We start from the raw sequence: 57,671 nt of genomic DNA on the forward strand, positions 1-57,671 counted from the left end.
GAACAGGCCACGGTTGGCCAGGCCGGTGAGGCCGTCGTGGGTGACCTCGTGGCGCAGCCGCTCCTCAGAGGCGCGCTTCTCCCGCAGCAGGCGCTGGTTCTCCCGCATCGCGACCAGCTGGCGCACCGCGACCAGGGTGTTGACCAGCACGGCCATGGTGATCACGAGGTGGCCGTCCCAGTGCAGCTCGCGGTGGAACAGCAGGCTCAGCAGCGGGATGTCGACGGCCGCGATGGCCAGGTAGGGCAGCCAGGTGTTGGGCCGGCGCGGCTTGGTGCCGGTGGAGTTCCACTGGCGGCGCACGGCCAGCGTGATCAGCAGCGGGGCAAACGGCATCACCACGGCCTGGGCCGGGATGACGCTGTCGGCGCCGCCCATCACCGACAGGACCGCGATGCCCGCGCCGACCAGGCCGCCCGAGCCGACCAGCCGGATCGCGACCCGGTCGACGGGACCGCCACCACCGATGTACGACACCTTGGTGATGCCGCCCACGGCGAGGACGAACGACAGTGACAGGAGCACCAGCATCTGGGCGCTCCAGCCGGCCGACGAGCCCACCATCGGCGCCAGCGCGAAGTGGAAGAGCACGGTGCTGCAGCCGAAGAACGCGATGCCCCGGTCCAGCCACTGCTTCCAGCGCTGGTTGCGGCTGCTGATGCCGAGCGGGACCCGCCCCACCGACCACATGGCGATCAGGAAGGCCACGCCGACCAGGGCGGCGGCCGATATCGGCATGTCGGGCAGCACGGGTTGCTGCTGGAATCCGGCCACGGCCAGGATCGTGTAGCCGGCCGCGACCAGGGACAGCGCGACCAGCAGGCCGCGCCAGAACCGCCGGGAGACCGGGTCGAGGTCGAGCGAGCGGATCAGGCGGTAGATGCTGTGCGCCGCCACCGCCGCGCCCAGCGGCATCGCCAGATAGCAGAGCACAGCCGGGCCCGGCCCGCCGACCAGCCAGAAGAGGTACCAGGCCGTCCAGACCAGGAGGATCCCGCTGGTTGCCACGAGGTGGAACTTCGGAGCGCGGGTCACCTGAGACGGTTCGGCGGATCCGGCGGCAACTGTAGGAGTTTCCACCGTCACGCTGCGTCGAGCTGGCGTTGACCGGCCATCATCGCGCCGACCTCGGCCGGGGTCATCGGCTCGGCCAGGTGGAAACCCTGGCCGAGGGAGTAGCCGAGCCGCTGCAACCGGGCCGCCTGCTCCTCGTTCTCGATGCCCTCGGCCACCGTGTCCAGGTCGAGCGCGCCGGCCAGCTGGATCACCGCGCGGGCCACCGCCTGCCGGGCGTTCGCCTCCGGGGTGCCCTCCTCGTCGAACTCGATGCCGTCGACGAACGACTTGTCCAGCTTCACGATCGAGGCCGGGAACGCGCGCAACAGGCTCAGCGACGACTCACCCGTCCCAAAATCATCAAGCGCCAGCCGTACGCCCATGTCGTGCAGCTCGTGCAGGGTCTGCGACACCTGCTGGCCGCGCAGCACCGCCGACTCGGTCAGCTCGAGCACCAGCAGCTCACCGGGCAGGCCGCTGTCGGCCAGCGCGGCGCGCACGTCGTCGACGAAGTCCGGGTCGTGCAGCTGCCGCACCGACACGTTCGGGCCGGCCTTCTGCAGCACCTCCGGGCCGAACTCGGCCAGCCAGGCGGCCGCCTGCCGGCAGGTCTCGCGCAGCACGAACCGGCCCAGCGGCACGATCAGGCCGGTGCGCTCGGCCACCGGGATGAAGTCGGCCGGGCTGATCACCCCGCGGGTCGGGTGCTGCCAGCGGACCAGCGCCTCGACCCCGATCACCTGGCGCAGGTGCAGGTCGACCAGGGGCTGGTAGACCACCCGGAACTCGCCGTTCTCCAGCCCGCGCCGCAGCTCGGCGCCGAGCTGCGCGTCGGCCACCACCGGCCGTTCCATGCCGGGCGTGAACCGCACCCAGTTGTCCTTGCCCCGCTGCTTGGCGGCGAACAGGGCGGTGTCGGCGTCGCGCATCAGGCTGTCCACCGCGGTGCCGGCCGGGGCGGTGGCGAGGCCGGCGCTGGCGTGCATGAGCAGCCGGTGCTCGCTGAGCGAGCTGCCCAGCACCGCGCCGATCCGGGACACCACGTCCTCGGCCTGCACCTTCGGGTCGTCGATCAGCACCGCGAACTCGTCGCCGGCCTGGCGGGCCACCAGCCCGTCCCCGCCGACCGCCGCGCCCAGCCCGTCGGCGACCGCCCGCAGCAGGTCGTCGCCGATCTCGTGGCCGAGCGAGTCGTTGACCGTCTTGAAGTCGTCCAGGTCGACCAGCACCACGGTGGCCGGGCCGCACTCCAGGGCCAGGCCGAGCCGGTCGTGGAAGAGGCTGCGGTTGGCCAGGCTGGTCAGCGAGTCGTGCGTGGCGTCCCAGCGCAGCTGGACCTGAGCCTCCTGCTGAGCGGCGATCAGGCGCCGGTTCTCCCGGTAGGCCAACAGGTGCCGCAACGAGGCGAGCAGGGTGACGAACACGGCGAGCAGCACCACGATCCGGCCCGGCCAGCCCATCGGGCCGAAAACGGTGATGACCAGCGGGATGTCGACGGCCAGCACGGCCAGGTACGGCAGCCACGCCTCGCGCCGCTGTTCGGCGCCGGAGTACCGCCACTGGCGGCCCACCGCGAGGGTGATCGCCACCGGGCCGAGCGGCAGCAGCACCGCTTGGCCGAACGTCGAGACCTGGTGGCCGGCGTGCGCGGCCAGCATCGCGTAGACGGCGGTGGCGAGTCCGCTGGAGGCGACCAGCCGCACCGCGACCCGGTCCACCGGGCCACCCGGCACATATGCCACCCGGCTGATGCCCAGCGCGCTCATCAGCAGCGCCAGCCCCACCATGAGCTTGGTGCGCAGCGGCCACTGCTCGTGCGCGTTCACCAGCGGGCCGAGCGACGCGAACCAGAGCAGGGTGGCACAACCGAAGAACGCGATGGCCCGGTCGAGCAGCCGCTTACGCCGCTCCGCCCGGGAGATGTCGCCCAGCGGCACCAGGCAGATCGCGGCGATCGCGGCGACCAGGCCGGCCGCCGTGAACGCGCTGACGAAGGCGGGCACGCTCGGCTTGTCCGGGTACGCGAGGACGGCGAGCACGGCCTGCACTCCGCGGCCGAACGCGACGGTGGCCTCGAGCACGAGGATCAGCCGCCAGAACGTGACGGCGGCCGGTGCGAGCGGCACCCAGCGCAGCAGCCCGAGCACCGCCACGGCGCCGGTGGCCGAAGCGAGCGGTGAGCCGAAGTAGGCGAACACCGACGGGCCGAGCCCGAACACGGCGTACACGAGGTACCACAGCATCGACAACGCCGCGACGCCGAACGTGGCGAGCACGTACGGGCGGGGCGAGGGCCGGCGGAGGGTCATGCCGGTGTGATCGGCCGCACGCACGCGCACTGTAGGAGTAGCCGGAATCCGCTCCGCCGGGGTGCGCACGGACGGAGGATGAGGCCATGGACGTGAGCACCCGGGAAGGCGAGATCCGGGCCCGGCTGGCCGACATCGGCGGGCCGGAACCGGGCGACGGGGAGCGGGCGCTGATGGCGCGGCTGGCCCGGTCGTTCGTGGCCAAGACGCCCGGCGGGGTCGATCGGCTGGCCGAGCTGCTGCGCGGGGGCGATCACCGCGCCGTGCAGGATCAGGCGCACAGCCTGAAGGGGTCGGCCGCCAACATCGGCGCCGACCAGCTGGCGGCCATCTTCCGTGAGGTGGAGGACTCGGCCCGCGACGGCGTCGTGCCGGACCCGGATCTGACACTCGGCCGGCTCGCCGCCGAGCAGGCCCTGGTGCTGGGCCTGCTCGAAAGCCTCGCGAAGGAACTGGAGCCGAGCTAGCCGTTGAGGTCGGCGTCGGCGACCTCGATCGGGTTGAGCGCGCCCGGGATGGCCAGCACCGGCTCGATGATCTCGATCATCCGGGCGTAGTTGTCCAGGCGGTCCAGCAGCAGCGACGTGACCACCATGCCGCGGCCGATCAGCACGAGGCCGTTGGTGGCGGCGATGTCCTCGGCGACGCGCATGCCCACCTCGAGGTCGGCGACCTTCAGGCCGCGCACCTGCCGCTCGGCGACCTTGTCGAGGCCGTTGACCTCACGCAGCGCGCTGAGCACCTGCAGCGCGCTGTCCTCGCGGCACTCGAGCACCGCGATGGCGCTCTCCAACTCCATGCCGCGGCTCTCGAGGGTCTCGAAGTCCATCGCGGTACGGATGACGTCGATGGCCGCCTCGATGAGCGGTGACTGCGGCTTGGCCGGGTTCTTCACCCGCTTCGGGTCGAGGCCGCGGACGATGTCGAGGACGTCCTCCATCATCGGGATGCCCTTGAGCAGCTGCACCGCGACGCCGGGCATGGCGTCGACCATGTGCTGCTCCTCCTCGGTGCAGGGCAGCCCCTTGTCCAGCTTGGCGAGCACGCTCGGCGGGATGGTGACCGCGCCGAGCTGCGAGGCCATCGCGGCGACCTCGATCTCCCAGAGCGCCTCCAGCTGCATCGTCTGGCACAGGCCGGCGACCCGGGTGCGGATCCGGCCGGCCCGGGCGAACGCGGCCGGGCTGGCCAGCTCCAGGCAGCCGAAGACGGCCTGGATGCTGGACTTGAGCGTGGTGTCGAGCAGGTGCCGCTCGGTTGTCGACCGCCCGTGCAGCTCGACCGCGTCGTGCACGGTGGCGCGCAGGTCGTCGGTCTTCACCGGCTTGGCCAGGTAGCGGTAGACGCCGCCGTCGTTGATCGCGGAGATCGCCACGCTCAGGTCGCTCTGCGCGGTGTGCAGCACCCGGGTGGTGTCGGGGTACTCGAGCTGGATGCGGCGCAGCAGCTCGACGCCGTCCATGCCGGGCATCCGCAGGTCGCTGATCACCGCGGCGACCGGGCCGGTCTCGGCGAGCACGCGCAGCGCGTCGTCGCCGCTGGCGGCGGTGAGCACCTTGTGGTCGCGGCGCAGCTGCAGTGCGAGCGCCTCGAGGATCTCGTTCTCGTCGTCCACCAGCAAAACCGTCGGACGCCCGCTCGCCTGCTCGTTCACCATCGCTTCGACCCCGCCCTGTGTGTGCCGGCTTACGTCCGAATATTCGGACGTAAGCCGCCGAGAGTGAGGATTTAGCCGGTGATCGGGCGGCCGGTGCGGTCGGCGATGTGTGGGGGTGGGTCGATTCCGGCCGGCAGCAGCGGGTCGGCGATCGGAGTGCCCCAGGTGGCGGTCACCGGCAGGCGGCCGGCCCAGAGGCCGAGCGCGGCGTCCCGCCCGTCGCCGTCGTCGGGCGGACCGTCGCTGATCTTGACCGAGGCCTCGGCGAGCGGGATCGCCAGCAGCGCGGTGGCGGCCAGCTCCTTCTTCGAGGGGCGGCGGGCGTAATCCCACTGGCCGGGCGTCACGTGCTCGGTGAGCAGGCGCAGGCCGTAGAGCAGCTCGTCGGGGTCGGTGACCTTCCGCGGCACGCCGTAGATCATGGCGCTGCGGTAGTTCACGCCGTGCTCGAAGACCGAGCGCGCCAGGATCAGCCCGTCGAGCACGGTGATGGTCACGCAGGCCTCCGCGTCGGCGAGGAGGCTCCGGCTCGCCACCGAGCCGTGCAGGAAGATCTGCCGGTCGTCGTAGCCGTAGACGGTCGGCACGACCATCGGGTGGCCGTCGACCAGCACGCCGAGGTGGGCGACCAGGCCGGCGGCGAGCACGGCGTCGAGATCGGCCGGCGAGGTGCGGCCGTTCTCCTTCATCCGGCGGTGCCGGGTACGAGGCGTCGGGGAGAGCACCCCGAGACTTTAGGCGCTCACCGGATGGTGGGCCAGGCAGGAGGTGCCGCTGTGGGCATGGGGGCCACGGTCGACGAGCTCCTGCACGACCTCGCGGAGCTGGTCGTTGGGGCAGGGCTTGAGCAGCACGGCGCAGCAGCCGGCCTCGACCGGATGGTTGTCGCCGGGATGCAGGTGGCCGCTGAGCATGACGATCGGGATGTCGGCCAGGTCCGGGTGCGCCCGGACGGCCCGGGTCAGCTCGATCCCGTCCATCCGTGGCATGCCCAGGTCGGTGAGGAGCACGTCGGGCCGGTCGGCGACGGCCTGCTCGAAGGCGGCCATCCCGTCCGGTCGATGCACCACGGTGTGCCCGGCCCGGCTGAGCAGCCGCGTGACGATCACCGCGATGTCCTGGTCGTCCTCGGCAACGAGTACTACCGCCATTGGTCCAGCATGCGCCGTACCACCTACAGCTTGTGGTGGTTTGGCGGTTATGGCTTGACCGCGACGCCCGCGAGCAGCGACCGCCGGACCACCTCACCCGGGTCCTCGCCGCCCGGCGACGGACGCCACGACGCGGCCGGCACGACACCCGGGTCGAGCAGCGGCCAGTCGCCGAAGAAGGCCCGGAACTCGTCGCGTTCGCGCATCATCATCGGCGACGTCGTGTGGTTGTAGATGCGCAGCACCTGGTGGGCGTACGGCGGCGGCTCGCCCCCGTCGTTGCAGGCGTGCGACAGCGCCAGGTAGCTGCCCGGGGCGACTGCATCCCGGTAACGCTCGAGGGCCCGGCCGAGCCGCTCGGTGTCCGGGATGAAGTGCGCGACCGCCACCACCAGCAGGCAGACCGGCCGCTCCAGGTCGAGCAGCTCCGCAGCCGACTCGAGCACCGCGCCGGCGTCGGTCAGGTCGGCCAGCAGCGCCGCCGAGCGCGGATCGTCGCCGGCGAGCCGGCGGGTGTGCACGACCGCGACCGGGTCGACATCGACCGAGACGATCCGGGCGTCGCCGACCAGGGCGCGTGCCGTCGACGGCACGTCCCCGGCGGCCGGGATGCCGGCGCCGAGGTCGAGGTACTGGGAGAGGCCGGCCGACGCGGCCACGGTGACCGCCCGGCGCAGGAAGTCACGCCCGCACCGCAGCACGGCGGGCAGCTCCGGCATGGCGGCCAGCGCGACCTCGGCCGCCTCCCGATCCGCCGCGAAGTGGTGGGTGCCGCCGAGGTAATAGTCGTAGACCCGCGCGCCACTGGGCCGCTGCGGGTCGACCTCGACGTCCGCGCCCATGCTGTGAGCGTAGGGAAACCCGTCCCCGAGCCGGGCCGAATCGTTAATGTAGGTCCGGTAATGGGGCAAACGCACGATTCTTCGCGACCTCAGCCGGACGAACTGCTGCGGGCGATGGTGCATACCGCCCATGACGCGATCTACGCGGTCGGCCGGGACTTCACCGTCCTGTCCTGGAACCCGGCCGCCGAGGCGCTGTTCGGCTACCGGGCCGACGAGATCGTCGGGCGCAGCGCCGACCTGCTCATCCCGCCCGACCGGCAGGCCGACCAGCGCGAGATGCTGCTGCTCATCGAGTCGGGCGCCCGGCTCGCGCGGTTCCGCAGCCGCCGCCGGCACCGCGACGGGCACTGGTTGCCGGTCACCCTGACGATGTCGCCGCTGTGCGACGGCGGCCAGATGGCCGGTTACACCGTGATCGCGCGGGCGGTCAGCGACCGCGAACGCCTCGAGTCCAGCTTCCAGGCCCTGCTCGAGGCCGCGCCGGACGCGTTCGTCGGCGTCGGCGACGACGGCCGGATCGTGCTGGCGAACAGTCAGGCCGAGACGTTGTTCGGGCTCACCCGGCACGGCCTGATCGGCAAGCAGATCGACAAACTGCTGGTGCCGCCGCTGGCGGGCGAGCTGACACCGGCGTCGCCGGACGAGCCGCACAGCACAGACACCCGGGCCCATCGCGCCGACGGCAGCACCGTGCCGGTCGAGGTGTCGGTGAGCATTCTGCCCACCGACGACGGCCGGATCCGCTGTGCGGTGATCCGCGACATCACCGAACGGGTGCGCGCCCACGAGCGGCTCCGGCAGTTGCAGGCCGAGGCCGAACGCGCCCAGGTGGAGGCCCAGTTGCAGCGGGCGCAGCGCCTCGAGGGCCTCGGTCAGCTCGCCGGCGGGGTGGCCCACGACTTCAACAACCTCATCGCGGTGATCAGCAACTACGCCACGTTCATCGCCGAGACCGCCGCCGACTGCGGGCTGGACGAGGTCGCCGCGGACGCCGCCCAGATCACCAAGGCCGCCCAGCGTGGCGCCGACCTCACCCACCAGCTGCTCGCGTTCGCCCGGCGCGAGGTGGTGCGGCCGCGGCCGCTCAGCCTCAACGACGTGATCACCGACATCGAGGACATGCTGCGGCGCTCGATCGGCGAGCACATCACCCTCGACGTACGCCTGACGCCGGACCTCGCCTCGATCACCGCCGACCCCGGCCAGCTCGACCAGGTGCTGGTGAACCTGGCGGTCAATGCCCGCGACGCGATGCCGCGAGGCGGCACCCTCACCATCGAGACCGGCGATCTGACCGTCGACCAGGAGTACGCGTCGAGCCGCCCGGCCCTGCGCACCGGCCACTACGTGCGGATGCGGGTCAGCGACACCGGCACCGGCATGCCGCCCGAGGTGATCGAGCGGGCGTTCGAGCCGTTCTACACCACCAAACCGGCCGGCAAGGGCACCGGGCTGGGCCTGGCCACCGTCTACGGCATCATCACCGCGGCCGGCGGCGACCTGAGCATCCACTCCGAGGCCGGCCTGGGCACCACGTTCACGATCCTGATGCCGACCACCGAAGCCGAGCCGGCCGAGGCGGCCGAGCCCGAGCCGGCGCCGGTCGACTACCGCCGTGCCACGATCCTCGCGGTCGAGGACGAGCCGGCCCTGCGCGACGTGCTGCACCGCATCCTGGCCGGGGCCGGGCACGAGGTGCTGATCGCCGCGGACGGGCCGGCCGCACTGACCCTGGCCGCCGCGAATCCGGGCCGCATCGACGTGCTGCTCACCGACGTGGTCATGCCGCACATGCTCGGCAAGGACCTGGCCGAGCGTTTCCAGCAGCTGTGCCCCGGCGCCGGCGTGCTGTTCATGTCCGGTTATGCCCGCCCGGCGCTGGCCTCGCAGGGCACCCTCGACCCGGACGCCCCCCTGGTGGAGAAGCCGTTCTCGAAGAACCAGCTGCTCGCCGCGGTGCAGCAGTGCCTCGACCGTCCGTAGCATTCAAAATCATGACGACGATCGGTTTCCTGCACACGGCGGACGTTCACGTGCCGGTCTTCCAAGCGCTGCGGGCCGAGCTCGCGCCGGGCTGGGCGGACGTGCACGTGGTCGATCCGGCCCTGCTCGCCGACGCCCAGCGCGACGGCATCACCGGCGAGCTGGCCGCCCGGGTCGACGCCCGGCTGCACGAGCTGGCCGACGGCGGCGCCGACCTGATCGTCTGCACGTGTTCCACGCTGTCGGAGTATGCCGAAACCCGAACGGGTGACCTGGGCGTCGCGGTGCTGCGGGTGGACCGGCCGATGGCCGAGGCAGCGGTGGCCGCGGGCGAGCGCGTTGCGGTCATCGCCACCACGGATTCCACCTTCGGGCCGACCGGTGCCCTGCTGCGGGCGGCGGCCGGGCAGGCCGGGCGGCGGGTCACGCTGATCGAGACACCCGTGCCGGGCGCCTGGTCACTCTTTCAACAGGGCGACCTGCGGGCGTACGCCGAGAAGGCCGCCGCCCAGGCGCGAAAGATCGCCCCCGGGGCCGACGTGATCGTGCTGGCGCAGGCCAGCCTGGCCCCGGCCGCCGCGCTGCTCGCGGACCTGCCGATCCCGGTGCTGACCAGCCCGCGCACCGCGGTCGCCCGGGCGATCGCCGAAGCCGGCCCGGGGTGATCCGGACCGGCGTGCGGGCGACATCCGCTCAGCGCTCGCTGAGCTGCTCCTCGGACTCCTCGCCGACCTCGTCCTCGGCCGACTGACGCTGAGCCGGAACCGGCTCCTCGCCCTCCTCGGAGCCGTGCCGCGGCGCGGCCGACACCGGCGCCTCGGCCGGGACCGGACCGGCGGCCTGCTCCGGCAGCTCCGCGTTGACCTGGGGCTGGTCGACCCACAGGGCGCGCAGCTGGCCCTGCATGAACGTGGTCAGCCGCTGGCGGTACTCCCGGTCGAACTGCTCGAGCGCCTCGATCTGCTGCTGAAGCGCCTCGCGCTTGGTGCCGAGGCTGCCGACCACGTCGTCGTACCGCTGGCGGGCCTGCAGGTTGAGGTGGTCGGCGTTGGCCTGGGCGTCCTCGCCGATCGAGCCGGCGGCCGCGCGGGCGTCCGCGACGATCTTCTCGGCGCTGCGCCGGGCGTCCTCGGTGCGGGCGTGCGAGTCGCGGGCGATCTGCTCGGCGGCGGCACGCGCGTCGGTGAGGATCTTCTCGGCCTCACGGCGGACGTTGTGGCCGTGGGCCTGCGCGTCCCGGTTGATCTGCTCGGCCGCGGCCAGCGCGTCCGTGCGGATCTTGTCGGCTTGGTGGTGAGCACGGGCAACGTGCTCCTCGGCAGTGCGCTGCGCCAGCGTCAGCACCTGCAGAGCCTGGTTGGGGTGTGCCTGCGGGGGCGCGACAACCGCCTGCTCCGAGGTCTGACCTTCCGCGGACGTCCCATTAAGAAGCACTTTTACTCGATCCTTCATGCGGTTGTCGGACAAGGAAGACCTCCGTACGTACAGAGCCGTTCCACGAGGCCACTCGCACGGGCACTGGCTTGATTCGGCCGGGATGCTACCAACTTGAGCAGGCGCTTCGCGAGACTGTTCGGATCGTGATATCCCAGTTACCAAAAGGGCAGTCCGGGCCGGAATTCCGCCATGGCAGGGTGGCCGAACCGGCAGAAGACATCACCCGTCCGTCGTAGCCGGATCGGCGTGGCGGCGCCAGGGCCGTTCGCCACTACGCTGAGATGGTGGCACACGACGCCGTGACCTCCGCCATACGCGAGCTGCTGTCGGTCATCCCGGCGGGTTGCTCGTGGCTGCGCCCGGTGGCCGGCGACGATGGTGAGATTGCCGACTTCGAGGTGGGGGCGGCCAGCGGCAGCGGGCACGACATCTACCGCCGCGGCACCGACCGGGTCGACTCCCGGCTCAGCCAGCTCTATCCCGGCCTCGTCGGCGGCCGGCTGTGGCAGCTCTACGTCGAGGTGCTGCACACCGGCGAACCCGGCCGGATGAGCGAGTTCCGCTACGAGCAGGACCGGGCCGGCTTCGTGCCGCGCTCGCTGTTCGACGTCACCGTGCATCCGGTGCTGGGCGGCCTGCTCGTCTGGTGGCAGCGCCTCGACGAGGACCGCCGCCGCACCGAGCGCACCGAGCAGCTGGGCAATCTCGGCTGGGCGGAGTACGACCTGGTCACCGGGGAGAGCCAGTGGTCGCCCGGGGTCTACCGGATCTTCGAGCGGGACGAGTCGGCCGGCCCGCTCAGCCGGGCCGAGCAGGCGGCGGCGATCGAACCGGAGGACCGCGGCCTCGGCGAGGCGGCCTGGCAGACGATGGAGTTCGGCGGCGTCTCCGACGTGACCGTGCGGTTCCGGGTCGGCACGTCGGCCAAGCACCTGCGCGTCCTGTCCGACGTCGTGCTGGACGCGACCGGCACCCCGATCAAGGTGCACGCGGTGGTGCAGGACGTGACGGCGCGCGAGCAGTCCCGCACCGCGATCGAACGCCTCAGCGACCAGCTGCGCAGCCGCGAGCTGACCGCGCTGGCCGAGCACCGCCTGGCCGCCCGGCTGCAGCACATGATCCAGCCGGTGCCGCTGGCCCCGTTCCCGCTGCCCGGCCTGCAGGTGATGGTCGGCTACCTCTCGGCCGAGAGCGCGATCCGGGTCGGCGGCGACTGGTACCACGCCCAGGAGCTGACCGACGGCCGGGCGGTGCTCGCCGTCGGCGACGTGGCCGGGCACGGGCTGGCCGCGGCCAACAGCATGGCGCACCTGCGCTTCGCGCTGATCGCCTGGCTGGCCATCGGCATCGACGACCCGGCGACGCTGCTGCGCCACCTCAACGGCATGTGCACCCGGATGGGAGTCACCGGCACCGCGGTGATCGCCATCTTCGACCCGGCCACCCGCGGCCTGACCTGGGCCCGGGCCGGGCACGCCGCTCCGCTGCTGGCCCGCGGTGGCGTCGCCATGCCGCTCGACCTGCCGGCCGGGCTGATGCTCGGCGCCGACGACGACTCCAGTTACCAGGTGCTGACCCCGTGCCTGTCGGCCGGCGACCTGCTGCTGTTCTACACCGACGGACTGGTGGAGCGCCGGGTGACCGGCGAGCCGCTGCTCACCGAGGTGATGACCATCCTGGGCGAGGCGTCGGCCGACCACGGCGAGCACGCCCTGCCCACGCTGGCGTCCCGGCTCAACCGCCCGAGCCCCGACGACGACACCTGCACGGTGGCCATCCGGGTGCTCGGAGGTTAGAGCAGCATCGTCAGGCTGATCGCGGTGCCGTCCGGGTGGACGGAGATGCTCACCTCGTCGCAGATGCGCTCCACGATGGCCAGGCCGCGGCCGCGCGGCTGGTCGGCGGCCGGCATGGCCCGCCCGAACGCCGGCGGGGTGCCGGAGTCGATGACGTCGCAGTGGATGCGGCCGTCGTCGGCCCAGAGCAGCACCCGGCCGCCGCCGTCGGTGTGCTGCAGGGTGTTGGTGGCCAGCTCGCTCACCGCGACGGTCAGCAGGTCGGCACGCAACCGGGGCAGGCCGAGGGCCTCCGACTCGGTGCGGATGAACTCACGGACCACCGCCAGGTCGCCGGCCACCGCGTACGCCATCTCGGCGGGACGCGTCGCGGTCGCCGGCGGATCGGCGGGTGTGTTCACTGTCGGTCACCGCCCGTCTCGTCGCTGCTCGATCCACTGCGGCTCAGCAGGCCGGCCACCCCGGTCAGGTCAAGCACTGCGGCCACCGAACCGGCTGGGTTCTCCACGTAGAGCCGGCCGCCCCGCTCGATTGCCGCCCGGTGCGCGGTCACCAGCGCGTGCAGGCCGCTGGAGTCGAGGAACCCGACCGCGGCCAGGTCGACGATCACGGTGTCGCTGCGGTGCACGGCGGCCAGCAGCGACTCGCTGAGCTGATCGCGGACCGCCAGGTCGCAGTCGCCGGCCAGCGTGACCCGGACGTGCCCGGCCCCGTCGGAGGTCGTCGCCGCGAAGTTCGCCATGGACTTCCGTTCCCCTCCCCCAGGCTGACGGGAGCCATCATGTCACCCTGCGCGCCCGGTTCCAACGGGTTCCAACCCCGGAGCGACATCACCCGCGGCCCGAGATACGTACTTTCAACGGTCTTCAGGCCATATCAAGTCGTACAGGTGCTTAGTATCTTTATGTCTGATCAACAGGGCATTCGACGGGGGACGAGCCATGAGAAACCGACACTGGATCGTCACGCTCACCGCGTCGATCGCGGCCGTCACCGCGGGCGCGGCGCCCGCCCAGGCCACCAACTGGGAAACCGTGGCGGTGTGGTCGATGGACGAGCCGGCCGGCGCCCGGGTCATGGAAGACAGCAGCGGCAACGGGCTCCACGGCGGCATCGGGTCCGAGGTCTTCACCGGCCGCAGCGCCGGCAGTTCCCAGGGGTACGGCTTCGGCCGCCTGGAGCCGGACACCCCGCCCGCACGCCCGGCTCACCTGGTCGTGGTGCCCGACTACGCGGCCCTCGACCCGGGCGACCGGGACTACGCCGTCTCGCTGCGGCTGCGGACCAGAAACCAGTTCGGCAACGTCATCCAGAAGGGACAGGCGACCGTCGCCGGCGGCAGCTTCAAGATGCAGATCCCGGGCGGGAAGGTGCAGTGCTGGTTCCGCGGATCGGCCGGCCAGGTTCTGGTCACCGCGCCCCGGCCGATCAACGACGGCGACTGGCACACGGTCATGTGCATGCGCTACCGCTCCGGCGTGTCGGTCCTGATCGACGGCGTCACCGCGGCCAGCAAGCCCGGCGCCACCGGGACGATCTCGAACGCCTGGCCGCTGTCGATCGGCGGCAAGACGACCTGCGATCAGATCGAGGTGGGCTGCGACTACTTCGGCGGGGACGTGGACTGGGTGAAGATCCACGCAGCCGGATACGACTGGTAGCGCTGACGACACGCTCCGATAGTTCGAGCAAAGGCTTTCCCCTCAAGGTTGACACTCGGGGAGGTACCGAGCGAATGTTCGACGATGAGCGATGACTGGCCCGGCGCGGGGACCCTGCTGGCGACGCGCTACCGGCTGGTCACTCTCCTTGAGACCGGCGGCATGGCGCAGGTGTGGCGGGCCACCGACGAGTTGCTCGGCCGCCCGGTCGCGATCAAGCTGGCGACCGGGCCGCACGTGGCCTGGCGCGAGGCGCGGATGGCGGCCAAGCTGTCGCATCCCAACATCGCGGCGGTGCACGACTACCGCGAGGCGGTCCGCGCCGACGGCTCGGTGGCGCCGTTCGTGGTGATGGAGCTGCTGGCCGGCGAGACGATCGCGGCCCGCCTGGAGCGGGAGACGTTTTCCTGGCAGGAGGCGGCCCGGGTGGGCGCCGCGGTGGCCGACGCGCTCGCCGCCGCGCACTCCGGCGGCGTGGTGCACCGCGACATCAAGCCGGGCAACGTCATGCTCACCCCGACCGGCGTGAAGATCCTCGACTTCGGGATCAGCACGGCGGCCGGCGAGCCGGACGACGACGACACCGGCGCGACGTTCGGCACCCCGGCCTACGTGGCGCCGGAACGCCTGGACGGCATGCCGGCCGAGCCCGCGACCGATGTGTACGGCCTGGGCATCCTGCTGTTCGAGATGGTCACCGGCGATCCGCCCTATCCGGTGGACACCTGGGAGGAGCTGGACGAGGCCCGCCAGAAGGGCCCGTCGACGCTGCCCGAGTCGCTGCCGGCCGATTTCCGCACGGTGGTCGATCACTGCCTGGAAGAGCTCCCGGCCGACCGGCCCGGAGCGGACGAGGTCCGTTTCACGCTGACCGCGCTGTGGCTGGCCGATCAGCCCGCCGACGCGCCGGCCGTCGAGCCGCCGATCGTCGAGGTGTCAGCCGTCGAGCTGGGAGCGGAGCGGCCGGCTCTCGAGCCGGTCCCGGCGGGCGCCGGCGCGCGGCCGGCCGCGGAAAATCTGCACCCCCGGGTCGCGCAGATCTGGTCGGGCACCACCCCGCGACCCGGTTACGCGCCCGGCCGGGCCGCCCCGGCCACCGTGCCGATGTCCGACATCGAGCACTTCGAACCGCCCAAGCGCCGGATCGGCCTGGTGCTCGGCGTGCTCGCCATCCTGCTCGCCGCGATCGGCGCCTACATGCTGGTCAATCGGCCGAAGAACAGGACCGACGCGAACCCGCCGCCGCAGACCCACCCGGCGACGCTCTACTATTCCCGCGCCCCGACCGTGCCCAGCGTGGCGCCGAGCTCGCCCGCGCCCACCGTCACGTCGGCGCCGCCCCGGCTGGCCTTCGCGGACGCGGTGAGCCGGCTGCGCACAACGGTCGAGGACGGCGCGGCCACCGGCGAGATCCGCGGCGACGTGGCCACCGACCTGCTCAACCTGATCCGCAACCTGGAGCGGGCGACGAAGAAGGACCGCCCCGACCGGATCGAGCAGATCCGCCTGAAGGTCGCCGACCGGGCCGGCGAGGGCAAGGCCAGCCTCAGCGCCGGGCGGGCGACGATCCTGCGCGCCCGCCTGACCGATGTATCTCGGTCCGTTTAGGCCGACCCGCGGATCACCAGGCGGGTCGGCAGGACCACGCCGCCGCTGTCGCCGTCCTCGTCGCCGTCCAGTTTGGCCAGCAGCAGCCGCACCATCTCCCGGCCCATCTCGGCGATCGGCTGGTCGACGCTGGTCAGCGACGGCTCGGTGTGCCGGGCGACGACCGAGTCGTCGAAGCCGATCAGCGCGACGTCCTCCGGGACCCGCCGGCCGTAGTGGCGCAGCACCCGCAGCGCCCCGGCGGCCATCGTGTCGGAGGCCGCGAACACCGCGTCGACCTCGGGGTACTGCTCGAGCAGCCGGAGCATGGCGGCCTCGCCGCTCTCCTGACTGAAGTCGCCGAACGCGACCGGCCCGTCGCCGACCACGTCGCGGTAGCCGTCGAGACGGGCTAATCCCGCGGCCATGTCGAGCGGGCCGGTGATCGCCGCGATGCACTGGCGGCCCTGGCGGCGCAGGTAGGCAACGGCCTCGCGGGCGCCGGCCCGGTTGTCGGCGTCGACGAACGTGCCGGGCTCCGCATACATCGGCCTTCCGACCCGGACGGTGGCAACGCCGCGGTCCTCCAGCAGCGCGGGCAGCGGGTCGTCGCCGTGCAGCGACAGCAGCAGCGCGCCGTCGACGTGCTGGCGGGTGAGGTAACCCTCGAGCCGGCGGCGCTCCTCGGGCGCCTGCGCGATCATCAGCACCATCTGCAGGTTCCGGGCGACCAGGACCGACGAGATGGATTGGACGATGCGGCCGAAGAACGGCTCGGCGAAGAACCGCTCCCCCGACTCGAAGATCACCAGCGCGACCGAGTCGGTGCGCTGGGTGACCAGTGTGCGGGCGGCCCGGTTAGGGACGTAACCCAACTCGGCGATCGCGTCCTCGACCGCCGCCTTCGCGCGCGGGCTGACCTGCGCGGAACCGTTGACGACGCGGGAGACCGTGCCCCGGCCGACGCCGGCTCGCAGCGCCACCTCTTCCAGGGTCGGCCGTCCGGCACCCCTGTTACGGTCCGTCATGCGTGGCACCTCCTCCGCGCGACTTCTGGCCGCGCCCGACACAAAGTACCCGCCCGGTGCAGCCCAGGGCATGATCGAGCCAGCCAAACCCTATTACCCATGTAGGTCAATCTCCGTCCGTGCAGCGTCGTGGGAGCCGGAAGGGCCGCGGCGCGAGGTGGTTCGGGGCAATGAGTGCGATGCCGGCCGGCGGAGATCGACGAGCGCCTTCACGCGGGCACGCTAGCAAATATTGAGATGGGAGCGCTCCCATGACACGATGACTTCACATTAACAACCGTGGGCGGAGTTGTTACGCATGCGCCGTGTGTGTTTCGGGGTGATGGCCGCGTTGCTGGCGGTGGCCATCGTCGTCGTGCTGCGCTCCAGCGCGCCCGCTGCCCAGGACACCCCCGTCGGCCAGCGCGTCGACGAGCTGATGGCGCGCATGACGCTGGCCGACAAACTCGGCCAGATGACCCAGGCCGAGCGGGCCGCGGTCACCCCGGCCGATCTGACCACGTACCGCCTGGGCTCGGTGCTCTCCGGCGGCGGCTCCGCCCCGGACGACAACACCCCGGCCGGGTGGGCGGACATGTACGACGCCTACCAGCGCGGCGCGCTGGCCACCCCGCTGAAGATCCCGATGCTGTACGGGGTCGACGCCGTGCACGGCAACAACAACGTCCCCGGCTCGACGATCTTTCCGCACAACATCGGCCTCGGCGCCACCCGCGACCCCGACCTGGTGCAGCGGATCGGCGCGGCCACCGCCGAGGAGGTCACCGGCGCCGGTCCGGACTGGACGTTCGCGCCGTGCCTGTGCGTGGCCCGCGACGACCGGTGGGGCCGCACCTACGAGTCGTTCGGCGAGGACCCGGCCCTGGTCTCGGAGATGGCCACCGTCGTCACCGGCCTGCAGGACGGGGCGGCGCCGGTCCTCGCGACCGCGAAGCACTACCTCGGCGACGGCGGCACCACCGGCGGCGACGACCAGGGCGACACCGCGCTGAGCGAGGCGGAGCTGCGCCGCATCCACCTGCCGCCGTTCCGGGCCGCGGTCGACCGGGGCGTCGGCGCGGTCATGGTCTCGTTCTCCAGCTGGAACGGCGTCAAGCTGCACTCGAGCAAATACCTGATCACCGACGTGCTCAAGACCGAGCTCGGGTTCGGCGGGTTCGTCGTCTCCGACTGGGCCGGCATCGACCAGATCGACGGCAAGCCCGGCTTCACCCGGGCCGAGGTGGTCGCCGCGGTCAACGCCGGCCTGGACATGCTGATGGTGCCGGAGAACTGGACCACCTTCCTCGACTACCTGCGCGCCGCGGTCGAGGCCGGCGAAATCCCGATGTCGCGCATCGACGACGCGAACCGGCGGATCCTCACCAAGAAGTTCGAGCTGGGGCTGTTCGAGAAGCCGTACGCGGACCGCTCCTGGCAGGAGACCGTCGGCAGCGCCGAGCACCGGGACCTGGCCCGCCAGGCGGTGCGCGAATCGCAGGTGCTGCTGCGCAACTCCGGCGACGTCCTGCCGCTCGCCAAGACCGGCGGGAAGATCTTCGTGGCCGGCAAGAGCGCCGACGACCTCGGCAACCAGGCCGGCGGCTGGACCGGCACCTGGCAGGGGTCGAGCGGCGACACGGTGCCCGGCGGCACCACGATCCTGCAGGGCATCCGCGACGTCGCCGGGCCGGGCACGACCGTCACCTACGACCTGGCGGGCGACGGCATCGACGGCACCTACCGGGCCGCGATCGCGGTGATCGGCGAAACCCCCTACGCCGAGTACGAGGGTGACCGCCCCGCCGGGCTCGGGCTCGGGCTCGACGACCAGGACACGGCGGTGCTCGCGAAACTGCGGGCGGCCGGCGTGCCGGTGATCGTGGTGCTCGTCTCCGGGCGGCCGCTGGACGTCGCCCCGCTGGTGGCCGGCTGGGCCGCGCTGGTCGCCGCGTGGCTGCCGGGCAGCGAGGGCGCCGGCGTCGCGGACGTGCTGTTCGGCGACTACGCCCCGACCGGGCGGCTGCCGGTGACCTGGCCGGGCTCCTCGGCCCAGGAGCCGATCAACGCCGGCGACGGACAGACCGGGCTATTCGCGTACGGCTATGGCCTCAGTTTCGACGACCGCGAAGCCGACAGCGCCCCGCCCAGCTCGCCCGGCGCCCCGGCCGCGACCGCCCTGACCACGGGCGCCTTGGCCCCGACCGGCCGGAAGCTGACCTGGATGGCCGCCACCGACACCGGCGGCAGCGGCCTGGACGGCTACGACGTCCTGGCCGACAACGCGCTGATCGGCACGACCACCGGGCTGTCGCTGTCCCTCGCCACGATCTCCCCCGGCGTGCACGAGCTCACCGTCGTGGCACGCGACAAGGCCGGCAACCGCTCGGCCCCCTCGACTCCGCTGGTGGTCACCGTCCCGGACGCCCGCGGATGCAAGGCACGTGGCGGATGTGTCGCCACGTGAACACCCCCGTTCCCCTCCCCACCCCTGGAGTCCCCATGATCCGACGTGTCGCCCTAGCGGCGGCCGCGGCCGGCGCTCTCATCGCCGGCCTCGTCACGGTGGCCGCCATGCCGGCCGACGCCGCCACCGGCGGAACCGGCACCGGTTACCTGCACACCAGCGGTAACAAGATCCTCGACAGCACCGGCGCGACGGTCCGGCTGACCGGCATCAACTGGTTCGGGATGGAGACCGACAACAAGACGTTCCACGGTCTCTGGGCCAGCAACCCGTGGCGCAGCCAGCTCGACACGATGGCCTCGCTCGGCTACAACACGCTGCGCATCCCGTTCTCCGACGACGCGCTCAAGGCCGGCGCGACCGCCACCGGCATCAACGACTACGTCAACCCGGATCTCGTCGGCCTGTCGCCGCTGCAGATCCTCGACAAGGTCGTCGACTACTCCGGCAGCAAGGGCATGCGGGTCATCCTCGACCGGCACCGGCCGACCGCGGCCGGGCAGACCGCCCTCTGGTACACCGCGGCCGTCCCGGAGACCACCTGGATCGCCAACTGGAAGTCCCTGGCCCAGCACTACGCCGGGAACACCACCGTGATCGGCGCCGACCTGCACAACGAGCCGCACGCCGAGGGCACCAACCCGGCCGCGACCGGCGCCTGCTGGGGCTGCGGGGTGCAGGAACGTGACTGGCGGCTCGCGGCCGAACGCGCCGGCAACGCCATCCTCGCCGTACAGCCGAATTGGTTGATCTTCGTCGAAGGTGTTTCCTGCCCCAGCGGTGGCCTCTCCAACGTCTGGGACGGCGACACCAGCAACGACGAGGACTGCGGCTGGTGGGGCGGGAACCTCTCCAAGGCCGGCGAATATCCGGTGCGGCTCAACGTGGCCAACCGGCTGGTCTACTCGCCGCACGAGTACGCGACGAGCGTCTACCACCAGACCTGGTTCGACGACCCGACCTACCCGGCGAACATGCCGGCGATCTGGGACAAGTACTGGGGCTACCTCTACAAGCAGAACATCGCGCCGATCATGATGGGCGAGTTCGGCACCACGCTGGCCAGCGACATCGACAAGGTGTGGCTGACCGAGCTGCTCAAGTACACCGGCACCGGGGTCAACGGGATGTCGTTCACCTACTGGTCGTGGAACCCGAACTCGGGTGACACCGGCGGCATCGCCAACGACGACTGGACCACGATCAACACGGCGAAGCAGGCGATCATCTCGCCGTACCTGATCGCGCCGGTCGCCGGCGGATCGACCGGTGGCTCGACCGGCGGCACCACGTCGCCGACCGTCTCCACATCGGTCTCCACGTCGCCCAGCACGCCGACCACCACCGGGGCCTGCACCGTGACCTACAAGCAGGACAACGCGTGGGAGGGCGGCTTCCAGGGCGGGCTGACCGTCAAGAACACCGGCAGCGGCGCGGTCAACCCGTGGTCGGTGACCTGGACCTGGCCGTCCGGCGTCACCCTCGGCAGCGGCTGGAACGCGACCGTGACCCAGAGCGGGACGTCGGTGACCGCGGCGGCCCCGACCTACGCGGCGTCGCTGGCGGCGGGCGCGTCGGTGACCGTCGGCTTCACCGCGAACGGGACGGCTTCGGCGCCCGCGACCGTGAAGCTCAACGGCGCGACCTGCGCCTGATGAGGACTGAGCGGTGCGGACCAACCGGGCTGGTCCGCACCGCTCACCTCTCAGTCGTCGTCGCCGTGGCCGTGGCTCCCGTGGTCGTCGGACGCCGACGGGCTCGGCGCCGGGCTCACCTGCGGGCTCGCCTTCGTCTTCTTCCCACGCGCCTCGACGCGTGAGGCGAGGTAGTCGGCGCCGCTGCGGGTGCCGTTGACCGTGATGCCGTAGCCGACGGCCAGGTCGGCCACGGCGGCGTTCTTGCCGTTGACCCGGATCCGGGCGTCCGCGGTCACCGTGACCGTGAGCGCAGACCCCTTGCCGTTGATTTTGATGCTTACCGTGCGGCCGGACACCGCGGTGACCATGCCGGTGCCGGAGAACCGGGACGGCCGCGACGCGGCGTGCACCGCGGCGGCCTGCTCGCCGGGCGCGGCAAACGCGACCGTGGCGGCCGAGGGGACGACGACGGCGGTGGCTAAGGCCGCCGCGACGGCAACGCGTCGAAAGCGCACGGGCAACTCCTTGATCGGGGAGTTTCCATCGTTCCCCCGCCCGGTTGCGAGACGCGTTGCCGTCCGGTTGCAGCGTTACAGGATGCCGCGGGCGTGGAACGCGGCGCGGGTCTTGAGCGCGGCGTAGGGGCCGTAGAGCACCAGGGCGGTGGCCACGGTGCGCCGGGCCGCCTCGGGCATGCTGATCGTCGGATTGAAGAAGAACTGCGACTCGAGGATCACCCGGTTGGCGGTGGTGCGGCCGAGGGCGCGGTTGACGTCCCACAGCGCGTGCGACCAGATCTCGCCGTCGGCGTGCACCTCGTTCTCCAGGTCGCCGGGGTAGACCTTCGGGCCGTCGGTGCGGCGCAGGCAGTGCGGGGTGTCGTCGGTGTAGGACGTGGCGTCCCAGTCCATCACACACGCCCACGGGGTGACCGCGGTGTTCGGGCTGGTCGCCTGGGACATCGTGACGGCCCAGTAGTCGCCGAAGCCCTCGCCGATCGAGCCGGCCTCCTCGGACTCGCCGAAGCCGGGCACCTGGTCGTCCTGGATGGCGTGGCCGTACTCGTGCCAGATCACCTCGTTGTCCTCGGCGTCGTCCACGCCGCCGGTGCCGAAGGTGATGCCGTCCACGCTGGGGTCGTAGTACGAGTTGTCGTCCTCGTACCCGGTGGTGCTGAAGTCCTGCGGCTCGTTGTTGACGTCGCGGAACCCGAGCCGGTGGATGTACTCCTGCGCGCCGGTGATGCTGTAGTACGCCATGACCTGCTCGAAGCCGTCCTGCGAACGGTTGAACAGGAACGTACGGCTGTGGTTCGTGACCTGGTTGTCGCTGATGTTGAACGCGTACCGGCCGTGGAGCTTGTCGGTCCCGCGGTCGAGCTGGGTGAGCCGGACCGTGCGGTAGGCGCGGGCGAACTGCGGGCCGTCGGCGTTGTCGTTGTCGGTGAGCGACTCGTTCTGCAGCTTGACCACCGGGTTGGGGTCGAAGACGCGGCCCTTGCCGTCGGCCTGCCGCACGGTGTTCTTCTCCTGCAGCAACGCGCCCGAGTCGGCGTCGACCAGCGTGCGGTAGGTGCCCTTGCCGGTCGGGGTCAGCGTCATCCAGGCGAGCGTGGCCGGTGAGCCGGGCACGATGACGAGCTGCGCGCTGCCGGGCTGCTTGCCGAGCCGGCCGGCGACCTTCGACCTGGCGCCCTGCGCGGTCAGTCCGGCGATGTCGTCGGCGAGGCCGGTGACGGCCTTGCGGCCGTCGTCGACGGTCAGCACGCCCTTGTCGGTGTGCGTGGCGTAATAGCCGCCGAAAACCGGGATTCCCCGATAGGTCTGTTGGTACCAGGTGTGCGCGCCGAGCAGCGACTGCCGGGTCTGGACCAGCTGCAGCCCGGCCGGCGCGGCCTGCGCGGCGGTGCCGCCGGCGATCACCACACCCACCGTGACCAGCGGCGCGAGCAGCCGAATTGTTCTCTTCAAGGAAACCCCCCACGTCGATCCTCAGAGGATCGCGACGCTACCCCTCACCCACACTTATGGAAATACGTGGATGATCAACGGGGTCGGCGGTGGTGGGCGGTCAGCCGGCTTCCGGCCGGGGCAGGCGGATCGAGATGGTGGTGCCGCGGCCGGTGTCGCTGTCGATGGTCAGCGCGCCGCCGTGCGCGTCGATGATCGCCTTGACGATGCTCAGGCCCAGTCCGGCGCCCTGCACCTCGTTGCGTTCGGCGTCGGCCGTGCGGCGGAACGGGGCGAGCACCCGCTCCTGGTCGGCGGGGCTGATGCCGATGCCGGTGTCGCGCACCTCGATCACCGCGTCGGCGCCGTCCACCTCGGCGGCGACGGTCACCCAGCCCTGCGGGGTGAACTTGACCGCGTTGAGCACCAGGCGTTCCAGGGCCTGGCCGATGCGCTGCAGGTCGGCGCTGACCAGAACCGGCTCGCCGGCCTCGGCCGCGATGTCCAGGCCGCGGCCGTGGGCGAGGACCCGGTTGCGGTCGACCGCGTCGCGGGCCAGGGCGGCCAGGTCGATCACGCCGCGGTCGAGCACGAGCGAGCTCGGGCCGGTCTGCGCGGCCAGGAGCATGTCGTCGACCAGGGCCATCAGCCGGTTGGAGTTGCGCCGGATCCGGTCGAGGAACTGCTGGTTCTCGGCCGGCTGGGCCTCCTGGTCGCCGAGCACCTCCAGGTAGCCGTTGATCGAGGTCAGCGGCGTACGCAGCTCATGGGTGACGCGGGAGATGAACTCGTCCTTGATCCGGTCGGCGTCGCGCAGCCGCTCGTTGGCCGCGTCCAGGCCCCGCGCGTACTGGCGCAGCTCCAGCTGGGCCATCACGTGCCGGGCGAGGGTGCGCAGGCCGGCGCACTCGGCCGGGGTGAGCAGCCGCGGCTCGAAGTCGATCACGCAGAGGCTGCCGAGCGGCTGGCCGCTCGCCGAGATCAGCGGGGCGCCGGCGTAGAACCGCAGGTACGGCTCGCCGACGACCATCGGGTTGTTGCGGAAGCGGGGGTCGAGCCGGGCATCGGGCACCTGCATGACCTCGCCGTTGTGCATGGCGTGCGAGCAGAACGAGTGCCGGCGGGCGACCTCGCAGGCGTCGCCCATGCCGACGCTGGCCTTGAACCACTGACGCTCGCCGTCGACCAGGCTGATCCCGGCCGTCGGAGTGCGGCACAGCTGGGCGGCGAGCACGGCGATGTCGTCGAAGTCGGCCTCCGGGGCGCTGTAGAGCACCTCGTACTCGCGCAGAGCGGCCAACCGCTGTTGCTCCGCCACCATGATGTCCGACATTTACGCAAACCTCCCGGCTGTCACTGGTCCACTCGGCTACCCGCCGCCGGTGCTGAGCCTTAGCCCGGGTGCAGGGTGGTGCGCAGCGGGACAACCGGATCGCAACCGGGTCACACTCCTCCCGAACCCCCCGCTCCCTACGGTCTGAACTGCATGAACGTCACCTACGGACGGGGTTTGACATGGCCGTAATCGTCGCTGCCGAGGACGACGCCGATGTCGCGGGTCTGCTCGCCACCACGCTGAGCCGGGCCGGGCACGTCGTGCACCTCGCGGGCAACGGCCCACGGGCTCTGCAGATGGTGGCCGAGTGCCACCCCGACCTGGTGATCCTCGACAACGGGCTGCCCGGCATGACCGGTCTCGACGTGGCCCGCCGGCTGCGCGCCGACGACGCCACCGCGGCCGTGCCGATGATGATGCTCACGGCCGTCGCCCCGGACGGCGCCCGGGACGTCTTCGACCAGGTGCTGAGCAAGCCGGTCCCGTTCCGGCAGGTCGCCGACGTGGCCCGGGACCTGCTGGCGAACTCCGGCGACCGGCGGCTGACCAGTGGCCGGCCGCTGACCGACCCGGACCGGCTGGCCGCGGTGGCCCGGCTGCTCGACGAGCCGGACCCGGTCGACGAGCTGAGCCTGGCCATCGAGATCGCCAACGTCGCCGAGCTGACCGGCGCGTCCAGCGCCGTCGCCGGCCTGGTGCTCGACAACACCCTGCAGCACCTCGCCTCGGTCGGGCTGCCCGACCTGATCGTCGAGGCCGGCGGCACGCCGATCGAGTGGACGCCGGGCGGCGTGCTGGCCGGCACCGACCGGCCGGTGCTCTTCGACGATCTGAGCAGCGACCCGATCTTCCAGGACATCCCGATGGTCACCATGTCCGGTGTCCGCTCGTATGCCGGGGTGCCGCTGCACTCCCCCGACGGCCTGGTCGTCGGGATCATGGCGGTGATGGACACCGCGCCGATGCGGTTCTCCGGCGCGACGGTGGACACGCTGCGCGCGGCCGCCCCGCGGGTGATGAGGCTGATCGACCGCCGTCGCTAATTGCCTCGGCGGTGCTCGAAGATCAGGTGCGTCTCGGTGTCGGCGACCAGGCGGGTGCCGCTGAGCCGCTCGGTGATGATCGTGCGCAGGTCCTCGACGTCGGCCGTGGCCACATGCAGCAGGAAATCATAAGAACCAGACACAAAATAGACATCGCGTACGGCGGGAATGCCCGCCAGTGACTCGGCGAACTTGCCGATCGCATCGCGCGCGTCGGACCGGATCCGCACCGCGATCATGGCCTGGATCGGGCGGCCGATCCAGGCCGGGTCGACGTCGGCGTGGAAGCCGCGGATCGCGCCGAGATCGCGCAGCCGGCGGATGCGGGTCAGGCAGGTGGACGGGGCGATGCCGACCCGCTCGGCGAGCGCGTTGTTGGGCATCCGGCCGTCGACCTCCAACAGGGCCAGAAGCTCCAGATCGAGGTGATCGAGGCCCCGAAGATCCTTCGGCGAATCCGCTGTCATTGCTTGGTGATCCACATTTTATTCTCCTGTCTTTCCTGAAACAGAATCTTATTCGGTCCCATTGCGCCGATCCTGCACATCATTTCACTCTAGTCACACGAACCGCGAGCCCCGAAGGGACCGGAAATGCAGATCGGCGTGCCGACCGAGGTCAAGAACCACGAGTACCGGGTGGCCATCACCCCGGCCGGCGTGGCTGAGTTCGTCCGCCGCGGGCACCAGGTGCTCATCCAGGCGGGCGCCGGCACCGGCTCGGCGATCACCGACGACGACTACGCCACCGCGGGCGCCCGGATCGTTCCCGACGCCGACAGCGTGTGGGCGCAGGCCGACCTGCTGCTCAAGGTCAAGGAGCCGATCGCGTCGGAGTACCACCGGCTGCGCGCCGGCCAGGTTGTCTTCACCTACCTGCACCTGGCCGCCGACGCGGCCGGCACCAAGGCTCTGCTCGACAGCGGGACCACCGCCATCGCGTACGAGACGGTGCAGCTCACCGACGGTTCGCTGCCGCTGCTCGCCCCGATGTCCGAGGTGGCCGGCCGGCTCGCCCCGCAGGTCGGCGCGTACTCGCTGATGCGCAACTCCGGTGGCCGCGGCGTGCTCCCCGGCGGGGTCCCCGGCGTCAGCCCGGCCAAGGTCACCGTCATCGGCGGCGGCGTCTCGGGCGTCAACGCGGCCACCATCGCCCTCGGCATGGGCGCCGACGTGACCGTGCTCGACCTGAGCATCCCCCGGCTGCGGCAGATCGACGCCCAGTTCGGCGGCCGGGTCAAGACGCTGGTCTCCAGCTCGTACGCGATCGAGCAGTCGGTCCTCGAAGCCGACATGGTCATCGGCGCGGTGCTGGTGCCCGGCGCGAAGGCCCCGACGCTGGTCTCGAACGACCTCGTGAAGCGCATGAAGCCGGGCGCGGTGCTCGTCGACATCGCCATCGACCAGGGCGGCTGCTTCGAGGACTCGCACGCCACCACCCACGAGGACCCGATCTACCGGGTGCACGACGCCGTCTTCTACTGCGTCGCGAACATGCCCGGCGCGGTGCCGAACACCTCCACGTACGCCCTGACCAACGCCACCCTGCCGTACGCGCTCCGCCTCGCCGACCTCGGCTGGCAGACCGCGCTGTCGCAGGACCCGGCGCTCGCCCTCGGTCTCAACATCCACGCCGGCCAGCTCACGAACGCTTCGGTCGGCGAAGCGCTGGGCCTCCCTTCGGTCGAGGTCGCTTCGGTCCTCGCCTGACCCAGCCCGTAGCCGCCCGGAGCTCTTATGCTCCGGGCGGCTTTGCGTTCTAGAGGTATTTCTCGATCTGCGACAGGTCGGCCTCGCTGAGCCGGTCGGTGCTGGTGTTGGCCTGGTGCCAGAACGGGTAGCGCAGCGGCTCGCCGCTCACGTCGTCAAGAGCCTTGACCTCGTCGGCGGTCAGCACCAGATCGGCCGCGGCCAGGTTGTCGCGCAGCTGGTCATTCGTGCGCGCGCCCACGACCACCGAGGTCACGCCCGGCTTCTGCACGATGTACGCCAGGGCCACCTGCGCCGCCGACACCCCGTGCGACTCGCCGATCTTCACGGCCAGCTCGATCGTGTCGTACAGCTTGTCCTCGTCGTGCACCGGCGGCTCGGACCACTCGGACAGGTGCCGGCTGCCGGCCGGCGCGTCCACACCCCGGCGGTACTTGCCGGAGAGCAGGCCGCCCGCGATCGGGCTCCACACCAGGATGCCGACACCCTGGTCGATACACGCGGGCACGATCTCCGTCTCGACGTGCCGGCTGTGCAGCGAGTAGTAGATCTGAGTGCTCGCGAACCGCTCCAACTGCCGGGCGTCGGAGATGCCGAGCGCCTTGACCATCTGCCACGCCGCGTAGTTCGAACACCCCACGTAGCGCACCTTGCCGCTGCGCACCAGGTCGTCCAGCGCGGTCAGGGTCTCCTCGAGCGGGGTGTGCCCGTCCCACTCGTGCACCTGATAAAGGTCGATGTAATCGGTGCCGAGCCGGCGCAGGCTCGCCTCGGCGCCGCGGATGATGTGGTGCCGCGACAGGCCGGCGTCGTTGGGGCTGTCCCCCATCGGCATCCGCACCTTCGTCGCGATCAGCCAGTCCTCCCGGGAGTTGCCGAGCGCCTGCCCGACGATCTCCTCGGACAGGCCCGCCGAGTAGACGTCCGCGGTGTCGATCAGGTTGACCCCCGCGTCCTTCGCGATCGCGATCTCCTCGCGCGCCGCGTCGACGTCGAGATTGCCGACGGGCGTCGCCCAGCCGGTGCCGCCGAAACCCATCGTGCCCAGGGTGAATGTCGAAACTCTCAGGCCGGTCCGCCCGAGCTGCCGGTACTGCATCGTCATCGCCCTCTCTGCAGTGCATTCAACGCTTGCCAGCCTTCACCCGGCGGCCGCGCATTGTCCACCGAATGCGGTACCCGACCGACCGGGGTATATGTGCTTCACGAGACCCTTCGCCAAGTCCCCCGGATCGTTCGCCAACTCTCCGCGCGGTCTTCTGGAAGGGTCACGAAGTCCTCTGGAGCAGTCGTTTCGGCAAGGAGGCCGGTATGACGAATTCGTGGATGGCCGCCGGTGTGGCGGCAACGCTGGGCCTGGCCCCGGCGACGATGGGCACGACGTCGCCGTTCGGCGTCGCGGCAGCCGCGGTGCCCGGCGCGGTTTCTGCGCCCGGCGCCCCTGGTGTCGATGAGCAGTACCTTCCCGCGGACAAGGCCGGGCTGGTCACCTCCCGCACCACCGGCAGCAAGGTGTGGGCGACGGTGCAGTCCACCGGCGGGCTGGGCGAGATCTTCTATCCGACGCTGGGCGGGCCGGGCGCGCGGGCGCTCCGGTTCGTCGTCGCCGACCGGCACGGTCACGCCACCCTGGCCGCCTCGTCCGCCACGGTCACCGTGCGCACCTCACTCACCGACGAGCGCAGCCTCAGCTTCCGGCAGACGTTCACCGCGGGTGACGGTTCATGGCGGCTCACCGCGTCCTACGTGACCGATCCGGCCCACGACACCGTCCTGGTCGACCTGGACCTCGACGGCCGCGGCCGGGACCTCTACGCGATCTACGACCCCGCCCTCGCGAACACCCGCGGCAACGACTCCGGGCACACGGCCAGCGTGGCCCCCGCCGCCGGCCGTAACGGTACGGACGTGCTCGTCGCCACGGACGGCGACGTGTCCAGCGCGCTCGCCGCGAGCCCGGCCATCAGGGCCGCCTCCAGCGGCTATGCGCAAACCAGCGACGGCCTCACCGACCTGCTGGCCGACGGCCGGATGGACTGGCGCTACCGCGAAGCCGGCCCCGGCAACCTGGTGCAGACCGCCGCGCTGGCGCCACGCGTCACCCTCGCGCTCGGCTTCGGCTCCCCCTCAACCACCGCCACAGGCAATGCGACCCGCTCTGGCCGGTCGGGCGGCGAGAGCAGCGCGATCTTCGCGGCGACTTCCTCGCTGCGGAGCGGCTTCGGCCGCGTTTCCGGGCTTTATCGGTCCGGCTGGGGCCGGTACCTCGCCGGGCTGCGGCAGCCGCCGGCGTCGGTGTCCGGCGCGGCCGGCCGCCGGCTCTACCGCGTGTCCACGATGGTGCTCGCGGCAAGCGAGGACAAGACCCACCCCGGCGCGTACGTCGCCGCGCCCGCCTCGCCGTGGGCCTTCGGCCGGGACGACCCCTCCGGCCCCTACCACCTGGTGTGGTCCCGAGACCTCTATCAGATCGCGACCGGACTTCTGGCCGCCGGCGACCGCGCGGGCGCCACCCGTGCGCTGCACTTCCTGTTCACCGTCCAGCAGAAACCGGACGGTTCGTTCCCGCAGAACTCTCAGGTCGACGGCGCACCGGTGTGGGGTGGCCTGCAACTGGACGAGGTCGCCCTGCCGATCGTCCTCGCCTACCAGCTCGGCCGCACCGACCCGGACACCTGGTCACACGTGCGCCGCGCCGCCGACTTCCTGCTCGGCTTCACCCAGGACGGCTTCGCGGCGCCGTGGACCCCGCAGGAACGCTGGGAGAACCAGTCCGGCTGGTCCCCCGGCACCATCGCCGCCGAGATCGCCGGCCTGGTGTGCGCGGCGTCGCTGGCCCGGGCGAACGGCGATCCGGCCGCGTCGGCCCGATACCTGGCCACCGCCGACTCCTGGCGCGCCCGCCTCAAGTCGTGGACGGTGACCTCGACCGGCCCGTACTCACCGAAGCCGTATTTCCTTCGTCTGACCAAGGACGGCAATCCCGACGCCGGCACCACCTACCCGATCGGCGACAGCGGACCGGCCGCCGCCGACCAGCGCAGCGTGGTCGACCCCAGCTTCCTGGAGCTGGTCCGGCTGGGCGTGCTGCCCGCCTCGGATCCCGACATCCGCAACACCCTGTCGGTCATCGACGCCCAGCTGGGCGTCGACACCCCGAACGGCTTCTTCTGGCACCGGGCGTCGTTCGACGGCTACGGCGAGAAGGCCGACGGCAGCCCCTGGGACTACGGCCTGCCGGACGGCTCCCTGCTCACCCGCGGCCGGGCGTGGCCCCTGCTCAACGGCGAACGAGGCGAATATCAGCTGGCCGCGGGCTCACGCTCGGCCGCCCGCACCCAGCTGGCCACGATGACCCGGGCGACGAGCCCGACCGCCATGCTCCCCGAGCAGGTGTGGGACCAATATCCACCGGCCACCGCCCCCGGCACCCCCACCTTCTCGGCGACCCCGCTGACGTGGGCGCACGCCCAGTTCATCCGCCTGGCCTGGAACGTCCAGACCGGAAAGATCCTGGAGCAGCCGGCCGCGGCCGCCGACCGCTACCGGAGCTGAAAGCAGCTCACCGACGGCCGCGCTTGACGGCGGCGCTCGGCGGCACCGCGCTGGTCAGCCTCTCGGCCAGTCGAAGTCGAGAGCGCCGCCGGACCGTTCGAACTCGGCACGCCACCGGTGGTCGCCGGAGTGGAGCCGCCCGCCCGCCGCGCGAACGTCACCAACATCCCACCATCGTGTGCCCCGCCGATCGGACCGGCCAGCGAGTTACCGCTGCCCTTGGGAGGATGAGGAGATGCCCAGCGATACCGCGCATCCAGCCGAACGCATCAACCGCCCGGCCGCCGACGTCTACGCCTACGTCGCCGACCCCCGGCACATCACGGACTGGGCGCCCGGCCTCGGCGGAGAGGTCGAGCAGATCGACGGCGAGTGGTTCGTCGACACCCCGGGCGGCCAGGTGAAGGTGGAGTTCGCCCCGCCGAACGACTACGGCGTGCTCGACCACCACGTGACGTTCCCGAACGGCGACGGCTTCGACAATCCGCTGCGAGTCGTCCCGTACGGCGAAGGCTCGGAGATCGTCTTCAGCGTGCGCCGCACGCCCGGCGTCTCCGACGCCGACTTCGCCCGCGACACCGACGCGGTCGCCGCCGACCTGGTCCGCCTGAAGAAGATTCTCGAGTCCAGCTGACGCCCGCCGGGCCAGGCCGGCCGTGGCCGCGATGCCCAGTCCGGCCAGGTAGTTGCCGATGTTCGACGGGCCGGCGATCTTCGGCCGCGGGTTCAGGCCGTGCCGGCGGGCGGCGTCCAGGATCGCCGCCGGCAACTTCCGCACCGTCGTGGTCAACCAGGACGCGCGGCGACAGCCCCCGCCCCCGCAACCACCGATCGAGTACGCCGATGACCGCCCCGTAGGCATCGACCCCGCCACGGCTGGGCGCCGCCACCAGCTCCGTCACCAGCCGCAGAACCGAAGCGCCACCATCACCCGTGCCCACCCTCGCAGTCTGCCGGGACACCCCGGAGACCGACGCCGGCCACGCAGCGGCGGGTCAGGGGCGGATGTCGCGTGCCTCGGCCAGCAGGAAGGCGGCGACCGCGTCGAACGGCTCGAGGGAGCGCTCCGCCCGCGACAGCACCACGGCGCCTTCGCTGGCTGCGACCAAGGTTGTCGCGAAAGGCACCGGGGACGGGTGGCCGCCGGCTGCCAGGAGCGTGGCCAGTTGGTCGCGCCAGGAGCGGAAGACGGTGGCTGCGCGGTCGAGCATGTCGTCCGAGCGGGCGGCCACCGTGACGGCGAGGACGGCGCAGCCGGCTGTGGTGTCGCTCTGGACGAGCAACTCCCGCCACAGGCCGAGGTACCGCTCGGTCACCTGGGCCGGGCTCGCCCCGGTCAGCCCGGCGAGGCCGCGGATCGTGTCGTCGCCGGCGGTGTCGAGCGCGGCCGCCACCAGTTGGTCCTTGCCGCCCGGGAAGTGGTGATAGATCGAGCCGCGCGGCGTCCCGGTCGCCTGCAGCACCTCGGCGAACGACGTGCCCTGCAACCCCTGCCGGGCCAGTAGCCGCACCGCCCCGTCGATCATCCGTTCCCGCACGCCGTCGACCACGCGCCGCACCTCCGCTTTCCCCGATACCGGCCGCCCAGCGCACACCCTCTAAAGCGTCCTAGGAGGCTAGGTATCCGAGGTGCTTCACCGTCGTCCTTTGTGGATCAATTTGACAGGCACGTTACGACCTGGTGGCAAACTCCGCACGGCCGCCCCCGCGAAAGATCATCCGAACCCGTTCGGAGGAAGGATCGAGATTTCGGCACCCTCGGGTCGTTGAGCAGTTGGTGCGGGACTTCCTGGAACGACGCGGCATGGACATGGCCCTGATCGCGGGCCTGATGATCTTCTACGGGCTGTTCATCGGGGTGGCGCTCAGCCGGTCGTGACGAAGGCCGGAACCGGGCGACGAGGGCTCAGCCCAGGGGGCATTTCACTTCGTACTGGCTGACCGTCGCCCCGGTCGACGGCCCCGGGCAGATGAACTGCTCGAAGCGGGTGTCGGCATCCACGAAGCGCTTCAGCCAGGCCACGCTGGTCGACGCGATCGTGGTGTTCGGAATGTTCGGCGCGAAGTGCGACGCGCCGGTCAACTCGAGCCGGATGCTCGCCGCCGACGGCGCCGGGCCCCGCTGGAACGAGTTGGTCGCGGCGTCGGCCCGCGGGATCAGGGTGACGGCGGCGGCAGCGAGCGCCAGGCCCGCGGCGGCACCGGCGATGGTGCGGAGCTTCCTCATGTGCTTCTCGCCCCGATGGATCCGATGGCCGCTGATACGGCCCGCATTCGGCTGCCGGTCGAATTCCGGAGCGCTCCTGAGACAGCCGTCGCACGTGCGGAAATCGCGTTGAACCGAATCCCTCGTGGCGGTGTTAACCGAAGTCCAACCACGATTCCCGGAGGGATAAAACGGACAGGAAATCGCGCCGGGTGGTCGCTCACGGCGATGTCGTGCGGGGGGCCGTGCGTCAATTCGGATCACACGGATCACTGGACATGGATCTGCTGGCCGCGCAATTGGCGGTCAGCCGGGCCACCCTTTACCGGGTCGCGGGCAGCCGGGACGCGCTGCTCGGCAATGCGCTCTGGGCGCTCGGTGACCGGCTCCTCGGCCAGGCCCGCGCGACCCGGCGCGAACGCGGGACGGACGGGGTGATCGAGGTGTCCCGCCGCTTCTACGACCGGATGCGCGCGTCCCGGCCGATGCGCTGCTTCGTCGACTCCGAACCGCAGACCGCCGCCCGGGTGCTGTTCACTCCCTCGGGTGAGGTGCACCGCCGGGCGATCCTGGTGCAGCGCGACATCTTCGTCGAGACCGGCGCCGGCGCCGCGTCGCCCGACCTGTTCGGGCTCGCCTTCCTCTACGTGCGGATCATGGAGTCGGTGCTCTACAGCGAGCTGTTCAGCGGCAGCGACGTGGAGTTCCGGATCGCCGAGCGAGCGCTGCGCGCGCTGCTGGACGGCTGAACTCCGGTCCCGTCCGGCCGGGCGTGGCTACGATGTTCACAATCCCGGCAAAATACATGTGTCGGACGTATAGGGCCAGCTCACGGGGGTAGGCGTAACTCATGGTGACGGCTACGACGACCCGGTTCCCGGTCGCGGGCACCGAGCTCGAGGGCGACCTCCACCTGCCCCGCAACGCCCACGGCGTGGTGGCCTTCGCGCACGGCAGCGGCAGCACCCGGCACAGCCCGCGCAACCGGCGCGTGGCCGCCGAGCTGAACCGGCGCGGCCTCGGCACCCTGCTGGTCGACCTGCTCACCCACGAGGAGGAGGTCGATGACGTGCACACCAGCCACCTGCGGTTCGACATCGGGCTGCTCGCCGAGCGGCTGATCGGCCTGGTCGACTGGCTCGCCGTCCAGCCGCAGACGCGCAGCCTGCCGGTCGGGCTCTTCGGCGCCAGCACCGGCGCGGCGGCCGCGCTGGTCGCCGCGGCGGCCCGGCCCGACGAGGTGCACGCCGTGGTCTCCCGGGGCGGCCGGCCCGACCTGGCCGGCCCCGCGCTCGTCGAGGTGAAGGCGCCCACGCTGCTCATCGTCGGCGAACGGGACTTCCCGGTGGCCGAGCTCAACGAGCAGGCCCGCGACGCCATGACGGCGGATGCGCAGCTGCGCATCGTGCCGGGCGCGTCGCACCTGTTCGAGGAGGCCGGCACGCTCGACACCGTCGCCGAGGAGGCGGGCACGTGGTTCGCCACGCACCTGCGCTGATGACCGGCCTTACGGGCGGCGCTTGACCTTCCACCAGAACGTGGGCTCGGTCGTGGCTGCGTCTGTCGCCAGATCCACCCGTACACCCGAAGCCTGAACCGCACCGACCACCTGGCCGGAGGTGACCCCGGAGCCCGGCGCCGCGGTGGTGGTGGTGACCTTGATCGTGAGGCCCGGCCAGCCGATGACCTTGAGCGGGATCGCCGGGCTGACCGTGACCACCGAGCCCCAGGCCGTTTTGACCTTGCCGACCGTTTTGTCAGCCAGCAGGGTGTATTCCTTGACGATGTTCCGGACGGATTTGAGCAGTTTGCGAACGGCGGCGTTGACGTTCGCGAGCTGCTCCGGGGTGTGCGCGCCGGGCTGGTTGAAGACCGCGCCGATGACCGTCAGTGTCTTGCCGCCGACCGAGAGGTGCGCGGCGAAGACCAGGTTGCCGCCGGCCTCCCCGGTGGAGCCGGTCTTGATGCCGAAGACGCCCTGTTCACCCAGCAGATCGTTGTAGTTCTTGATCTTGCCGGCGACCGGGATGTCCGCGCTCGGCAACGCCACGATGTCGGCGAACACCTCGTCCTTGAGCGCCGCGCGGGCGAGCGCGACCTGGTCGGCGGCGGTGCTCACGGTGGTGGGCAGATAACCGGACGGATCGGTGTAATGCGTGCCGGTCATGCCGAGTTCCTCGGCCGCGTCGTTCATCTTCTCCAGGAACGCGTCCTGCGACCCGGCGTCCCAGACGCCGAGCATGTGCGCGACGTTGTTGGCCGACGGCAGCATCAGCGCCTCGAGGGCGTCCCGCTCGGTCATCCGCTCCCCCGCGGTCACCGGCACGAGCGACTGCCCCAGCGGGATCCGGGCCTGGTAATCGGCCACGTCCGCGCTGGTCACCGTGATGGTCGGCCCGTCCTCGTCGCCGCTGAGCGGATGGTTCTTCAGGATCAGGTAGGCGGTCATCACCTTGGCGACGCTGCCGATCGGCTCGGCGTCGTTGTCCCCCGACCCGCCGAGCCGCCCCATCCCCTCGATGAGCAGCTCCGCCGACCCCTTCGACGGCCACGGGATGTTCGGCAGCGCCCCCGGGATCTTCAGCCCGGCCGCGATGTCGGTGGTGAGGGCGGCGGCCGGGAGCGCCCGGTGCAGCTGAGCGGCAACACCCCCACCACCAAGAGCCAGCAGGAGTACGACCGGAAGCAGCACCGCCAGAAGAAGCCGCTTCCGCCGGCGCGGCTCCCTGACGGCCGGCCCGCCCGGCGCGGCCGGCGGCGGCCCCTGGACCGGCGCACCGACCGAGGCCCGCCCGGCCGCCTGCGGCACCTGCCCCACCGACTGCACCGGCCCGACCCGCGGCATCAGCTCGGTCCGCGGCTCCGGCGCGACCCGCGGCATCAGCTCCGTCCGCGGCGCCGGCCCGGACGGCGGCAGTTTCACCGTGGCTTCCCCGGGGCGCGCGGCGGGCGGGCTCGCGGGGGCCGGCTGACTGCCGTACACCTGCCCTGGGGGTTGTCTCGGCGCCGGCGGCGTGCTCGCCGGAGTGACCCGCGCGGAGCCTTTCGCGGGCAGCGAAGCCTGGCCACCGCCACTGTCTTCCGGCGTGGTCTCGTTGCCCGGCCCCGTCATCAACCCGCTCCTCACCCGGCCCGGACCAGCCCGGGCGCCTGACCAGTATTCCCGGACCGCGCCAATACTCTTGTCAGCCGTCCGATTGACCGCTGAACCTACGTCCGCTACCTGTGGTACACGCCGGCAACGCCAGCAACAGGAGACTCGGATGATCGCCGTTACTCCGCCACAAATCCACCCCGCTACTACTGCGCGCAACGCCCACCTGGCTCTTTGGATATTTTTGGGTGCCAACCTGGTGATCGTCGAGCTGATGTTCGCCACCCCGGCGACGCCCGCTCATAACACGCTGACCTCGATCGGGCGCTTCTTCGGCCTGCACCTCGCGTTCGTGATGGCCCTGCAACTGCTGCTCGTGGCCCGTCTGCCGTTCCTCGACCGGCGCATCGGCATGGACAAGCTGACCACCTGGCACCGCTGGACCGGCTTCACCCTGTTCTGGCTGGTCCTGCTGCATCCGACGTTCGTGATGCTGGGCTACGCGAAGCTCGACAAGATCTCGTTCTTCGGCGAGATCCCCAACCTGGCCAAGCAGATGCCGGTGCTGCTCGGCATGATCGCCGCCGGGCTCCTGGTCGTGGTGGCCGCGCTATCCGTGCGCCTGGCCCGGCGGCGCGTCTCCTACGAGCTGTGGCACACCGTGCACCTGCTGGTCTACGCGATCGTCACGCTCGGCATCGTCCACCAGGTCTACGAGGGCTCCGCGTTCAAGTCCAACGCCCTCACCCAGGTGTACTGGTGGGGCCTCTGGGCGTTCGCCCTCGGCGCGCTGCTGGTCGGCCGCTTCTTCGTGCCGCTCGTCCGCAACGCCCGCCACCAGCTAAAAGTCGCCGCGGTCGTGCCCGAGGCCGACGACGTGGTCTCGGTCTACCTCACCGGGCGCGACCTCGGCCGGCTCGACGCCCGGGCCGGCCAGTTCTTCCTGTGGCGGTTCCTCGGTCACAACCGGTGGTGGCAGGTCAACCCGTTCTCACTCTCCGCAGCGCCGGACGGCCGATCGCTGCGCCTCACGGCGAAGGGCATCGGCACGACCAGCGCCGGGTTGCGCGACCTGCCGATCGGCACGCGGGTGTTCGCCGAAGGCCCGTACGGCGCGTTCACCGCCGGTCAGCGCGTGACCTCGAAGACGCTGCTGATCGCCGGCGGCATCGGGGTGACGCCGATCCGGTCCCTGCTGGAGGACGAACAGCTGACCGGCGACATCGTGGTGCTGTACCGGGTGCGCGACCGGGCCGAGGCGGTGCTGCTGGGCGAGATGACCAACATCGCGTCCATCCGCGGCGCCCGGCTGGAGCTGCTGACCGGCCGGACCACCGAGGGCAACGAGCCGTTCAGCCCGCCGAGCCTGCTGCAGCGGGTGCCGGACATCGCCGAGCGGGACGTGTTCGTCTGCGGCCCGGCCCGGATGACCGACGCGGTGCTGCAGAGCCTGCGCGAACTGAAGGTGCCGGCCCGGCAGCAGCACGCGGAGACGTTCCGCCTGGCGAGCTGACTCGCCCCCGATGGTGGCTGCCTGCTCGTCCAGCTGGGGGTTTGCCCCGGGCGAGTAGGGTGCCGCGGGTGATCAAGGTGTCGCGGCGCCGGCTCGTGCTCGGTGTCGTCTGCGCGGCGCTGGTGGTGCTGCCGGCCGCCGGCGGCTGGAGCGCGGGCCGGGCCTTGCGGCCGGCCGCCGGGCGCAGCGCTTCCGCCTCGCCGCCCGCCGTGCTGCCGGCGCCGTCCTATGTGGGGCCGACGCTCGACACCGCCACTCCTGGCGGGCCGGTGGGCGTCACGTCCGGCATGCCGGTCACGACGTCGGCGCTGCCCGCCCCGGTCGGGTGGAAGCTCAGCGACGTGCCGCAGTTCCTGCCGCCGCCCGCGCCGGAGCCGATCGTCCTGCCGCCGGGCGATCAGGTGCCGTTCCTGTCCCGGGTGCCGGTGACCCAGCCGGTGGCGTTCCTGACGATCGACGACGGCTATCTGAAGAACCCGGAGGCGGAGAAACTGTTCGCCGCGGCGCACATCCCGGTCACGCTGTTCCTGACCACGGACGCCATTGCGGACGATCCGGCGTTCTTCGATCGGCTGCGCGGTTATGGCGCCGTGATCGAGGCACACACGGTTTCACACCCGGAGCTGGCCGGCCGGTCGTACGTCTTTCAGAAGCACCAGATCTGCGACGGCGCCGACCGCCTCGGCCAGTGGTACGGACGCCGGCCGGTGCTGTTCCGCCCACCGTTCGGGGACAAGGACTCGACGACGCTGCGGGTCGCCAAGGAATGCGGGATGACGGCGGCCTTCATGTGGAAGGAGACCGTCGACAAAGGCAAGGTTCGCTATCAGGAAGGCAAGGTCGTCCAGCCCGGCGACATCATCCTGATGCATTTCCGGCCGGCCTTCGTGAAGGATTTCCTGGCCGCGCTGAAAGCCATCCACCGGGCCGGTCTAACACCGGCCCTGCTGGAGGATTACGTGCCGGACGCGTCCCTCGGCAGCGCCCCGGTCGTGTCATCCGCGCCGGATCACCCGGGCGGGCCGTGTCATCCGCACCGACGGATCACCCTGGCGGCGGAGCAGCGACCCGTCACGACCCCGGCGTCGGCTAGCGCCTCCCATCGGCGTCCTGGCCGATCCGAGACCCCGATTTCCTTGGAATCGGGCCCTTATCCGGGCCTGAGACCCGATTTCAAGGAAATCGGGATCATCTCGGCCGCGGGTCGCCGCCGCATCCTCGGTGAGGACCCACCGCCGCGGGGCCACGCGGCCTACCCCCTCTCCGCCGTTCCGATCGGCAGATTCGGCAGCCGCTGCGGGTCGTTGAGCACGTCGATGGTGGCGATCCGGCCGTCGCGCACTGTGAACGCCATGACGGCGAGGGTCCGGTCACCGGCCCGCACGACGATCCCGGCCGCACCGTTGACCAGCACGGGCATGACGAAACCGGCAAGGCTGCGGTAACCGGTCGCCTGGCCGGCCACGTCGCGGGCGCCGCGCAGCAGCACGGTGAAGTGCGGCCGGCCGGGCCCGCCGTCGGCGCGCAGCACCACCTCCGGGTGCAGCACCGCGAGGAGGGCGTCGAAGTCGCCGTCACGGGCCGCGGCGAAGAACGCGTCGACGGCCGCGCGCTGCCGGACCAGGTCGGGCTCCGGGACGGGCGCCTCGTCCCGCACCCGGCGGCGGCCCCGGCTGGCCAGTTGCCGCGCGGCGGCCGGTGTGCGTTCCAGCAGAGCCGCGACGTCGTCGAACGGCACCGCGAACATGTCGTGCAGCACGAACGCCAGGCGCTCGTCGGGGGTCAGCGAGCCGAGCACGACCAGCAAGGCGAAGCCGACCGCGTCGGCGAGCAGCGCCTGCTGCTCGGGGTCGGGGCCGGCGGCGGGACTCACCACCGGGTCGGGCAGGCGAAGCTCGGACAGGGCCGGCTCGGACAGGGCGAGCTCGGGACGGGACTGCCGGGCACGCAACAGGTTGAGGCAGACCCGGCCGACGATCGTGGTGAGCCAGCCCGGCACGTTGCGCACCCCGCCGACGCCGGCCTGATCGGCGCGCAGCCAGGCCTCCTGGACGGCGTCGTCAGCCTCGGCGAGAGACCCGAGCATCCGGTACGCCACCGCGCGCAGCCGCGGCCGCTCCGCCTCGAACTCCTCGGTCAGCGTGTGCATCCGTCACATTCTCCGGCCGGCGCGTGTCATCCCCGGTAACGACATGATGGGAGAGCTCCATGATCCTGGTGACCGGCGGCACCGGCACACTCGGCAAGCACGTCGTCCCCCTGCTCCAGCAGGGCGGCCACGAAGTGCGGATCCTCAGCCGCCAGTACGGCGCGGACCTGTCCACCGGCGAGGGCGTCGACGCCGCTCTGGACGGCGCGGACATAGTTCTACATCTCGCCGGCAGCCAGAAGGGCGACGGCGGCAAGGCCCGCACCCTCGTCCGGGCGGCGAAGAACGCCGGCCGGCCGCACCTCATCTACATCTCAGTCGTCGGCTGCGAACGCATCCCGGTCAAGAGTTCTATGGACCGCGGCGGATTCGGCTACTTCGCGGAGAAGCGCGAAGCAGAACTCGTCATCGAGAGTTCTGGACTTCCGTGGACGACGTTGCGGGCCACCCAGTTCCACGATCTGACCCTGAAGGTCGCGCAGGGCGCCGCGAAGCTGCCGGTGATGCCGGCTTTCGCCGGCGTCCGGTTCCAGCCGGTCGAGACGGCCGAGGTCGCGACCAGGCTGGTGCAACTGACGCTGGGCGACCCGGCCGGCCTGGTGACCGATCTGGCCGGCCCCCAGCCGTACGCCATGACCGACCTGTTCCGCCTCTACCTGCGAGCGACCGGCCGGCACCGGGCGATCGTCCCGCTGCGCGGCGCGGGCGGCGCCTACCGAGCGGTGCGGGCCGGCGCCAACCTGCCCCTGAACGGCGCCGACCTCGGGCGGGTGACCTGGGAGGACTTCCTCGTCGCGCAGTTCGGCGTAACGGCCTAGTTCGAGGAGTAGGGATCACGGCCCGGGCTGCGCACCGCGTTGGTGGCGGCCTCCTCGATGTCCTCGGCGACGCCGGCGAGCAGGTAGACGCGAGTGGTCGCGTTGCCCTGCGCTTTCAGCAGGCCGGCCCGGGTCAGGGCCTGGATGTCGCGGATGGCCTGGTCCCGGCTGAGCCCCTCGTCCTGCTGGTACGTGGCTCGGCGCACCTCGCCGAGCGCGGCGGCGTAGAGCGCGGAGACGACCCGGTCGGGCAAGCCGAGGCCGGTGGCCAGCTCGGCCAGGTCGTTCCACAGCCGCACGGTCCACTCGAAGCGCTTCTTCACACGCTGAGCCTGGCGGTGGTGGGAGGTGAGGACGAACCGCAGCCAGGCACGGGCATCCCGACCAGGTTCGAAGGATCCCTGTTGAACGGAACGCAGCACGGCGTAGTACTGGAACGTGTTGATCTGCTCGCCCAGCCATTCCTCGATCGAGGAGAACTCGGGCGCCAGCTCGCCGGTCCTCGCCAGGACCAGGGTGTGTACCGCCCGGGCGGTGCGCCCGTTGCCGTCGCGCCACGGATGGATGCTGACCAGATTCAGGTGAGCCATCGCCGCCCGCACATATGGGTGGGCATCGAGGTCTCCGTGGCGAAGCCACTCGACCAGTTCGCCCATCAGGCCGGGGACCTGGTCGGCGTCGGGGCCGGTGTAGACGGGATCGCGTTGGTCAGAACTCGTCACATAGATGCCGCCGGCGCGGTACCGGCCCGGCCATTTGCGCGGCTGGTATTTAGTGATCATGAAGTGCAGCGTGGAGAGCAACGTCTCCGAATGATCGAAGAAGTCCATCAGCGGCGTCTGCTGCACATAGATCATCGCGTCGCGATAACCCGCGACCGCCTGCTGCGTCTCTTCACCCGCGCTCGCGGACATGGGCGCATGCTCGACGAGAGCACGTGCGTCGGAGCTGCTGATGATGATGTGCTCGATCGTGTTCGACCCCTGGATCGCCGCAGCCAAGAGGTCACGGCGAAGCTGGCCCTCCCAGTGCGGCTTGCTGCGCAACTGAAGACGCAGATCGGAGCGCATGGCGTCCAGCTCGCCGAGAACCCGAAGGTCCTCGGCGTCCAGCTCGGGCATTCGATAGAGCATTCGCCTATGCTGCAGCTCCAGTAGCATAGGCGCACAGTCACGGCTGGCTGAGGCCGGGTTCGCCGGTTTCGATGTGGCCGACCAGGTGGCGGACGTACTGCGGGTTCAGGTCGCTCGTCACGGTCACGTCGTATCAGTGGTGGCGGTGCGGGAGGTGGCGGACCTGGCTCTGGCCCGGGTTGAGGCGGATCACGGTGTGTTCGCCGAGGTAGGCGTCGGTCAGCACCACCCGGACCGCCTTCGAGGACGGATTGGCCAGGGTCAGGCGCGCCTCGCGGATCGTCGTCTCCACGCCGGAGGCTCGGAAGCGGCGCAGGAAGCCGTCGGGGCCGTGCACCGTCACGTCGGCGGTGTCCGGCCAGATGACGGTCAGGTGGGTGCGGGACGCGGCCGTGTAGGTGCGTGGCTCGCCGCCGGCCTCGGTGGCGTGGAAGACGGCGCCCGCGCCGCCCCGGCTGGCGAACGTCACGCGCAGCTCGCCGCCGGCGAACCGGGCGTCGGCGGCCAGGTCGTAGCGCAGCGGCGGGCCGGGCGCACCCCGCGCTCCGGCTGCGGGAGCGCGGGCGACGCCGGGGGCGCCGGGACGTAGTCGGGGTGGCGGTCACGGTCGGCCGGGGCGTACGCCGAGGTGTCCGGCAGTTTCGGCGCAGCCGGGTGGGTCCTGCCGAAGTCGAACGCGGCCGTCAGGTCGCCGCTGACGGCCCGGCGCCAGGGTGAGATGTTGGGCTCGTGCACGCCGAAGCGCTTCTCGATGAAGCGGACGATCGATGTGTGTCTCCGAGCAGACGAAACCCCCGGTGCTCCAGGGCGAGACGACCAGCATCGGCACGCGCTGACCGAGGCCGTACGGGCCGGGCACGTGGCCGTTGGACGCGGGGAGGAACTCGTCCCGGAGGTCCACGGTCGACTTGCCGGCGGACGGGTAGGCCGGGACGACATGGTCGAAGAAGCCGTCGTTCTCGTCGTACGTGATCAGCAGTGCCGTCCTTGACCAGACCGTGGGGTCGGCGGTCAGCGCGTCGAGCACCTGCGCGATGTACCAGGCGCCGTAGTTGGCGGGCCAAATCGGGTGCTCGATGTACGCCTCGGGCGCTACGATCCAGGACACCTGGGGGAGCTTGCCGGTCAGCACGTCGGCGCGCAGCGGAGCGAACATGTCATCGCCCGCCTTGAGGTTCGTGCCGGTGCGGGCCTTCTGATAGAGCGGTGAGCCGGGCGCGGCATTGCGGTAGTTGTCGAAGTAGAGCAACGCGTCGCCGATTTGGCCGGCACCCACCGGTCGTAACGGCCGCCGTTGAACGCGTCGTGCCCGTCGTTCCAGCCGTGCGGCAGGTCCTGGATGAACTGCATGCCCAGGTCGCCGGCGTCCGGATGGAACGGCAGCACCCCGTCCTGATTCCACACCGACGTGCCGTCCGGCAGGGTCACCGGCGTGCGGTCACCGAAGCCGCGGACGCCGCGCAGCGCGCCGAATAATGGTCGAACGAGCGGTTCTCCTGCATGAGGACCACGATGTGCTCGATGTCAGCGATGCTGCCGGTGCGCCGGTCGGCGGGGATCGCCGCGGCACGGGCGATGCTCGGCGACAGGGTGGCCATGGCGGTCGCGCCACCGGCGAGGGCCGGGAATCCACGACGATTGATCCGATCCATGCCGGTCAGTCTCGATCCCCGGTCACCAACGTCGGGCTGCGGTCAGGAGAACATGCGACGGTCGTCCGGTAGACGCTTGGTCACGCCCCGGCGATCGAAAAGCTCCAGCAGGGGTACGGCGACCCGGCGGCTCGTATCGAGCGCCTGGCGCGCTTCGCTGATCGTGAACGGCTGGGCAATCTCCCGCAAAAGCCCGGCCGCCTCGTCGAACGCGCCGGCCCGCAGCACCACGTTCGGGGCCAGTTGCAGCAGCAGGCCGGCCCGGACCGCCGCCGCCTGCTGCCGGACGCCCAGGCCGAGGCCGGCGAGGTCGTAGGCGTCGGGCGCCGCGAACGGCGGGCGGCCGGCGAACGCCTTGTCCACGGCCGCGATCAGGTCGGCCGGGACGCCGGTGGCGCCGGTCTCGATGCGTCCGTTACGAATCCGCAGCGGCGGCTTGACCAGCGCCTCGACCAGGGCGCGGTCGGGCAGGCCGAGAAGGTGGCGGACGGCCTCGACCGGCGCGCCGGGCTCGAGGGGGTGCGCCGCCCGGTAGGCGGTGACCTCGGTGACCAGGGCTTCGGCCAGGGCAGCCCAGTGCGCGGGGTCGGCGTGCCAGTCGCCGGCCACGGGCTCGTCGATAGCCGGCACGCCCATCGCGGCCAGATCCGGGGCACGGATCAACAGGCGGCGGCGCAGCTCGCCGGCCGGCGACGGCGTGCCGTCCATACTGGTCAGGTCGGCGGCGCGGGCCGCGGCGGCGCCCCGGCGGGTCAGGCCCGGCGGCTGGACGTCCAGGACCGTGATGCCGCCGGACACGTGGCGCCGGCCGGGATCGCGCAGCAGCGCCCGGTCACCGACGCGGAGCGGCAGCGGACGGGACAACCTCAGACGGCACGTGTCCGGGCCGAGCGGCCGCACCCGGCACGGGACGGCGGCCGCGCCGATGTGCAGCGTCACGGTCGGCGGCAGGTCCTTGACCGGGTCGCCGTGCAGCCGCACGTCGATCAGGCCGGTGTCCCGGAAACGGCCGGGAGTCAAAAGAGCATCACCCCGGGACAACTGCTGCTTGGGTACGCCGCGCAGGTTCACCGCCACCCGAGCCACCGCGGTCACGTCCTTCACCGGGACGCCCAGCGTCTGCAGACCTTTCACCGTCGCCGTCTCATCGCCGAACGTGAGCTCGTCACCCACCGCGATCTTCCCCCCGCCGAGGGTCCCGGTGACGACCGTGCCGGCCCCCTTGATCGTGAAGACACGGTCGATCCACAGTCGCACCGGACCGTCCGGCTCGGGGGCCGGGAGCCCGGCCAGCAGGCGGTCGAGGGCCGCACGCAGGTCGTCCAATCCCTCGCCGGTCGCGCCGGACACCGCCACCGCGCCGACCTGACCCAGGCTGGTGGCCGCGATCCGGTCCTGGGCCTGAGCCAGGGCCGGTTGTGGATCCGCCAGGTCGGAACGGGTCACGACCAGCAGGCCGTGGCGGACGCCGAGCGCGTCCAGAGCCGTGAGATGCTCGGCGGACTGCGGCATCCAGCCCTCGTCGGCGCCCACCACGATCATCGCGGCCGGGACCGGGCCGACGCCGGCCAGCATGTTCGGCACGAACCGCTCGTGGCCGGGCACGTCGACGAACGCCACCGTCGCCCCGGACGGCAGCGTGGTCCAGGCGAAGCCCAGGTCGATGGTCATGCCGCGGCGGCGTTCCTCGGCCCAGCGGTCCGGTTCCATCCCGGTCAGGGCGCGGACCAGGGTGGACTTGCCGTGGTCCACGTGGCCGGCGGTCGCCACGACGTGCATGGTCAGGCCACCGCCAGGACGGCCGCGACCAGATCTCCGTCGCACCGCTCCGGGACGCAACGCAGATCAAGCAGGAGACGACCGGCGGCCAGGCGGCCCACCACCGGCGTCGCGGCGGTGCGCAGACCCATCGCGTACGCCTCCGGCAGCGCGAGTGACCACGACGGCAGCTCGACGTCCGGCGCTCCCCCACCGCCGACGACCGCGACCGATTCGACCATCGTGACCGGGATTCCCTTTTCCTCGAGCTGCTGAAGAACCCCCAGCGTTCTCCTATGAAGCACCTCCGGGTCCAGGTGCAACGCTTCTCGCACCGGAGTTTCCGGGCCGGAGATCGTGGCCTGCAGCGCGGCAAGGGTCAGCTTGTCGACGCGTAATGCGCGGGCCAGGGGGCTGCGGCGGAGCCGTTCGACGAGGGCGGCGTCGCCGAGGATCAGGCCGGCCTGGGGGCCGCCGAGCAGTTTGTCGCCACTGGCGATGACCAGGTCGGCGCCGTCGCGGAGGGTGGTGGCCGCGTCCGGTTCGCCGGGCAGCAGTGGTTCCGGTTCGAGCAGCCCGGAGCCGATGTCCGCGACCACCGGAACGTCCAGCGCCGACAGCTGCTTGATCGTGGCCTCGCTGGTGAAGCCGGTGATCGAAAAGTTCGACGGATGAACCTTGAGCACGAAGCCCGTGTCCGCGTTTACGGCTCTCTCGTAGTCCTTCAGGGAGGTGCGATTGGTGGTCCCGACCTCACGCAGCCGGGCGCCGGTGGATTCCAGCAGCTCCGGCAGCCGAAAACCGTCACCGATCTCCACCATCTCGCCCCGGCTGACGATGATCTCCTTGCCCGCGGCGAGAACGGTGGCGGCAAGGACGAGCGCCGCCGCCCCGTTGTTGACGACGTGCACGTCACCGGCGTCCGGCACGGCCTCGCGCAGGGCCGCGAGCGCAGTGCGGCCACGCTTGGCCCGCCGCCCGGTGGCCAGGTCCATCTCGACGTCGGTGTTCCCGGCGGCCGCGACGATCGCTTCACGGGCGGCGGCCGAGAGCGGCGCCCGCCCCAGGTTGGTGTGCAGCACGACGCCGGTCGCGTTGAGCACCGGCCGAAGCCCGCCGGCCGTCCCCGGGAGGGCGGCCACGGCCGCGTCGGCCACCGTCTCCGGAGCCAGCGCCCCGTCCCGGACGAGCTGCTGAGCGGCGGCGACGGCAGCCTTGACGGCCGCCCGCCCGAGCCGCCCGGCCGCATCACGCAGCCGGGGGTCGGCGAGGACGACATCGGTGCGCGGCACCCGCCGCCGAGGATCCACAGGCCGAACCTATCCCCCGGCGGCGCACCGCACAGCCGCGACCCGAGTTACTGCTGGGGCGGAACGGCACCCGGCTGAGCCGCCGGCGCTCCGGACTGGCCGTAGGCGACCGGCGCTCCGGGCTGGCCGTAAGCAGGCTGCGCGCCTGGCTGGCCGTACGCGGGCTGCGCGCCCGGCTGGCCGTACGCGGGCTGCGCTCCTGGCTGGCCGTACGCGGGCGGCGCTCCGGGCTGGTCGTAAGCGGGCTGCGCGGCCGGCTGCGAGTAGGCGGCGGGCTGGGCTGCGGTGGCCTCCTGGCGGGCCTTGAAGCTCTTGACCGCCTGGATCACCGCGAGGACCGGGACCACGAACGCGTAGAAGAAGATCCGCACCTCGCCGCCGGAGAAGAACAGCAGGAGGTAGACCGAGTAGCCCAGGAACAGGGCCGCCGCGATGCCCTGGAAGATGCGCGCGCCCTTGCCCTGGCCGAAGCCGGCCAGAGCGAGCACGGCCAGGGCGATGGCGCTGACGAAGAGCAGAGCGATGTAGCCGTAGAAGGCACCGTCGGACACGAATTTTCCCCGTTCGATGAGTCGTGGACGGCATACCTTAAAGGTTCCTGAGACTCCGTGGGGGGCGGCCGCTACCCGGCCCGGTTGCGGGCGATCTCGGGCTGGTGACGGACCGCCCAGTCGGCCAGTGCCGAGAGCGGCGCCAGCAGGCTCGCGCCCAGAGCCGTGAGGCGGTATTCGACGCTCGGCGGCACCGTCGGATGCACCGTACGGGAAATCAAGCCGTCGGTTTCGAGCGAGCGCAGTGTGCGAGTGAGCATCCGCTGGCTGACGCCCTCGATGGAGCGGTGCAGTTCGTTGTAGCGGTACGGCCGCTGGCCCAGCAGCGTCAGCACCAGCACCGACCACTTGTCACCGACCCGGCGCAGCACGTCGGTGAGCGGGCAGGTCTCATGCTCGGCGGCCGGGATCGGGGTGGGCAGCCGGGTGGCGAGCATGGAGGGCACACCTGTGTTCGCACCGGACATCGAACTGCCTTCTTTCCGCTGCTCGCCATGTCATCGACGATCTGATCCATGAGCGTACGCACGGTGGTAATCAGCGGCGGCACCGACGGAATGGGCCTGGCGCTGGCCCGCGCCCGGGCGGCACAGGGCGACACCGTCGTCGCCCTGGGCAGTTCCGCGGAGAAGGGCCGGCGGCTGGCCGGAATCGGTCACTTCCTGCAGGTCGACCTCAGCGACGTCGAGGACACGCGGCGGGTCGTGTCCCGGTTGAAGGAATCCTGGCCGCAGATCGACGCGCTCGCGCTCTTCGCCAACCGGCAGGGGCCACGGCGGGAGGAGAACCGGCAGGGCCTGGAGCGGACGTTCGCGCTCTACTACCTGAGCCGCTACCTGCTGGGCCAGGCCTACCGGGACAGCGCCGGCCTGATCGTCAACGTCGCCGGTGTGGGCGTCACCAAGGGCACGATCGCCTGGGACGACCTGCAGCTGACCAGCGGCTACGGCATGATCCGGGCCCAGTTGCAGGCCGGCCGCCTCAACGACCTGCTCGGTGTGGCGCAGTCCGGCGGCAAGGCCCGCTACGTGCTGTATCACCCGGGCTTCACCCGCAGCGGCGACATGTCGACCTTGCCGGCGCCATTGCGCGCTGCCATCAAGATCGCCGCCAAGGTGAAAGCACGGTCGGTCGAAGAGTCGATCCGGCCGGTCGAAACGTGGATCGACAATCCGCCGCCGGCCCCGCTCACGGCCGTGGACCGGGACCGCGAGCTGCCGCTGACCCTGCCGACCCTCGACGGCGGCGATGCGCACCGGCTCGCGTCGTCCACACAGCAGCTTCTCCGCGATGCGGCCCGCGACTGATCACCCAGTCGGAAAGGCGACAGTTCGCGTCCCGAGGCCCGCGAACCACAGCCCGTTATCGTGCCCAGCATGGATGCATGGGTGGTCGACGAGAACGCCAAGGGCCTGCTGGATCGCCCCCTCAAGACCGTGAAGGTCAATGCGGACAAGGTCAGCGAGGCGTTGACCGAGCTGCGACAGCTGTTGCCCGACGACCCGGAGCCGGCCGACGGCACCGTCAAGCGGTGGCGCATGGACGAGGTCGAGCTGACCGTGGAAGTGACCGGTGAAGGGTCGATCAAACTGCTCGGCGGCGCGACCGTCGGCTTGACCGGGGGTATCAAGGTCCTGTTCAAGCGAGTGGACTGACCGTGCGTAAGGCGCTCCTCGTCGGCGTCCAGCGCTACACCGGCGGCTACAGCGACTCCATCGGTGAGGCCGTGGCCGCCGACCTCGACCTGATGCGCGCCGTGCTGGTCCAGATCAACGTGGTCGTGGACAAGGTCGTCGGCGGCGGCGAGAACGAGATGGTCACGTCCTCCGCCATCAAGGTCGCCGTCGCCCAGTTCCTCACCACCGCCTCGGCCGACGACGACCTCATCGTCTATTTCAGCGGCCACGGCAAGCAGTACGGCGACATCAGCTACCTCGTGCCGTCGGACGCGAACCCGTACCTGCCCGACCCGGGCAGCTACCTGGTCCCGGTGCGCTTCGAGGCCGAGCTCGCCCTCTGCCCGGCACGATCGGTCACCTTCGTCGTGGACGCGTGCCGCAACGGCGACTACGTTCCCCACGCCCGCCCCGCTGAGGTCCCGGCGACCGTCTCCCAGATCTTCGCCACCGAGAAGTTCGGCACCGCCGGCATCGGGAACTCCGGCGGCCCGGCCAGCGTGTTCACCCGGGCGGTGGCCGGCGTGGTGCCCACCCTCAACGCGGAGGTACGCCTCGACCGCGCCCGGCTCCGGATACAGAAGCGCCTCGACGAGATATGCCAGCTCGAAGGCATCGCGGCACAGCAGATCGACGTCGTGTCGTCGATCGACGAGGACCGGGCGCCGTTCCCGCTCTTCCAGGCGAGCGTCACCTCGGCCACCCCGGAGAAGTGGAGCCGCCTGCTCCGGTCGTTGTTCCCCGACCTGATCTCCCCGTACACCGGCGAGTCGGTCATCGACCAGCGGCACTTCACGGAACTGCTGGCCCGGGCCGACCGGCTCGAGGACGAGGCGTCGCGAGCGGGGATCGCCGACGCCCGGATGGACGCCCGCAGCGAGTGGACCGAACCCAACCTGCCCAGCCGCCTGACCAAAGCCTTACTGATCACGGTTCCCGGCCTCGGCGACTCCGACTTCGAGCGCATGCTGCTCGTCGGCATAGTGGTCGCGGTCGAATCCGCCTTCCGCACGGCGGAGTACGAGATTCTCGGCGAGGGCTGCAGCTGCCAGTCGGTCGACATCCTGCTCGCCTCCGACCCGTCGCTACGCCGGCTGGCCGAGTCCGACGGTCCGGAGGCCGCGAGCCTCCGACAGTGGATAGCCCACCTGGCGGCGACCCGCGAGACGGTCCTCGGCCGTTTCGGAGCGCTGAAGGCAAAGCTGAGCGAGACGTTCCAGCCGTTCATGCCGGACGCCGGCGTCCCCGAGTTCAAGCGCGCCGTCGACTACGCGTTCAGTTGCATCCGGCTCGCATTCGACACCGGCACGTCGTGGGAGGACGTCAAGGAGGTCGACGAGGCCGACGGCAACATCGTGCACGGTTACCGCATCGCCGCGCTGGTCCGGATGACGTGGCTGCTCTCGTTCGACACCAGATTGTTCCCGCTGCAGACCGGGATGCACCTGCTGGCGGAGAAGACGGCGGACGCCGGGAAGACGCCGATCGCCGAGTCGCTCGACCTGCTCCAGCACGCGAGATGGAAGCGGGTCGACAGCCTTCTCGATCTCGACTTCTGGAACCGGAGCGCAGCGCTCGACTTCGGATTGAGAAGCATCATCGAGGAGATCAACCAGGATCTCCTGCGCCACCGCCAGCAGGTGGGCGGCTCCCTGCACGGGACCACGATCCCGCTGGCCGTGGCGGCGAGCAGGCTCGTTCCCGAGCCGCACACATTCCGGCTGCCGCACGTGATGTTCGAGGTCTCCGCAGCCGAGACGCAATCCCTGCTGATGGGCACGAACCTTTACCACGACAGCGCGCTGGCCATCCGGGAACTCTTCCAGAACGCGGTCGACGCCTGCCGGTACCGGGACATCCGGGCTCGCACGATCGGCGGCCCGCATTACGACGACAACTGGAAGCCCCTGGTGACGTTCCATCGCGGCCGGGACGGCGGCCGGGAGTACATCGAGTGCCGCGACAACGGCATCGGGATGTCCACGCACGAGCTCCGGGAAGCCTTCGCCAAGGTGGGCCGCAGATTCCGGGATCTTCCGGAGTACGTCGAGGAGGTCGCCGACTGGAAACAACGCGGCATCGCCCCGTTCGAGCCGATCTCGCAGTTCGGGATCGGGGTCCTGAGCTACTTCATGCTCGCCGACCAGATCGAGGTCCGCACCGCCCGGGTCGACCGGATGCTGACCGTCAAGAAGCCCCTCAGGGTGGAGATCAATGGCGGGCATTCGCTGTTCCGGATCATCGATTCGGCACTTCCCGACCCGATCGGCGGCGGCACCGCGGTGCGCCTCTATCTACGCCCCGACAAGGAGAACATCGATCTGGACGCGGTGCTGGCCCGGATCATCAGGTGCCCAACCGTCGAGGTGCGCTACGGCAAAACCCGATGGAGCCCGGGGACCCTTTACCACTCCGACGGGAAAGAAGCGGAGGTGCTCCTGCCGGCGCCCGAGCTCGGAGTTTACCTCCACCATGGCGTGGGCGAGATCCTGATAAATGGCATTCCGACCGAAGGCCGGGACCCGATCACCCTTCTCGGCTGCACGATATCCGTCGGAGGCTGGGCCAATCCGGACTTGAGCATCGACCGCCGATCCTTGCTCTCCATCGATCGGCACGCGCTCTCCGAAAGGCTGCGAGCGGCCGCGCAGGGCGCGGATCAATCGTTTGCGCTGGACGTCAATTGGCTGATCGATTTCTACTACAATGACATTCGCGCCGCGGACCTCATCTACGCAAAATTCAAGAACACGGCGCTACGGATCAACGCTTATCGCGACGATCAGGACGGCCAGGACCAACCCCCTAAGACGTTGATGATCGAGCCTGCTGTTCACGGAATCTATGCGGGCGACCCCACCCTCATCAAATACCATGGAACAACCTCGACGCTGGGACAGGCACGCATATCGCAACTCTTTCAAGGTGCCGATCCGCTCACCGCACTGGCCGGGTTTCCTAAATTTGACAACCATCTTTTGGCCCTCATGCAGAGCGCTACACCCTCGTTATCTGAATTCGAGAAGATGGGAATCAGATACCGCGCCGCAGATGCCGTAAATACGCTTTTCCGCCAGGACTGGCCATTGCGGTCGATCATGAATTTTGCCGAGGCGCACGGCGTGATCCTGGGCTCTGCCGTCGCATACGTCTGGGCTGCCGCCTTTCTCGAACGCCCCACATCTGTCTTCCTGCGCAGCGAGGCCACCCGGTGGTCGGCAAGCCGGACCGGGAAACGTTGGTCGGTTCTCAGGGATTCCCCGCTCAGCCAGATTGCCGTCTTGGGCGCGACCAGTCACGCTTCCCGGCTCCTCTTCCTCAATGAGAAACTCCTGGCGAGCGAAGCGGTTGCGACCGCGCATGCCGCCACTCCCATTGGCGACCTCGTTCCGCACGTCCCCGCGGAGAGGATCAGCGCCGTGCGGAAGCGCCTCGCATATACTTCCGACAACTTTGCTCGAGATCGATGGTACGACGATTTTCAAGGAATCCATAAGGACACTTGGGAAGCTGTCTGCAGGACAATATCGGGCAACGAATCAGCTTCAAAACACGTCAAGACCACAGTCGATTTTGCCAGAGACGGGCTCAGCGGTGCAGCATTGATAGCCGCGTCCACCGATAACGACGGTATCGCACCGTTCTATGCGGATTCGGTACCGTATATATCCGTTCTGGCCGCGGCCGTCGAATCACGGGTTCCGGCGTCCGACGTAACCGAAGCGCTGGTGCGAGCAGGGTACCAGGCGCCAATCCCACCAGATGCCGGCATGCTCGAGAAAATTGCCACCGAGCATCAATTCCTCTGGTTCGGCAAAGGCGCTTCCGCAATGACGAACCCGCTGGAGTATCTGAATCATTTGCCGGCCGTCGTCGACCTCGGCAGAACGGTGGGTTGGGAAAGACTGGCGGACGCCATTATCGACGTCGCCAACTCATCGTTGACTGAAGGGAGGCTTCGACACCTCGGCGAACTGAACTTCGGCGATCCGATACTGCTGCAACGTCAGGCCAAAGCATTTTCCCGGGAATTCACTTTCTGGGACATCAATGTTGCCTCGTTGGTGATCTGCGCTGATCGGTGCGAACTCACCTACGGCGAGGCTCTCGAGGCGCTGCTTCCGTACCGGAACGTCGCCCGCAGCTGGCAACTGCCCGACACGCTGGCGCCCGACCTTGCGGGCATGGCCCCGATCCAAGGCCTGTACCAGATGTTCGAGGCATCCACTGAAATCGTGATGGACGCGGCGAAATGGGCGCTGCTCGGCATGCGGGCGTCAGCGGTCACCGGGCGACCCATGGCCGAGCTTGCCACCTCCGCCGGCCCTCTTCTGGCGTCACTCGGCAGGGACACCTCGGTGCTCTTCGAACTGGCGCGTCTCGTGCCAGGCCGCGTTCACTTCGATCACCTGGTCATCGCCGGCTGCCTGCAGATGCTGCCAGGCGGCACCAGCAAGGCCGAGCTCGAGGCGATGGCACGCCCGTTCGCGAACGACCCGAGCAGCCTCGCCGCGAAGGCCGAGGTCATGGCCCAGATGCCGGAGATGAAGTGGCTGGAGCATGATTCCTCGCCCGGGAGGGACTAAGGTCGAACCGTGGGCGTCCGGACCTGGATCGAAGGCTGGCCGGTCTATCGGCAGCTGACCGGGACCGACCCGCTCGGCCGTGGCGCGGCGGCGCAGTCCGACCGGTCCAAGGCGCTCACCGCGCGCACCGAGACCGCCGACCGGGTCGCCAAGTCGATCTGCCCCTACTGTGCGGTCGGCTGCGGGCAGCGCATCTTCGTCAAGGACGAGAAGGTCGTCCAGATCGAGGGCGACCCGGACAGCCCGATCTCGCGCGGCCGCCTGTGCCCCAAGGGCTCGGCCAGCCTCAGCCTGGTCACCTCGCCGCGGCGGCAGCAGCACGTGCTCTACCGCAAGCCGTTCGGCGCCGACTGGGAGAAGCTCGACCTCGAGACGGCGATGGACATGGTCGCCGACCGGGTGCTCAAAGCGCGCGAGCAGACCTGGGAAGACGCCGACGACGACGGCCGGCCGCTGAATCGCACGCTGGGCATTTCCAGCCTGGGCGGGGCGACGCTCGACAACGAAGAAAACTATCTGATCAAGAAGCTGTTCACGGCGCTGGGCGCGATCCAGATCGAGAACCAGGCGCGTATTTGACACTCCGCCACCGTTCCCGGTCTGGGAACCTCTTTCGGCCGTGGCGGGGCCACCAGCTTCCTTCAGGACCTGGTCAACGCGGACTGCATCATCATCCAGGGCTCCAACATGGCCGAAGCGCACCCGGTGGGCTTCCAGTGGGTGGTGGAGGCGAAGAACCGCGGCGCGAAGGTGATTCACGTCGATCCACGGTTCACCCGCACCAGCGCGCTGGCACACACCTATGTGCCGGTGCGGGCGGGCGCTGACATCGCGTTCCTGGGCGGGATCGTCAACTACATCCTCAGCAACGAGAAGGACTTCCGGGAGTACGTGCTGGCGTACACCAACGCGTCCTCGATCGTCAGCGACGACTTCCAGGACACCGAGGACCTGGACGGGCTGTTCTCCGGATTCAACGACGAGACGAAGGCGTACGACGAGTCGAGCTGGATGTACGCGGGGCACGAGGAGCACGGCCGGGGGCACGGCGACTCGCACACCGACCGGGAGACCGCGTCGGCCCAGCAGCACGAGTCGCACGGCGCGCCGCTGCCCGCCGACGTGCGGCGCGACCCGACGCTGCAGGACCCGCGCTGCGTCTACCAGATCCTCAAACGGCACTACCGCCGTTACACGCCGGAGGTCGTCGAGCAGCTCTGCGGCGTACCGGCCGACAAGTTCCTGGAAGTTTGCGAAGCGTGGACCGCGAACTCGGGGCGCGAGCGGACGACCGCGCTGGTCTATTCGGTGGGGTGGACGCAGCACAGCGTGGGCGTGCAATACATCCGCACCGGCGCGATCATCCAGCTGCTGCTGGGCAACATGGGCCGGCCCGGCGGCGGGGTGCTCGCGCTGCGCGGGCACGCCAGCATCCAGGGCTCGACCGACATCCCGACGCTGTTCAACCTGCTGCCGGGTTACCTTCCGATGCCGCACCACGAGAAGCACGAGACGTTCGATCAGTGGATCGACGACATCCGGCATCCGGGGCAGAAGGGTTTCTGGGCGAACGCCGAGGCGTACGCGGTGTCGCTGCTCAAGGCCTATTTCGGCGAGGGCGCGACCGCGGAGAACCACTGGGGGTACGACTGGCTGCCGCGGCTGACCGGCGACCACGGCACGTACCGGCAGGCGCTCGACATGATCGACGGGAAGATCAAGGGGTATTTCCTGCTCGGCCAGAACCCGGCGGTGGGGTCGGCGCACGGCCGGGCCCAGCGGCTCGGCATGGCCAACCTCGACTGGCTGGTGGTCCGCGACCTCTACATGATCGAGAGCGCGACGTTCTGGAAGAACGGCCCCGAGGTGGCGACCGGGGAGATCACCCCGGAGACCTGCCGCACCGAGGTGTTCCTGTTCCCGGCCGCGTCGCACGCCGAGAAGGAGGGCACGTTCACCCAGACCCAGCGGCTGCTGCAGTGGCGCGAGAAGGCGGTCGAGCCGCCCGGCGACGCCCGCAGCGACCTGTGGTTCTTCTACCACCTGGGCAAACGCATCCGAGCCCGCCTCGCCTCGTCCATTTTGAAACGGGACCAACCGATCAAAAACCTGACTTGGGAGTACGGGGGTTACGAGCCCAGCGGCGAGGCGGTCCTGCAGGAGATCAACGGTTTCGACCTGACCACCGGCAAGCCGCTGAGCTCGTTCAACGAGATGAAGGCGGACGGCACCACGTCCGGCGGCTGCTGGATCTACACCGGCGTTTTCGCCGACGGCGTCAACCAGGCCGCCCGCCGCAAGCCGGGCAACGAGCAGAACTGGGTGGCGCCCGAGTGGGGCTGGGCGTGGCCGGCGAACCGGCGCACCCTCTACAACCGCGCCTCCGCCGACCCGGACGGCAATCCGTGGTCCGAGCGCAAGGCCTACGTGTGGTGGGACGCCGGCAAGGGCGAGTGGACCGGCGCGGACGTGCCCGACTTCGAGAAAAAGAAGCCGCCGTCCTATCGGCCGCCGGAGGGGGCGAGCGGCGTCGACGCGATCTCCGGCGACGACGCGTTCATCATGCAGGGCGACGGGAAGGGCTGGCTCTTCGTGCCGTCCGGGCTGATCGACGGGCCGATGCCGACGCACTACGAGCCGGCCGAGTCGATCGTCCGCAACCCGCTCTACGGCCAGCAGGCCAACCCGACCCGCAAGGTCTACGACCGCACCGACAACCTGACCAACCCCAGCCCACCGCAGAAACACAGCGAGGTCTTCCCGTACGTCTTCTCGACCAGCCGCCTCACCGAGCACCACACCGCGGGTGGCATGAGCCGGCAACTCGCGTACCTCTCGGAATTGCAGCCGGAGATGTTCGTCGAGGTCTCCCCCGCGCTGGCCGCGGAACGCGGTCTGGAACACCTGGGGTGGGCGCACATCGTCACCGCCCGCGCGGCCATCGAGGCTAAAGTGCTGGTCACCGAGCGCCTGACGCCGCTGCGCCTGGAGGGCCGCATCATCCACCAGATCTGGCTGCCCTACCACTGGGGCTCGGAAGGCCTGGTCACCGGCGACTCGGCGAACGACCTGATCGGCATCACCCTCGATCCGAACGTGCTCATCCAGGAGAGCAAGGTGGGCACGTGCGACATCCAGCCCGGCCGGCGGCCGACCGGCAAACCCCTGCTTGCGTACGTGGCGGAATATCAACGCCGGGCCGGACTCCTCCCCGGGAAGGACGCTGATGGGCAGCAATAGCCTGTACGGGCCGCTCGACCCGGCGCCGGACGCGGGTTACCCCGACGCGCCACCGCGGATGGGTTTCTTCACCGACACGTCGGTGTGCATCGGGTGCAAGGCGTGCGAGGTCGCCTGCAAGGAGTGGAACGCGATCCCGGAGGACGGCTTCAACCTGCTCGGCCAGTCCTACGACAACACCGGCGGCCTGACCGCGAACTCGTGGCGGCACGTCGCCTTCATCGAGCAGCCCGGTTCCTCCGCCGCCGGTTCCTCCGCCGCTCAGACCGCGATGGTCGCGTCGACCACCCAGCCGCAGACCGGCACCGCCCCGGGCATCCCGCCCGCGATCGACGCCCTGGCCGCCGCCGGAACCGCCGGGCCGCAGTTCCTCGGCATGCCGCAGAGTGACCTGCCCGGTCGCACTGCCGATGCGCCGCGCACCGATTTCCGCTGGCTGATGATGTCGAACGTGTGCAAGCACTGCACCCACGCCGGCTGCCTCGACGTGTGCCCGACCGGGGCGCTGTTCCGGTCGGAGTTCGGCACCGTGGTGGTGCAGGAGGACATCTGCAACGGCTGCGGCTACTGCATCCCGGCCTGCCCCTACGGCGTGATCGACCGGCGCGAGGAAGACGGCCGCGCCTGGAAGTGCACGCTCTGCTACGACCGCATCGGCGACGGCCTGACCCCGGCCTGCGCGCAGGCGTGCCCGACCCAGTCGATCCAGTACGGCGAGCTCGACGAGCTCCGCACCCGCGCGGCCGCCCGGGTCGAGTCGTTGCAGGCGCAGGGCGAGTCGTCGGCCCGGCTCTACGGCCACTCCGAGGACGACGGGGTCGGCGGCGACGGCGCGTTCTTCCTGCTTCTCGACGAGCCCGAGGTGTACGGGCTGCCACCGGACCCGGTGGTGACCACGAAGGATCTGCCGGACATGTGGAAACGGGCCGGACTGGCGGCGCTCGTGATGGCGGCGTCGGTTGCCGTCTCCTTCCTGGGGCGGCGGCCGTGAGCCCTCGTGGCGGCGACCGGCCGATGGTGCCCCGGGCGGATTTCCGCTCCTACTACGGGCGGCCGATCGTCAAGCCGGCCCCCTGGACGCACGACATCGCCGCCTACCTGTTCACCGGCGGGCTCGCGGCCGGGTCGGCGCTGCTCGCCGCGGGCGGGCAGCTGACCCGGCGGCCCGGGATGCGGCGGGCCGGGCGGGTCACCGCGATCGGCGCGGTCGCCGCGAGCGGCTACTTCCTGGTCGCCGACCTCGGCCGGCCGGAACGTTTTCTCAACATGCTGCGTGTCGCGAAGCCGACGTCACCGATGTCGGTCGGCACCTGGATCTTCTCCGCCTTCAGCGCGGCCGCCGGCGCCGCCGCGATCGCCGAGGCCGCGCCGCTGCTGCCGCCGGGGTTCGTGCGGCGGGTGCTGCCACCGCTCGGCGCGGCGGCCGGGATCGGCGCTGCGGTCGTGGCGCCGGCTCTCGCGACGTACACCGGTGTGCTTCTGGCGAACACGGCGACGCCGAGCTGGCATGCGGCGTACCCCGAACTGCCGTTTGTCTTTGCCGGCAGCGCGCTGGCCAGCGGCGCCGGAGTCGGGCTGATCGCCGATCCGTCCCCGCCGGCCCGGCGGATGGCGGTGCTCGGCGCGGCCGTCGAACTCTACGGCGCACACCGGATCGAGACGACGAAAGGCCTGCTCAGCGAGCCGTACGCGACCGGCCGCGCGGGCCGCCTGCTCCGTGCCGGCCGCGCGCTGACCGCCGCGGGCGTGGCCGGCGCGGTGCTGGGCCGCGGAAACCGGGTCGTGTCCGCGCTGTCCGGC

At 70.7% G+C, this 57,671-nt stretch carries 49 protein-coding genes and 2 pseudogenes (2 of these 51 cut by a window edge); 23 read left to right on the forward strand and 28 right to left on the reverse strand.

Translation table 11 applies throughout. The features are described 5' to 3' along the window. Both AB0E90_RS08955 and AB0E90_RS08960 read right to left on the reverse strand, forming a co-directional pair. Window positions 1-1,035, reverse strand: the beginning of a protein-coding gene (locus AB0E90_RS08955; RefSeq protein ID WP_360401680.1) for an EAL domain-containing protein. It extends 1,248 nt beyond the left edge of the window; only the first 1,035 of its 2,283 coding nucleotides appear in the window; the start codon lies at window positions 1,033-1,035; the stop codon falls past the left edge of the window. A 47-nt stretch (window positions 1,036-1,082) separates the two neighbouring features. Continuing rightward, window positions 1,083-3,389: an EAL domain-containing protein gene (locus tag AB0E90_RS08960; protein WP_360401683.1), complete on the reverse strand. Its 2,307-nt coding sequence runs from the start codon at window positions 3,387-3,389 to the stop codon at window positions 1,083-1,085. 62 nt (window positions 3,390-3,451) lie between these two features. Between AB0E90_RS08960 and AB0E90_RS08965 the strand changes: the two genes are divergently transcribed. Further along, complete coding sequence (locus AB0E90_RS08965) at window positions 3,452-3,832, forward strand: Hpt domain-containing protein (protein ID WP_360401686.1); 381 nt, start codon at window positions 3,452-3,454, stop codon at window positions 3,830-3,832. Here the strand turns inward: AB0E90_RS08965 and AB0E90_RS08970 are convergent. From AB0E90_RS08970 to AB0E90_RS08985, 4 genes are all read right to left on the reverse strand, one after another. After that, window positions 3,829-5,022 carry a response regulator gene (locus tag AB0E90_RS08970; RefSeq protein ID WP_360401689.1) on the reverse strand — a complete coding sequence of 398 codons (1,194 nt, stop codon included), beginning with the start codon at window positions 5,020-5,022 and terminating at the stop codon, window positions 3,829-3,831. The two genes, AB0E90_RS08965 and AB0E90_RS08970, sit on opposite strands and share 4 nt — an antisense overlap. Before the next feature lie 71 nt (window positions 5,023-5,093). Beyond that, the gene (locus AB0E90_RS08975; RefSeq protein ID WP_360402453.1) at window positions 5,094-5,711 is read right to left on the reverse strand and encodes a pyridoxamine 5'-phosphate oxidase family protein; all 618 of its coding nucleotides are present in this window, start codon (window positions 5,709-5,711) and stop codon (window positions 5,094-5,096) included. 45 nt (window positions 5,712-5,756) lie between these two features. Next, a complete protein-coding gene (locus AB0E90_RS08980; protein WP_360401692.1) occupies window positions 5,757-6,173 on the reverse strand; it encodes a response regulator in 417 nt (138 codons plus the stop codon). A gap of 47 nt (window positions 6,174-6,220) precedes the next feature. Further along, the gene (locus AB0E90_RS08985) at window positions 6,221-7,015 is read right to left on the reverse strand and encodes an SAM-dependent methyltransferase (protein ID WP_360401695.1); all 795 of its coding nucleotides are present in this window, start codon (window positions 7,013-7,015) and stop codon (window positions 6,221-6,223) included. 60 nt (window positions 7,016-7,075) lie between these two features. Here AB0E90_RS08985 and AB0E90_RS08990 point away from each other — a divergent pair, with 60 nt between their 5' ends. After that, window positions 7,076-9,001: a PAS domain S-box protein gene (locus tag AB0E90_RS08990; RefSeq protein WP_360401698.1), complete on the forward strand. Its 1,926-nt coding sequence runs from the start codon at window positions 7,076-7,078 to the stop codon at window positions 8,999-9,001. A gap of 11 nt (window positions 9,002-9,012) precedes the next feature. After that, the gene (locus AB0E90_RS08995; RefSeq protein ID WP_360401701.1) at window positions 9,013-9,666 is read left to right on the forward strand and encodes an aspartate/glutamate racemase family protein; all 654 of its coding nucleotides are present in this window, start codon (window positions 9,013-9,015) and stop codon (window positions 9,664-9,666) included. Window positions 9,667-9,694: 28 nt separating this feature from the next. Here the strand turns inward: AB0E90_RS08995 and AB0E90_RS09000 are convergent, their stop codons facing one another. Continuing rightward, window positions 9,695-10,435, reverse strand: a complete 741-nt coding sequence (locus AB0E90_RS09000; protein WP_360401704.1) for a hypothetical protein — start codon at window positions 10,433-10,435, stop codon at window positions 9,695-9,697. A gap of 302 nt (window positions 10,436-10,737) precedes the next feature. Here AB0E90_RS09000 and AB0E90_RS09005 point away from each other — a divergent pair, with 302 nt between their 5' ends. Continuing rightward, the gene (locus tag AB0E90_RS09005) at window positions 10,738-12,234 is read left to right on the forward strand and encodes a SpoIIE family protein phosphatase (RefSeq protein WP_360401707.1); all 1,497 of its coding nucleotides are present in this window, start codon (window positions 10,738-10,740) and stop codon (window positions 12,232-12,234) included. Here the strand turns inward: AB0E90_RS09005 and AB0E90_RS09010 are convergent. Further along, on the reverse strand, window positions 12,231-12,635 hold the full coding sequence (locus tag AB0E90_RS09010) for an ATP-binding protein (protein WP_360401710.1): 405 nt from the start codon (window positions 12,633-12,635) through the stop codon (window positions 12,231-12,233). The genes AB0E90_RS09005 and AB0E90_RS09010 overlap by 4 nt on opposite strands. Beyond that, window positions 12,632-12,976 carry an STAS domain-containing protein gene (locus AB0E90_RS09015; protein WP_360401713.1) on the reverse strand — a complete coding sequence of 115 codons (345 nt, stop codon included), beginning with the start codon at window positions 12,974-12,976 and terminating at the stop codon, window positions 12,632-12,634. Before AB0E90_RS09015 ends, AB0E90_RS09010 begins: the two co-directional genes overlap by 4 nt. 199 nt (window positions 12,977-13,175) lie before the next feature. Here AB0E90_RS09015 and AB0E90_RS09020 point away from each other — a divergent pair, with 199 nt between their 5' ends. Both AB0E90_RS09020 and AB0E90_RS09025 read left to right on the forward strand, forming a co-directional pair. Further along, on the forward strand, window positions 13,176-13,895 hold the full coding sequence (locus AB0E90_RS09020) for a laminin G domain-containing protein (RefSeq protein ID WP_360401716.1): 720 nt from the start codon (window positions 13,176-13,178) through the stop codon (window positions 13,893-13,895). Window positions 13,896-13,979: 84 nt separating this feature from the next. Continuing rightward, the gene (locus AB0E90_RS09025; RefSeq protein ID WP_360401719.1) at window positions 13,980-15,503 is read left to right on the forward strand and encodes a serine/threonine-protein kinase; all 1,524 of its coding nucleotides are present in this window, start codon (window positions 13,980-13,982) and stop codon (window positions 15,501-15,503) included. Here the strand turns inward: AB0E90_RS09025 and AB0E90_RS09030 are convergent. After that, window positions 15,500-16,510 (reverse strand): LacI family DNA-binding transcriptional regulator, encoded by a 1,011-nt coding sequence (locus AB0E90_RS09030; protein ID WP_360401722.1) that lies wholly within the window; start codon window positions 16,508-16,510, stop codon window positions 15,500-15,502. The genes AB0E90_RS09025 and AB0E90_RS09030 overlap by 4 nt on opposite strands. Window positions 16,511-16,808: 298 nt before the next feature. On the opposite strand from AB0E90_RS09030, the gene AB0E90_RS09035 reads away from it, so the two are divergent. Both AB0E90_RS09035 and AB0E90_RS09040 read left to right on the forward strand, forming a co-directional pair. After that, a complete protein-coding gene (locus tag AB0E90_RS09035; RefSeq protein ID WP_360401725.1) occupies window positions 16,809-18,956 on the forward strand; it encodes a glycoside hydrolase family 3 N-terminal domain-containing protein in 2,148 nt (715 codons plus the stop codon). A 35-nt stretch (window positions 18,957-18,991) separates the two neighbouring features. Then, complete coding sequence (locus tag AB0E90_RS09040; RefSeq protein ID WP_360401728.1) at window positions 18,992-20,611, forward strand: cellulase family glycosylhydrolase; 1,620 nt, start codon at window positions 18,992-18,994, stop codon at window positions 20,609-20,611. Between the two features lie 50 nt (window positions 20,612-20,661). Here the strand turns inward: AB0E90_RS09040 and AB0E90_RS09045 are convergent, their stop codons facing one another. The 3 genes from AB0E90_RS09045 to AB0E90_RS09055 all read right to left on the reverse strand — a co-directional run bounded on the left by AB0E90_RS09045 (window position 20,662) and on the right by AB0E90_RS09055 (window position 23,875). After that, window positions 20,662-21,108: a hypothetical protein gene (locus AB0E90_RS09045; RefSeq protein WP_360401731.1), complete on the reverse strand. Its 447-nt coding sequence runs from the start codon at window positions 21,106-21,108 to the stop codon at window positions 20,662-20,664. Window positions 21,109-21,183: 75 nt separating this feature from the next. Next, window positions 21,184-22,563 carry a M36 family metallopeptidase gene (locus AB0E90_RS09050; RefSeq protein WP_360401734.1) on the reverse strand — a complete coding sequence of 460 codons (1,380 nt, stop codon included), beginning with the start codon at window positions 22,561-22,563 and terminating at the stop codon, window positions 21,184-21,186. Window positions 22,564-22,663: 100 nt separating this feature from the next. Next, a complete protein-coding gene (locus tag AB0E90_RS09055; RefSeq protein ID WP_360401737.1) occupies window positions 22,664-23,875 on the reverse strand; it encodes a GAF domain-containing sensor histidine kinase in 1,212 nt (403 codons plus the stop codon). A 182-nt stretch (window positions 23,876-24,057) separates the two neighbouring features. Between AB0E90_RS09055 and AB0E90_RS09060 the strand changes: the two genes are divergently transcribed. Beyond that, a complete protein-coding gene (locus tag AB0E90_RS09060; protein WP_360401740.1) occupies window positions 24,058-24,921 on the forward strand; it encodes a response regulator in 864 nt (287 codons plus the stop codon). Here AB0E90_RS09060 and AB0E90_RS09065 read toward each other — a convergent pair. Beyond that, complete coding sequence (locus AB0E90_RS09065) at window positions 24,918-25,388, reverse strand: Lrp/AsnC family transcriptional regulator (RefSeq protein WP_360401743.1); 471 nt, start codon at window positions 25,386-25,388, stop codon at window positions 24,918-24,920. The two genes, AB0E90_RS09060 and AB0E90_RS09065, sit on opposite strands and share 4 nt — an antisense overlap. Before the next feature lie 126 nt (window positions 25,389-25,514). Between AB0E90_RS09065 and ald the strand changes: the two genes are divergently transcribed. Continuing rightward, complete coding sequence (gene ald / locus AB0E90_RS09070; RefSeq protein WP_360401746.1) at window positions 25,515-26,630, forward strand: alanine dehydrogenase; 1,116 nt, start codon at window positions 25,515-25,517, stop codon at window positions 26,628-26,630. Window positions 26,631-26,679: 49 nt separating this feature from the next. Here ald and AB0E90_RS09075 read toward each other — a convergent pair whose 3' ends face one another. Beyond that, window positions 26,680-27,735, reverse strand: a complete 1,056-nt coding sequence (locus tag AB0E90_RS09075; RefSeq protein WP_360401749.1) for an aldo/keto reductase — start codon at window positions 27,733-27,735, stop codon at window positions 26,680-26,682. Window positions 27,736-27,941: 206 nt separating this feature from the next. On the opposite strand from AB0E90_RS09075, the gene AB0E90_RS09080 reads away from it, so the two are divergent. Then, window positions 27,942-30,185: a glycoside hydrolase family 15 protein gene (locus tag AB0E90_RS09080; RefSeq protein ID WP_360401752.1), complete on the forward strand. Its 2,244-nt coding sequence runs from the start codon at window positions 27,942-27,944 to the stop codon at window positions 30,183-30,185. Between the two features lie 235 nt (window positions 30,186-30,420). Beyond that, complete coding sequence (locus tag AB0E90_RS09085) at window positions 30,421-30,819, forward strand: SRPBCC family protein (protein WP_360401755.1); 399 nt, start codon at window positions 30,421-30,423, stop codon at window positions 30,817-30,819. A 361-nt stretch (window positions 30,820-31,180) separates the two neighbouring features. Here the strand turns inward: AB0E90_RS09085 and AB0E90_RS09090 are convergent, their stop codons facing one another. After that, on the reverse strand, window positions 31,181-31,735 hold the full coding sequence (locus AB0E90_RS09090; RefSeq protein ID WP_360401758.1) for a TetR/AcrR family transcriptional regulator: 555 nt from the start codon (window positions 31,733-31,735) through the stop codon (window positions 31,181-31,183). A gap of 356 nt (window positions 31,736-32,091) precedes the next feature. Beyond that, window positions 32,092-32,412 carry a hypothetical protein gene (locus AB0E90_RS09095; protein ID WP_360401761.1) on the reverse strand — a complete coding sequence of 107 codons (321 nt, stop codon included), beginning with the start codon at window positions 32,410-32,412 and terminating at the stop codon, window positions 32,092-32,094. A gap of 257 nt (window positions 32,413-32,669) precedes the next feature. Here AB0E90_RS09095 and AB0E90_RS09100 point away from each other — a divergent pair, with 257 nt between their 5' ends. Together AB0E90_RS09100 and AB0E90_RS09105 are read left to right on the forward strand one after the other, a co-directional pair. Next, window positions 32,670-33,140, forward strand: coding sequence for a QsdR family transcriptional regulator (locus AB0E90_RS09100; RefSeq protein WP_360401764.1), 471 nt, complete (start codon window positions 32,670-32,672; stop codon window positions 33,138-33,140). A 101-nt stretch (window positions 33,141-33,241) separates the two neighbouring features. After that, a complete protein-coding gene (locus tag AB0E90_RS09105; RefSeq protein WP_360401767.1) occupies window positions 33,242-33,889 on the forward strand; it encodes an alpha/beta family hydrolase in 648 nt (215 codons plus the stop codon). 9 nt (window positions 33,890-33,898) lie between these two features. Here the strand turns inward: AB0E90_RS09105 and AB0E90_RS09110 are convergent, their stop codons facing one another. Beyond that, complete coding sequence (locus AB0E90_RS09110; RefSeq protein WP_360401770.1) at window positions 33,899-35,314, reverse strand: D-alanyl-D-alanine carboxypeptidase; 1,416 nt, start codon at window positions 35,312-35,314, stop codon at window positions 33,899-33,901. Between the two features lie 340 nt (window positions 35,315-35,654). On the opposite strand from AB0E90_RS09110, the gene AB0E90_RS09115 reads away from it, so the two are divergent. Next, entirely contained in the window at window positions 35,655-36,998 is a 1,344-nt protein-coding gene (locus tag AB0E90_RS09115) for a ferredoxin reductase family protein (protein WP_360401773.1), read from the forward strand. Between the two features lie 287 nt (window positions 36,999-37,285). Further along, window positions 37,286-37,768: pseudogene (locus tag AB0E90_RS09120) on the forward strand (polysaccharide deacetylase family protein); the annotation flags it as partial. Between the two features lie 482 nt (window positions 37,769-38,250). On the opposite strand, the gene AB0E90_RS09125 reads toward AB0E90_RS09120, so the two are convergent. Next, entirely contained in the window at window positions 38,251-39,147 is an 897-nt protein-coding gene (locus AB0E90_RS09125) for a sigma-70 family RNA polymerase sigma factor (protein ID WP_360401776.1), read from the reverse strand. 59 nt (window positions 39,148-39,206) lie between these two features. On the opposite strand from AB0E90_RS09125, the gene AB0E90_RS09130 reads away from it, so the two are divergent. Then, entirely contained in the window at window positions 39,207-39,965 is a 759-nt protein-coding gene (locus tag AB0E90_RS09130) for an SDR family oxidoreductase (RefSeq protein WP_360401779.1), read from the forward strand. On the opposite strand, the gene AB0E90_RS09135 is transcribed toward AB0E90_RS09130, so the two are convergent. From AB0E90_RS09135 to AB0E90_RS09175, 9 genes and pseudogenes are all read right to left on the reverse strand, one after another. Further along, complete coding sequence (locus tag AB0E90_RS09135; RefSeq protein ID WP_360401782.1) at window positions 39,962-41,098, reverse strand: Fic family protein; 1,137 nt, start codon at window positions 41,096-41,098, stop codon at window positions 39,962-39,964. The two genes, AB0E90_RS09130 and AB0E90_RS09135, sit on opposite strands and share 4 nt — an antisense overlap. Window positions 41,099-41,231: 133 nt before the next feature. After that, window positions 41,232-41,567 (reverse strand): phospholipase domain-containing protein, encoded by a 336-nt coding sequence (locus AB0E90_RS09140; protein ID WP_360401785.1) that lies wholly within the window; start codon window positions 41,565-41,567, stop codon window positions 41,232-41,234. 132 nt (window positions 41,568-41,699) lie between these two features. After that, entirely contained in the window at window positions 41,700-42,374 is a 675-nt protein-coding gene (locus AB0E90_RS09145; RefSeq protein ID WP_360401788.1) for an alkaline phosphatase family protein, read from the reverse strand. Between the two features lie 35 nt (window positions 42,375-42,409). Continuing rightward, a pseudogene (locus AB0E90_RS09150) lies at window positions 42,410-42,562 on the reverse strand (hypothetical protein); the annotation flags it as partial. Next, window positions 42,523-42,750 (reverse strand): alkaline phosphatase family protein, encoded by a 228-nt coding sequence (locus tag AB0E90_RS09155; protein WP_360401791.1) that lies wholly within the window; start codon window positions 42,748-42,750, stop codon window positions 42,523-42,525. The pseudogene AB0E90_RS09150 and the gene AB0E90_RS09155, both read right to left, overlap by 40 nt. A gap of 42 nt (window positions 42,751-42,792) precedes the next feature. Continuing rightward, a complete protein-coding gene (gene selB / locus AB0E90_RS09160) occupies window positions 42,793-44,529 on the reverse strand; it encodes a selenocysteine-specific translation elongation factor (RefSeq protein WP_360401794.1) in 1,737 nt (578 codons plus the stop codon). A gap of 2 nt (window positions 44,530-44,531) precedes the next feature. Further along, the gene (gene selA / locus AB0E90_RS09165) at window positions 44,532-45,818 is read right to left on the reverse strand and encodes an L-seryl-tRNA(Sec) selenium transferase (protein ID WP_360401797.1); all 1,287 of its coding nucleotides are present in this window, start codon (window positions 45,816-45,818) and stop codon (window positions 44,532-44,534) included. Between the two features lie 47 nt (window positions 45,819-45,865). After that, the gene (locus AB0E90_RS09170) at window positions 45,866-46,369 is read right to left on the reverse strand and encodes a hypothetical protein (RefSeq protein ID WP_360401800.1); all 504 of its coding nucleotides are present in this window, start codon (window positions 46,367-46,369) and stop codon (window positions 45,866-45,868) included. A gap of 71 nt (window positions 46,370-46,440) precedes the next feature. Then, complete coding sequence (locus AB0E90_RS09175; protein ID WP_360401803.1) at window positions 46,441-46,806, reverse strand: helix-turn-helix domain-containing protein; 366 nt, start codon at window positions 46,804-46,806, stop codon at window positions 46,441-46,443. 78 nt (window positions 46,807-46,884) lie between these two features. On the opposite strand from AB0E90_RS09175, the gene AB0E90_RS09180 reads away from it, so the two are divergent. The 6 genes from AB0E90_RS09180 to nrfD all read left to right on the forward strand — a co-directional run. Then, a complete protein-coding gene (locus tag AB0E90_RS09180) occupies window positions 46,885-47,676 on the forward strand; it encodes an SDR family NAD(P)-dependent oxidoreductase (RefSeq protein ID WP_360401806.1) in 792 nt (263 codons plus the stop codon). A 69-nt stretch (window positions 47,677-47,745) separates the two neighbouring features. Further along, window positions 47,746-48,024 (forward strand): hypothetical protein, encoded by a 279-nt coding sequence (locus AB0E90_RS09185; protein WP_360401809.1) that lies wholly within the window; start codon window positions 47,746-47,748, stop codon window positions 48,022-48,024. Window positions 48,025-48,026: 2 nt separating this feature from the next. After that, window positions 48,027-52,631, forward strand: a complete 4,605-nt coding sequence (locus AB0E90_RS09190) for a caspase family protein (RefSeq protein ID WP_360401812.1) — start codon at window positions 48,027-48,029, stop codon at window positions 52,629-52,631. A 9-nt stretch (window positions 52,632-52,640) separates the two neighbouring features. After that, entirely contained in the window at window positions 52,641-55,871 is a 3,231-nt protein-coding gene (fdh, locus tag AB0E90_RS09195; protein ID WP_360401815.1) for a formate dehydrogenase, read from the forward strand. Further along, window positions 55,858-56,862 carry a 4Fe-4S dicluster domain-containing protein gene (locus AB0E90_RS09200; RefSeq protein ID WP_360401818.1) on the forward strand — a complete coding sequence of 335 codons (1,005 nt, stop codon included), beginning with the start codon at window positions 55,858-55,860 and terminating at the stop codon, window positions 56,860-56,862. Before fdh ends, AB0E90_RS09200 begins: the two co-directional genes overlap by 14 nt. Next, a protein-coding gene (gene nrfD / locus AB0E90_RS09205; protein ID WP_360401821.1) for an NrfD/PsrC family molybdoenzyme membrane anchor subunit crosses the window boundary here: on the forward strand, window positions 56,859-57,671 show its 5' portion. Its footprint extends 201 nt past the window's final position; only the first 813 of its 1,014 coding nucleotides appear in the window; it begins with the start codon at window positions 56,859-56,861; the stop codon falls past the right edge of the window. Before AB0E90_RS09200 ends, nrfD begins: the two co-directional genes overlap by 4 nt.

The organism is Actinoplanes sp. NPDC026619 (assembly GCF_040638295.1).
Lineage (GTDB): Bacteria > Actinomycetota > Actinomycetes > Mycobacteriales > Micromonosporaceae > Actinoplanes.

Coding starts and splice junctions, on each gene's coding strand:
- AB0E90_RS08965 (WP_360401686.1), top strand. CDS start 3,452: ATGGACGTGAGCACCCGGGAAGGCGAGATCCGGGCCCGGCTGGCCGAC.
- AB0E90_RS08970 (WP_360401689.1), bottom strand. CDS start 5,022: ATGGTGAACGAGCAGGCGAGCGGGCGTCCGACGGTTTTGCTGGTGGAC.
- AB0E90_RS08975 (WP_360402453.1), bottom strand. CDS start 5,711: ATGAAGGAGAACGGCCGCACCTCGCCGGCCGATCTCGACGCCGTGCTC.
- AB0E90_RS08980 (WP_360401692.1), bottom strand. CDS start 6,173: ATGGCGGTAGTACTCGTTGCCGAGGACGACCAGGACATCGCGGTGATC.
- AB0E90_RS08985 (WP_360401695.1), bottom strand. CDS start 7,015: ATGGGCGCGGACGTCGAGGTCGACCCGCAGCGGCCCAGTGGCGCGCGG.
- AB0E90_RS08990 (WP_360401698.1), top strand. CDS start 7,076: ATGGGGCAAACGCACGATTCTTCGCGACCTCAGCCGGACGAACTGCTG.
- AB0E90_RS08995 (WP_360401701.1), top strand. CDS start 9,013: ATGACGACGATCGGTTTCCTGCACACGGCGGACGTTCACGTGCCGGTC.
- AB0E90_RS09015 (WP_360401713.1), bottom strand. CDS start 12,976: ATGGCGAACTTCGCGGCGACGACCTCCGACGGGGCCGGGCACGTCCGG.
- AB0E90_RS09020 (WP_360401716.1), top strand. CDS start 13,176: ATGAGAAACCGACACTGGATCGTCACGCTCACCGCGTCGATCGCGGCC.
- AB0E90_RS09025 (WP_360401719.1), top strand. CDS start 13,980: ATGAGCGATGACTGGCCCGGCGCGGGGACCCTGCTGGCGACGCGCTAC.
- AB0E90_RS09030 (WP_360401722.1), bottom strand. CDS start 16,510: ATGACGGACCGTAACAGGGGTGCCGGACGGCCGACCCTGGAAGAGGTG.
- AB0E90_RS09035 (WP_360401725.1), top strand. CDS start 16,809: ATGCGCCGTGTGTGTTTCGGGGTGATGGCCGCGTTGCTGGCGGTGGCC.
- AB0E90_RS09040 (WP_360401728.1), top strand. CDS start 18,992: ATGATCCGACGTGTCGCCCTAGCGGCGGCCGCGGCCGGCGCTCTCATC.
- AB0E90_RS09055 (WP_360401737.1), bottom strand. CDS start 23,875: ATGTCGGACATCATGGTGGCGGAGCAACAGCGGTTGGCCGCTCTGCGC.
- AB0E90_RS09060 (WP_360401740.1), top strand. CDS start 24,058: ATGGCCGTAATCGTCGCTGCCGAGGACGACGCCGATGTCGCGGGTCTG.
- AB0E90_RS09065 (WP_360401743.1), bottom strand. CDS start 25,388: ATGACAGCGGATTCGCCGAAGGATCTTCGGGGCCTCGATCACCTCGAT.
- ald (WP_360401746.1), top strand. CDS start 25,515: ATGCAGATCGGCGTGCCGACCGAGGTCAAGAACCACGAGTACCGGGTG.
- AB0E90_RS09075 (WP_360401749.1), bottom strand. CDS start 27,735: ATGACGATGCAGTACCGGCAGCTCGGGCGGACCGGCCTGAGAGTTTCG.
- AB0E90_RS09080 (WP_360401752.1), top strand. CDS start 27,942: ATGACGAATTCGTGGATGGCCGCCGGTGTGGCGGCAACGCTGGGCCTG.
- AB0E90_RS09085 (WP_360401755.1), top strand. CDS start 30,421: ATGCCCAGCGATACCGCGCATCCAGCCGAACGCATCAACCGCCCGGCC.
- AB0E90_RS09095 (WP_360401761.1), bottom strand. CDS start 32,412: ATGAGGAAGCTCCGCACCATCGCCGGTGCCGCCGCGGGCCTGGCGCTC.
- AB0E90_RS09100 (WP_360401764.1), top strand. CDS start 32,670: ATGGATCTGCTGGCCGCGCAATTGGCGGTCAGCCGGGCCACCCTTTAC.
- AB0E90_RS09105 (WP_360401767.1), top strand. CDS start 33,242: ATGGTGACGGCTACGACGACCCGGTTCCCGGTCGCGGGCACCGAGCTC.
- AB0E90_RS09115 (WP_360401773.1), top strand. CDS start 35,655: ATGATCGCCGTTACTCCGCCACAAATCCACCCCGCTACTACTGCGCGC.
- AB0E90_RS09125 (WP_360401776.1), bottom strand. CDS start 39,147: ATGCACACGCTGACCGAGGAGTTCGAGGCGGAGCGGCCGCGGCTGCGC.
- AB0E90_RS09130 (WP_360401779.1), top strand. CDS start 39,207: ATGATCCTGGTGACCGGCGGCACCGGCACACTCGGCAAGCACGTCGTC.
- AB0E90_RS09135 (WP_360401782.1), bottom strand. CDS start 41,098: ATGCTCTATCGAATGCCCGAGCTGGACGCCGAGGACCTTCGGGTTCTC.
- AB0E90_RS09155 (WP_360401791.1), bottom strand. CDS start 42,750: ATGGATCGGATCAATCGTCGTGGATTCCCGGCCCTCGCCGGTGGCGCG.
- selB (WP_360401794.1), bottom strand. CDS start 44,529: ATGCACGTCGTGGCGACCGCCGGCCACGTGGACCACGGCAAGTCCACC.
- AB0E90_RS09175 (WP_360401803.1), bottom strand. CDS start 46,806: ATGCTCGCCACCCGGCTGCCCACCCCGATCCCGGCCGCCGAGCATGAG.
- AB0E90_RS09180 (WP_360401806.1), top strand. CDS start 46,885: ATGAGCGTACGCACGGTGGTAATCAGCGGCGGCACCGACGGAATGGGC.
- AB0E90_RS09185 (WP_360401809.1), top strand. CDS start 47,746: ATGGATGCATGGGTGGTCGACGAGAACGCCAAGGGCCTGCTGGATCGC.
- AB0E90_RS09200 (WP_360401818.1), top strand. CDS start 55,858: ATGGGCAGCAATAGCCTGTACGGGCCGCTCGACCCGGCGCCGGACGCG.